General features: G+C 70.7%; 52 protein-coding genes and 1 rRNA gene (1 of these 53 cut by a window edge). 20 read left to right on the top strand and 33 right to left on the bottom strand.

The features are described from left to right. Positions 1-186, bottom strand: partial view of a histidine phosphatase family protein gene (locus tag ACIRC0_RS08055; RefSeq protein WP_200418706.1) — the 5' end (the start) only. 504 nt of this gene lie to the left of the window's left edge; the window shows 186 of its 690 coding nt (coding positions 1-186); it begins with the start codon at positions 184-186; the stop codon falls past the left edge of the window. Next, positions 183-1502, bottom strand: coding sequence for a glutamate-1-semialdehyde 2,1-aminomutase (gene hemL / locus ACIRC0_RS08050; protein WP_403612929.1), 1320 nt, complete (start codon positions 1500-1502; stop codon positions 183-185). The genes ACIRC0_RS08055 and hemL overlap by 4 nt, the downstream gene beginning before the upstream one ends. A gap of 139 nt (positions 1503-1641) precedes the next feature. Between hemL and ACIRC0_RS08045 the strand changes: the two genes are divergently transcribed. Beyond that, positions 1642-2322 carry a hypothetical protein gene (locus tag ACIRC0_RS08045; RefSeq protein WP_200418704.1) on the top strand — a complete coding sequence of 227 codons (681 nt, stop codon included), beginning with the start codon at positions 1642-1644 and terminating at the stop codon, positions 2320-2322. 188 nt (positions 2323-2510) lie between these two features. Here the strand turns inward: ACIRC0_RS08045 and ACIRC0_RS08040 are convergent, their stop codons facing one another. Then, a complete protein-coding gene (locus ACIRC0_RS08040) occupies positions 2511-3269 on the bottom strand; it encodes a helix-turn-helix domain-containing protein (protein WP_403614651.1) in 759 nt (252 codons plus the stop codon). A gap of 230 nt (positions 3270-3499) precedes the next feature. Between ACIRC0_RS08040 and ACIRC0_RS08035 the strand changes: the two genes are divergently transcribed. Then, positions 3500-4168 carry a DUF4097 family beta strand repeat-containing protein gene (locus ACIRC0_RS08035; protein WP_403612927.1) on the top strand — a complete coding sequence of 223 codons (669 nt, stop codon included), beginning with the start codon at positions 3500-3502 and terminating at the stop codon, positions 4166-4168. A gap of 282 nt (positions 4169-4450) precedes the next feature. On the opposite strand, the gene ACIRC0_RS08030 is transcribed toward ACIRC0_RS08035, so the two are convergent. Both ACIRC0_RS08030 and ACIRC0_RS08025 read right to left on the bottom strand, forming a co-directional pair. Then, complete coding sequence (locus tag ACIRC0_RS08030; protein WP_403612925.1) at positions 4451-4822, bottom strand: DUF952 domain-containing protein; 372 nt, start codon at positions 4820-4822, stop codon at positions 4451-4453. Between the two features lie 126 nt (positions 4823-4948). Then, the gene (locus ACIRC0_RS08025; RefSeq protein ID WP_403612922.1) at positions 4949-5422 is read right to left on the bottom strand and encodes a hypothetical protein; all 474 of its coding nucleotides are present in this window, start codon (positions 5420-5422) and stop codon (positions 4949-4951) included. 392 nt (positions 5423-5814) lie between these two features. Between ACIRC0_RS08025 and ACIRC0_RS08020 the strand changes: the two genes are divergently transcribed. Next, the gene (locus ACIRC0_RS08020; RefSeq protein WP_403612919.1) at positions 5815-7770 is read left to right on the top strand and encodes an amino acid transporter; all 1956 of its coding nucleotides are present in this window, start codon (positions 5815-5817) and stop codon (positions 7768-7770) included. A 5-nt stretch (positions 7771-7775) separates the two neighbouring features. Here the strand turns inward: ACIRC0_RS08020 and ACIRC0_RS08015 are convergent, their stop codons facing one another. From ACIRC0_RS08015 to ACIRC0_RS08000, 4 genes are all read right to left on the bottom strand, one after another. Continuing rightward, positions 7776-9293, bottom strand: coding sequence for an ATP-binding protein (locus tag ACIRC0_RS08015; protein ID WP_403614648.1), 1518 nt, complete (start codon positions 9291-9293; stop codon positions 7776-7778). A gap of 48 nt (positions 9294-9341) precedes the next feature. Further along, positions 9342-10052 (bottom strand): response regulator transcription factor, encoded by a 711-nt coding sequence (locus ACIRC0_RS08010; RefSeq protein ID WP_181138890.1) that lies wholly within the window; start codon positions 10050-10052, stop codon positions 9342-9344. Between the two features lie 494 nt (positions 10053-10546). Further along, complete coding sequence (locus tag ACIRC0_RS08005) at positions 10547-11335, bottom strand: FMN reductase (protein ID WP_403612916.1); 789 nt, start codon at positions 11333-11335, stop codon at positions 10547-10549. Continuing rightward, positions 11332-12453, bottom strand: a complete 1122-nt coding sequence (locus tag ACIRC0_RS08000) for an LLM class flavin-dependent oxidoreductase (protein ID WP_403612913.1) — start codon at positions 12451-12453, stop codon at positions 11332-11334. The genes ACIRC0_RS08005 and ACIRC0_RS08000 overlap by 4 nt, the downstream gene beginning before the upstream one ends. Positions 12454-12559: 106 nt before the next feature. Between ACIRC0_RS08000 and ACIRC0_RS07995 the strand changes: the two genes are divergently transcribed. Further along, positions 12560-13354 carry a DUF6597 domain-containing transcriptional factor gene (locus ACIRC0_RS07995; RefSeq protein ID WP_403612910.1) on the top strand — a complete coding sequence of 265 codons (795 nt, stop codon included), beginning with the start codon at positions 12560-12562 and terminating at the stop codon, positions 13352-13354. Between the two features lie 62 nt (positions 13355-13416). On the opposite strand, the gene ACIRC0_RS07990 is transcribed toward ACIRC0_RS07995, so the two are convergent. Continuing rightward, positions 13417-13875, bottom strand: coding sequence for a hypothetical protein (locus ACIRC0_RS07990; RefSeq protein WP_403612907.1), 459 nt, complete (start codon positions 13873-13875; stop codon positions 13417-13419). Positions 13876-14016: 141 nt separating this feature from the next. On the opposite strand from ACIRC0_RS07990, the gene ACIRC0_RS07985 reads away from it, so the two are divergent. The 3 genes from ACIRC0_RS07985 (at position 14017) to ACIRC0_RS07975 (ending at position 15409) form a co-directional block, all read left to right on the top strand. Further along, entirely contained in the window at positions 14017-14352 is a 336-nt protein-coding gene (locus ACIRC0_RS07985) for a YnfA family protein (protein ID WP_103838124.1), read from the top strand. A gap of 110 nt (positions 14353-14462) precedes the next feature. Then, positions 14463-15239 (top strand): SDR family NAD(P)-dependent oxidoreductase, encoded by a 777-nt coding sequence (locus tag ACIRC0_RS07980; protein ID WP_403612903.1) that lies wholly within the window; start codon positions 14463-14465, stop codon positions 15237-15239. After that, positions 15239-15409, top strand: coding sequence for a hypothetical protein (locus tag ACIRC0_RS07975; protein ID WP_403612900.1), 171 nt, complete (start codon positions 15239-15241; stop codon positions 15407-15409). The genes ACIRC0_RS07980 and ACIRC0_RS07975 overlap by 1 nt, the downstream gene beginning before the upstream one ends. 68 nt (positions 15410-15477) lie before the next feature. On the opposite strand, the gene ACIRC0_RS07970 is transcribed toward ACIRC0_RS07975, so the two are convergent. After that, a complete protein-coding gene (locus tag ACIRC0_RS07970) occupies positions 15478-16671 on the bottom strand; it encodes an RtcB family protein (protein ID WP_403612897.1) in 1194 nt (397 codons plus the stop codon). 193 nt (positions 16672-16864) lie between these two features. Between ACIRC0_RS07970 and ACIRC0_RS07965 the strand changes: the two genes are divergently transcribed. From ACIRC0_RS07965 to ACIRC0_RS07955, 3 genes are all read left to right on the top strand, one after another. Next, complete coding sequence (locus ACIRC0_RS07965) at positions 16865-17737, top strand: DUF3558 domain-containing protein (protein ID WP_403612894.1); 873 nt, start codon at positions 16865-16867, stop codon at positions 17735-17737. A 118-nt stretch (positions 17738-17855) separates the two neighbouring features. Next, positions 17856-18833 (top strand): DUF3558 domain-containing protein, encoded by a 978-nt coding sequence (locus ACIRC0_RS07960; protein ID WP_403612892.1) that lies wholly within the window; start codon positions 17856-17858, stop codon positions 18831-18833. Positions 18834-19014: 181 nt separating this feature from the next. Then, positions 19015-20322 carry a DUF2637 domain-containing protein gene (locus ACIRC0_RS07955; RefSeq protein WP_403614646.1) on the top strand — a complete coding sequence of 436 codons (1308 nt, stop codon included), beginning with the start codon at positions 19015-19017 and terminating at the stop codon, positions 20320-20322. 71 nt (positions 20323-20393) lie between these two features. On the opposite strand, the gene lysS is transcribed toward ACIRC0_RS07955, so the two are convergent. Continuing rightward, entirely contained in the window at positions 20394-22142 is a 1749-nt protein-coding gene (lysS, locus tag ACIRC0_RS07950) for a lysine--tRNA ligase (RefSeq protein ID WP_403612889.1), read from the bottom strand. A gap of 220 nt (positions 22143-22362) precedes the next feature. On the opposite strand from lysS, the gene argS reads away from it, so the two are divergent. Beyond that, the gene (gene argS, locus ACIRC0_RS07945; RefSeq protein WP_403612886.1) at positions 22363-24126 is read left to right on the top strand and encodes an arginine--tRNA ligase; all 1764 of its coding nucleotides are present in this window, start codon (positions 22363-22365) and stop codon (positions 24124-24126) included. Between the two features lie 91 nt (positions 24127-24217). Here argS and ACIRC0_RS07940 read toward each other — a convergent pair whose 3' ends face one another. After that, complete coding sequence (locus ACIRC0_RS07940; protein WP_403612883.1) at positions 24218-24673, bottom strand: peptidoglycan-binding domain-containing protein; 456 nt, start codon at positions 24671-24673, stop codon at positions 24218-24220. A gap of 333 nt (positions 24674-25006) precedes the next feature. On the opposite strand from ACIRC0_RS07940, the gene ACIRC0_RS07935 reads away from it, so the two are divergent. Continuing rightward, a complete protein-coding gene (locus tag ACIRC0_RS07935; protein WP_403612881.1) occupies positions 25007-25831 on the top strand; it encodes a peptidoglycan-binding protein in 825 nt (274 codons plus the stop codon). Continuing rightward, entirely contained in the window at positions 25828-26820 is a 993-nt protein-coding gene (locus tag ACIRC0_RS07930) for a DUF2690 domain-containing protein (RefSeq protein ID WP_403612879.1), read from the top strand. The genes ACIRC0_RS07935 and ACIRC0_RS07930 overlap by 4 nt, the downstream gene beginning before the upstream one ends. A 58-nt stretch (positions 26821-26878) precedes the next feature. On the opposite strand, the gene ACIRC0_RS07925 is transcribed toward ACIRC0_RS07930, so the two are convergent. Beyond that, positions 26879-27361: an ATP-binding protein gene (locus ACIRC0_RS07925; RefSeq protein ID WP_403612876.1), complete on the bottom strand. Its 483-nt coding sequence runs from the start codon at positions 27359-27361 to the stop codon at positions 26879-26881. A 113-nt stretch (positions 27362-27474) separates the two neighbouring features. On the opposite strand from ACIRC0_RS07925, the gene ACIRC0_RS07920 reads away from it, so the two are divergent. Together ACIRC0_RS07920 and ACIRC0_RS07915 are read left to right on the top strand one after the other, a co-directional pair. Beyond that, positions 27475-28302, top strand: a complete 828-nt coding sequence (locus ACIRC0_RS07920; protein ID WP_403612874.1) for a Scr1 family TA system antitoxin-like transcriptional regulator — start codon at positions 27475-27477, stop codon at positions 28300-28302. Continuing rightward, positions 28299-28496: a DUF397 domain-containing protein gene (locus tag ACIRC0_RS07915; protein WP_403612872.1), complete on the top strand. Its 198-nt coding sequence runs from the start codon at positions 28299-28301 to the stop codon at positions 28494-28496. The genes ACIRC0_RS07920 and ACIRC0_RS07915 overlap by 4 nt, the downstream gene beginning before the upstream one ends. Positions 28497-28503: 7 nt before the next feature. Here ACIRC0_RS07915 and ACIRC0_RS07910 read toward each other — a convergent pair whose 3' ends face one another. Continuing rightward, complete coding sequence (locus tag ACIRC0_RS07910) at positions 28504-29709, bottom strand: PLP-dependent aminotransferase family protein (protein ID WP_403612870.1); 1206 nt, start codon at positions 29707-29709, stop codon at positions 28504-28506. Between the two features lie 162 nt (positions 29710-29871). Here ACIRC0_RS07910 and ACIRC0_RS07905 point away from each other — a divergent pair, with 162 nt between their 5' ends. Beyond that, the gene (locus ACIRC0_RS07905; RefSeq protein WP_403612868.1) at positions 29872-30804 is read left to right on the top strand and encodes a phosphotransferase family protein; all 933 of its coding nucleotides are present in this window, start codon (positions 29872-29874) and stop codon (positions 30802-30804) included. Between the two features lie 21 nt (positions 30805-30825). On the opposite strand, the gene ACIRC0_RS07900 is transcribed toward ACIRC0_RS07905, so the two are convergent. Continuing rightward, on the bottom strand, positions 30826-31731 hold the full coding sequence (locus tag ACIRC0_RS07900) for an SAM-dependent methyltransferase (protein WP_403612865.1): 906 nt from the start codon (positions 31729-31731) through the stop codon (positions 30826-30828). A gap of 357 nt (positions 31732-32088) precedes the next feature. Here ACIRC0_RS07900 and ACIRC0_RS07895 point away from each other — a divergent pair, with 357 nt between their 5' ends. Next, positions 32089-32694, top strand: a complete 606-nt coding sequence (locus tag ACIRC0_RS07895; RefSeq protein ID WP_403612862.1) for a DUF4232 domain-containing protein — start codon at positions 32089-32091, stop codon at positions 32692-32694. Positions 32695-32729: 35 nt separating this feature from the next. Here ACIRC0_RS07895 and ACIRC0_RS07890 read toward each other — a convergent pair whose 3' ends face one another. The 7 genes from ACIRC0_RS07890 to ACIRC0_RS07860 form a co-directional block, all read right to left on the bottom strand. Continuing rightward, entirely contained in the window at positions 32730-35477 is a 2748-nt protein-coding gene (locus ACIRC0_RS07890; protein ID WP_403612859.1) for a hypothetical protein, read from the bottom strand. 112 nt (positions 35478-35589) lie between these two features. Further along, complete coding sequence (gene hemB, locus ACIRC0_RS07885; RefSeq protein WP_403612856.1) at positions 35590-36582, bottom strand: porphobilinogen synthase; 993 nt, start codon at positions 36580-36582, stop codon at positions 35590-35592. Between the two features lie 336 nt (positions 36583-36918). Next, positions 36919-38625 (bottom strand): uroporphyrinogen-III synthase, encoded by a 1707-nt coding sequence (locus ACIRC0_RS07880; RefSeq protein WP_403612854.1) that lies wholly within the window; start codon positions 38623-38625, stop codon positions 36919-36921. Next, positions 38622-39596 (bottom strand): hydroxymethylbilane synthase, encoded by a 975-nt coding sequence (gene hemC / locus ACIRC0_RS07875; RefSeq protein ID WP_403612851.1) that lies wholly within the window; start codon positions 39594-39596, stop codon positions 38622-38624. Before hemC ends, ACIRC0_RS07880 begins: the two co-directional genes overlap by 4 nt. Further along, positions 39593-41320, bottom strand: a complete 1728-nt coding sequence (locus ACIRC0_RS07870) for a glutamyl-tRNA reductase (RefSeq protein ID WP_403612848.1) — start codon at positions 41318-41320, stop codon at positions 39593-39595. Before ACIRC0_RS07870 ends, hemC begins: the two co-directional genes overlap by 4 nt. Continuing rightward, positions 41317-42090 carry a redox-sensing transcriptional repressor Rex gene (locus ACIRC0_RS07865; protein WP_200418671.1) on the bottom strand — a complete coding sequence of 258 codons (774 nt, stop codon included), beginning with the start codon at positions 42088-42090 and terminating at the stop codon, positions 41317-41319. The genes ACIRC0_RS07870 and ACIRC0_RS07865 overlap by 4 nt, the downstream gene beginning before the upstream one ends. A gap of 235 nt (positions 42091-42325) precedes the next feature. Then, the gene (locus tag ACIRC0_RS07860) at positions 42326-42616 is read right to left on the bottom strand and encodes a glutaredoxin family protein (protein WP_403612844.1); all 291 of its coding nucleotides are present in this window, start codon (positions 42614-42616) and stop codon (positions 42326-42328) included. A gap of 183 nt (positions 42617-42799) precedes the next feature. Between ACIRC0_RS07860 and ACIRC0_RS07855 the strand changes: the two genes are divergently transcribed. From ACIRC0_RS07855 to ACIRC0_RS07845, 3 genes are all read left to right on the top strand, one after another. Next, positions 42800-43711, top strand: coding sequence for an HAD family phosphatase (locus ACIRC0_RS07855; protein ID WP_200418669.1), 912 nt, complete (start codon positions 42800-42802; stop codon positions 43709-43711). A gap of 1030 nt (positions 43712-44741) precedes the next feature. Next, the gene (locus tag ACIRC0_RS07850; RefSeq protein ID WP_403612841.1) at positions 44742-45515 is read left to right on the top strand and encodes an ECF subfamily RNA polymerase sigma factor, BldN family; all 774 of its coding nucleotides are present in this window, start codon (positions 44742-44744) and stop codon (positions 45513-45515) included. 264 nt (positions 45516-45779) lie between these two features. After that, complete coding sequence (locus ACIRC0_RS07845; RefSeq protein ID WP_403612838.1) at positions 45780-46997, top strand: DUF5667 domain-containing protein; 1218 nt, start codon at positions 45780-45782, stop codon at positions 46995-46997. 76 nt (positions 46998-47073) lie between these two features. Here the strand turns inward: ACIRC0_RS07845 and ACIRC0_RS07840 are convergent, their stop codons facing one another. The 10 genes from ACIRC0_RS07840 to rrf all read right to left on the bottom strand — a co-directional run bounded on the left by ACIRC0_RS07840 (position 47074) and on the right by rrf (position 55476). Beyond that, a complete protein-coding gene (locus ACIRC0_RS07840; RefSeq protein ID WP_403612835.1) occupies positions 47074-48123 on the bottom strand; it encodes a lysophospholipid acyltransferase family protein in 1050 nt (349 codons plus the stop codon). Positions 48124-48137: 14 nt separating this feature from the next. Next, the gene (locus ACIRC0_RS07835) at positions 48138-49199 is read right to left on the bottom strand and encodes an NAD-dependent epimerase/dehydratase family protein (protein ID WP_403612832.1); all 1062 of its coding nucleotides are present in this window, start codon (positions 49197-49199) and stop codon (positions 48138-48140) included. A gap of 335 nt (positions 49200-49534) precedes the next feature. Then, a complete protein-coding gene (locus ACIRC0_RS07830; RefSeq protein ID WP_003948845.1) occupies positions 49535-49633 on the bottom strand; it encodes a 30S ribosomal protein bS22 in 99 nt (32 codons plus the stop codon). A 143-nt stretch (positions 49634-49776) separates the two neighbouring features. Next, positions 49777-49989, bottom strand: a complete 213-nt coding sequence (locus ACIRC0_RS07825; RefSeq protein ID WP_158712621.1) for a helix-turn-helix domain-containing protein — start codon at positions 49987-49989, stop codon at positions 49777-49779. 129 nt (positions 49990-50118) lie between these two features. Further along, positions 50119-50934 (bottom strand): phosphatase, encoded by an 816-nt coding sequence (locus tag ACIRC0_RS07820; protein WP_403612828.1) that lies wholly within the window; start codon positions 50932-50934, stop codon positions 50119-50121. A 455-nt stretch (positions 50935-51389) separates the two neighbouring features. Next, the gene (locus ACIRC0_RS07815; RefSeq protein WP_403612825.1) at positions 51390-52562 is read right to left on the bottom strand and encodes an acetoin utilization protein AcuC; all 1173 of its coding nucleotides are present in this window, start codon (positions 52560-52562) and stop codon (positions 51390-51392) included. Then, positions 52513-53763, bottom strand: coding sequence for an MFS transporter (locus ACIRC0_RS07810; protein ID WP_403612822.1), 1251 nt, complete (start codon positions 53761-53763; stop codon positions 52513-52515). Before ACIRC0_RS07810 ends, ACIRC0_RS07815 begins: the two co-directional genes overlap by 50 nt. Before the next feature lie 78 nt (positions 53764-53841). Further along, positions 53842-54561, bottom strand: a complete 720-nt coding sequence (locus ACIRC0_RS07805; protein WP_403612820.1) for a VC0807 family protein — start codon at positions 54559-54561, stop codon at positions 53842-53844. Positions 54562-54653: 92 nt separating this feature from the next. Then, entirely contained in the window at positions 54654-55298 is a 645-nt protein-coding gene (locus ACIRC0_RS07800; RefSeq protein WP_403612817.1) for an HAD family hydrolase, read from the bottom strand. A 61-nt stretch (positions 55299-55359) separates the two neighbouring features. Continuing rightward, positions 55360-55476, bottom strand: a 5S ribosomal RNA gene (gene rrf, locus ACIRC0_RS07795). Positions 55477-55636 lie beyond the last annotated feature (160 nt).

Raw genomic sequence — 55636 nt, 5'->3', positions numbered from 1 at the left:
CGCCCGCTCCAGCGGGGAGGAGACGACGTGGGTGATGTCCCGTGAGGCCAGGTGCTCGGCGACCCGCTCGGCCATCTGCCGGCCGAGCTCGGAGAGGTGGTAGCCGGGCAGTCTCCCGTAGAGGATTCCGTCCGGGTTGGCGACCTCGCCGTGCCGCATCAGGTGGACGACTGTGATGTCGCTCATGCCGCGGTTGCCTCCGCTGCTGCCAAGGCCGCCGCCGGAAGGGCGTCGGCGATCCGCTGGATGGCCCGCTCGTCGTGCGCGGTGGAGACGAACCAGGACTCGAACGAGGAGGGCGGCAGGTAGACGCCCTGGGAGAGGAGGGAGTGGAAGAAGGCGGTGAACCGGAAGGACTCCTGCGCCTTGGCGTCCTCGTAGTTGCGCACCGGCCGGTCGGTGAAGAACACGGAGAACATGTTGGAGGCGTTCTGCAGCTGGTGCGCCACGCCCTCCTTGCTCAGCGCCTCCGTGACGAGCGTGCGGATCTCGGCCGAGACGGCGTCGACCTTGTCGTACGCGGCGTCGTCGAGCAGCCTCAACTGCGCGAGGCCGGCGGCGGTGGCCACCGGGTTCCCGGAGAGGGTGCCGGCCTGGTAGACGGGCCCGGCCGGCGCGAGGTGCGCCATGACGTCCTCGCGGCCACCGAACGCGGCGGCGGGGAAACCGCCGCCCATGACCTTGCCGAAGGTCATCAGGTCGGGCTCGACCCCGTCGATGCCGTACCAGCCGGCCCTGCTGGTGCGGAACCCGGTCATGACCTCGTCGGAGATGTACAGGGCGCCGTTCTCCCGGCACAGGTCCTTGAGCCCCTGGTTGAACCCGGGCAGCGGCGGGACGACGCCCATGTTCCCCGGGGACGCCTCGGTGATCACGCAGGCGATCTCGCCGGGGTGCGCGGCGAAGGCGGCGCGGACGGCGTCGAGGTCGTTGTAGGGCAGCACGACGGTGTCGCCGGCCTGGGCGCCGGTGACACCGGGGGTGTCGGGCAGCGCGAAGGTGGCCACACCACTGCCCGCGGCGGCCAGCAGCGAATCGACGTGCCCGTGATAACAACCGGCGAACTTGATCACCTTGGACCGCTGGGTGAACCCGCGGGCGAGCCGGATGGCGGACATGGTGGCCTCGGTGCCGCTGGAGACGAGCCGGACCTGCTCGACGGGCGCGACCCGGGCGACGATCTCCTCGGCGAGAGCGACCTCGCCCTCACCCGGCGTCCCGAAGGAGGTACCGCGGGCGACGGCCTCCTGGACCGCCGCGATCACGTCCGGGTGGGAGTGCCCGAGGATCATCGGCCCCCAGGAACACACGAGATCGACATATTCGCGTCCATCGGCGTCAGTCAGATACGGACCATTACCGGACACCATGAACCGGGGCGTACCGCCCACGGCGCGGAAGGCGCGCACCGGAGAGTTCACGCCGCCGGGCGTGACGACCGCCGCGCGCTCGAAAAGAGTCTGCGAAACTGGGGCTTCGTACGGATAGCTCACACTAGCCATGGTGTCAGAGGCCTCGAAGATCCTGCGGACAGGTGGTTGAACGCACGTTTCGGCGGGCGGCCGCGGGGGAGGTCACTGACACGATGATCGGGTTGCGCGGCGGGGGCCACGCGTCCTAGAAAAGCAGTCGGGTGGAGATATGCATCGCGGTGGCGGACTGGGCGAGGGGACCGATGACCTCGGTCCTCGGCGTGCCCGGCGGGGAAGGCACCGGCGCGACGCGGAGGAAACGAGCGAGACACGTCAGACGCAGGGTTCACAGGGTGGTCCTGTCGGTCCCGGCGGTCCTGAGCGAATCGACCGGTTGACGCGTATGGATGGCATGGACCATGTGAACCGTAGGCGGGATCGGCTCGGGGCAGGAAGCGGGAATGGTGGTCGGGTGGGGGTGACCTACAAGTACTTCGGCGCGCCGGACGGCGCCACGGCAGCCCGTGTCCCGATCTCGATGCGTCCCGAAGAGCTCGGCGGCGACGAGCTCGGCATGGGCGGCATGTTCACCAAGATCAAGCCGGAGACGATGGCGGCGATGGTGCTCACGGGCATCGAGGGCGTCCCGCTGCACAAGGTCCCACCGCTGGAACTGGTGGTCCTGCACCCCGACTACGCGGTCGTCAAACTCCCCATGACGGTCGTGGACCCGCTGCGCGGCATCGGCGAGGAGCAGGTCGGCGCGGCGGCCTTCATCTGGTCGACGGTGCCGGACCGGGGCGGCCCGCGGGACGCGTTCAACGTGTACCAGTTGCTGCACGAGTGGCAGGACTTCTCGCACCGGCTGCATGAGGCGGGGCATCAGCCTTATTGCCTGGTGTGGCCCTGAGCCGGGGTTTCGTGGGTTTCGGGCGGGGCTTTCGGGCTCCGCCCTTACTAGTGCCCGAGGAGGGCCGTCAGGCAGCCAGGGCACATTGAGGACACATTGGTTTCGCTCGGGCACCGATGTGCCCTGGGCGGCGGCAGAATCGCCGTCGTCCCTCGCCTCGGCTCTTCAGAGAACGTGCGTTCGAAACGTCATGAAGTTCTCGTCGTACTCGTCGTACTCGTCGTACTCGTCGTCGATTCGGGTTTCGTGCGGAGGACTTCGCGCGCCTGGTCCGCGGCGCGGGTGATGCTCTCGGAGACGAAGTCGACGAAGCGGGCGACGTTCTCGAGGCGGGCGGCGGCCGGGGTTCCGGGGCCCAGGACGCCGACGCCCTGCCGTGCGGTTTCGGCGATCTGGGCGGTGCCGCGGGCGCTGGCCATCGTGGACTGGTACCAGACGTCGTCGTCGACGACGTAGCGATCACGGCGGCGCTCGTCGCGTTCCCGGCGGACGAGGTCCTGGCTCTCGAGGTGCGCGATCGCCTTGGAGACGGACGCCGGACTGACCTGGAGGCGCTGGACGAGTTCGGCCGCGGTGAGGCTGCCGGCGTCGCTGATGCAGAGGCACGCCATCACCCGCGCCGTCATCTTGGGCATGCCCGATTGCATGAGGCCGGTGGTGAACACCTCCTCGTACTCACGCACGGCCTCGGCGTGGAGTCCATGGGCCCGCTCGGGCCCGTGCGCCCTGCGGGGCGCGGCCTGCCTGCGCCGTTGGGCGCGGTGTTCAGTGGCGCGGTGGGCGAGGTCGGCGCGGTAGGCGGTGGGGCCGCCGTTGCGCATCACCTCACGCGTGATCGTCGAGGTGGGGCGGTCCAGGCGTCTGGCGATCTCCGCGTAGGCGAGCCCGTCGGCCAGGCCCATCGCGATCTGCTGGCGTTCCTGCTGGGTGAGCCTGCCTCCCGGCATCGCGGTCTCCTTCGGGGTCTTCGTGGCGCCTGGTGTCTCCAGTGTAGCGTTCAGCACCCATTCATTGCAATGAACGAGGAAGGGATGTTGCATTGCTTGCGAGTCCATTGCAATGAAATTTAGGCTCTGACATGCACTGATGGCGATTTCACGCAACGAGCCTGTTGCCACTTCCATGAAGGCAACGTAGCGTTTCCATTATCAGAAACAGCGATTCAAAGGAGCGCACGATGCAGAAGTTCGACACCCCCACCCCGGTGACCGCCGTCCTCGACATCCCCGCGGGACGCATCCGGTTCATCGCCGCCGACCGGGCCGACACCACGGTCGAGGTCCTGCCTGCGGACGCCTCCAAGAGCCGCGACGTCAAGGCGGCGGAGCAGACCGAGGTCGCATACGAAGACGGCGTCCTGCGGATCGAGGCCTCCGCGGCGAGGCAGATCCTCGGCGCTTCCGGAGCCCTCGAGGTGACCGTCCAGCTGCCCGCCGGCTCCCGCGTCGAGGCCAAGTCGGCCAGCGCCGAATTCCGGGGCGTCGGACGGCTCGGCGACGTGGCCTTCGAGGGCCAGCAGGCCACGGTCGAGATCGACGAGGCCGCGGGCGCCCGGCTCACCCTCCTCGCCGGCGAGGTCTCCGTCGGCCGCCTGGGCGGCCCCGCGGAGATCAGCACCCAAAAGGGCGACATCCGGATCGCCGAGGCCGTGCGCGGCACGGTCACGCTGCGCACCGAGCACGGCGAGATCTCGGTCGGCGCCGCCCACGGGGTCTCCGCCTCCCTCGACGCCGGCACCGCCTGCGGCCGGATCAGCAACGCGCTCAAGAACACCGAGGGCGGCGCCGCCGGCCTGAACATCCATGCGACCACCGCCTACGGCGACATCACGGCCCGCAGCCTCTGAGAAGCACCCTCATGACCTTCGGGAGGGCCCGGACGAGAGCTGCGCAGCCCGGCCAGGCCGGTACGAGGGCTTCCGCCCGGCACTCCCCCAAGCTCTTCGAGCAGGGGGTACCCCCAGAGCACGCACCTGACGCCGCGAGGCCCGCCCTTCGGACGAACGACGGGACTTTCGCAACACGCCCCAGGCCTCGGCCTCGGCCCCGGCCCCGGTCCCGGTCCCGGTCCCGGTCCCGAGCTTGCGCGGCGGCAGGCGCTGATCGACGCGCGGATCAGTCCGCTTCCTTCAGCGCGGATCGGTCCGCTGCTTCAGCCCGGCCGCCCGGCCCTCCTCGTCCCACTCGACCTCCAGGATCCGCGTGACGGCGTCTCGGTCGACCGGGCCGAACACATGCGGGAACAGGGTGCCCTCGGCCACGCCCGGCGGCGGCGCGGGGACCGCCCGCTCCCACTCGCACCGCGCGGTGAGCCGGCTCTCGTCGAGGAGCAGCGCCAGCAACGGCCTCGGCGCGTCGCGGTAGAACGCGTTCACGACGGCCAGCGTCGTCTCCTCGTTGGGAGAGCAGTGGACGAAGCCGTCCTCCGCGAGGGAGGCGGGGGCGTACGGGCGGTCGGGAGCCGCGTTCCAGTCGGCGAGGGGTACGACGTGATAGATCATGGCCCGATTCAACTACGGGTGCGCCCGCCGCCCCGCGCCCAAGGGGAGGGACATGGTCCCCGTGCCCAGGGGCAGGCATGCGAAAGCGGGGGCGCCCCGGTCCGGGACGCCCCCGCTTTCACGACGTCACTTCACGGTGATGGTCACCGTCGGCGACACCGTCTTCGCGTGGACCACGCGGAGCTTCTCCTTGCCCATCCCGGTCAGCTTGGTGACCACGGCATAGGTGTAGCTGCTGCCCCGCTTGACCGTGACGGTCTTCACGGTGGCCCACTTCCTGCCGTCGTAGCGCTGGAGGTCGAGCCTCTCGCCCGCCTTCAGGCCCTTGGTCTGACCCGTGAACGTCACCGACTGACCGGACTTCACGTTGGTCCTGTTGGCGCGGATGGTGATCGAGGCCGCGTTCACGGCCGGCTTGAGGTTGGGCTGGTCCGGCTTCACCGCCAGGGTTCCCGGCGACTTCGTCGACGTGCCTTGCGCCGGGTCGGGCGCGACCGGGTCGGCGGCGACCGCGGCGGCCGCCGCGGACGTCAGCAGCGCAGCAGAGAGGGCACCGGCGGCAAGCGCACGGGCGGAGCGGGTGCGAAGTGAGGATTTCACGTTTGTCTCCTGTGCTTCGACAGATCCCCCACGGACGGACTCCCCCAGCGCGCGCACTCTTGAGGCTTCCATGTAACCGATCCGGCGGCGACCCGGATGTCACCGCATTGCAGTAATGCCTACGCCCCCAAACCGGTTACCACTTGTAATCAGAGCAGGTGGATCGCGTCACCTCGGCGAGCTATTTCTTACCTTGTTCCGCTTCGCGTCCCTGTCGCCGACCCGCACCGCCCCCTCCCGCCACCGTGCGCAGGCACTCTCCCGCCGCCTGCGCAGGCCCTCGCCCCTCCCTCTGCCTACGCTGGTAGCGCGGCATCCTCTATGGCCACGTACGGATGGATGTGCCGTAGGTGCCGGGGCCGTTCGTAGAGCCGTATGGCAGGAGCACGCCGATGGCCGCCACGGAGCACGCTCGTCCGAGCCGGTTGCGGGCGTGGATGCTGCAGGGCCTGTCCGACATGGGCAAGGCGGACGTCACGCAGGGTCCGCACGCCCCGCCCGCGCCCCCGCACAAGGGTCAGCGCTGGTGGCGGGTGATGTGCCTGACCGGCGTCGACTACTTCTCCACCCTCGGCTACCAGCCCGGCATCGCCGCCCTCGCCGCCGGCCTCCTCTCCCCCGTCGCCACCGTCGTCCTCGTCGCCGTCACCCTGGCCGGCGCCCTGCCCGTCTACCGCCGCGTCGCCGAGGAGAGCCCGCACGGCGAAGGCTCCATCGCCATGCTGGAGCGCCTGCTCTCCTTCTGGCAGGGCAAGCTCTTCGTCCTCACCCTGCTCGGATTCGCCGCCACCGACTTCCTGATCACCATCACCCTCTCCGCCGCCGACGCCTCCACGCACCTGGTCCAGAACCCCCACCTCACCAGCGCCCTGCACGGCCACCAGATGGTGATCACCCTGTTTCTGATCGCCCTGCTCGGTGCCGTCTTCCTCAAGGGCTTCCTGGAGGCCATCGGTGTCGCGGTCGCCCTGGTCGGCGTGTACCTGGCGCTGAACGCCGTCGTCGTGGTGGTGGGCCTGTGGCACGTGCTGACCGCCGAGCACGTGGTGACCGACTGGACCGGCGCACTGACCGTCCAGCACGGCAACGTGTTCGTCATGGTCGGGCTGGCCCTGATCGTCTTCCCCAAGCTGGCGCTCGGCCTGTCCGGCTTCGAGACCGGCGTCGCCGTCATGCCCCACGTCCAGGGCGATCCCGGCGACACCGAGGACAAGCCCGCGGGCCGCATCCGGGACACCAGGAAGCTGCTGACCACGGCCGCGGTCATCATGAGCGTCTTCCTGATCACCACGAGCTTCATCACGACGCTGCTGATCCCGGCATCCGCGTTCAAGCTGGGCGGCCCGGCCAACGGGCGCGCGCTGGCCTACCTCGCGCACGAGTACCTGGGGGGCGGCTTCGGCTCGGTCTACGACATCGCCACGATCGCGATCCTCTGGTTCGCGGGCGCCTCCGCCATGGCCGGGCTGCTCAACCTGATGCCCCGCTACCTGCCCCGCTACGGCATGGCCCCGCACTGGGCCCGCGCCGTGCGCCCCATGGTCATCGTCTTCACCCTGATCGCCTTCCTGGTCACCTGGATCTTCGACGCCAACGTCGACGCCCAGGGCGGCGCCTACGCCACCGGCGTCCTGGTCCTGATCAGCTCCGCCGCGATCGCGGTCACCATCGCCACCCACAAGGCCCGTCAGCGCCGTCTGGTGGTTCTCTTCACGGTGATCTCCGCGGTGTTCCTGTACACGACGGTCATGAACGTCATCGAGCGGCCGGACGGTGTGAAGATCGGCGCCTGCTTCATCGCCGGGATCATCCTCGTCTCGCTGCTGTCCCGGCTGGCCCGTGCCTTCGAGCTCCGGGTGACCAGCGTGACCCTCGACGACATGGCGGAACGTTTCGTCAGGGACATCGCCAGCCGCCGTATCCGCTTCATCGCCAACGAGCCCGACAACCGGGACTTCGACGAGTACCGGGGGAAGATCGAGCAGATCCGCAACGACAACGACCTCCCGCCGCAGGAGGACTTCGTCTTCGTGGAGGTGACCGTCGGCGACCCCTCGGAGTTCGAGTCGAGCATGACGGTCCGCGGAGAGGTCATGCACGGCCGCTACCGGGTGCTCACCCTGGAGTCGTCCTCGATCCCCAACGCCCTCGCGGCCCTGCTGCTGCACGTCCGGGAGAGCACCGGCTGCATCCCGCACATCTACTTCGAGTGGACCGAGGGCAACCCGTTCGCCAACTTCCTGCGCTTCTTCCTCTTCGGCCAGGGCGAGGTGGCCCCGGTCACCCGGGAGGTCCTGCGCGAAGCGGAACCCAACCGCGCGCGCCGGCCGCGGGTGCACGTCGGGTGACCCCGTCAGTGGCCCCCGGCCCCGGCTCGCCCGCCCACCGTGAACCCGATGACGGCCCCGCCCCCCTCACGCCGGTACGCGAACGAGGCGCCCCCGTGCGAGGTGGCGACCTCCCGCACGATCGACAACCCCAGTCCCGAGCCCGGCAGACTCCGCGCGTCCGCGGCCCGGTAGAACCGGTCGAAGATCCGCATGAGATCCGCCTCCTCGATCCCGGGCCCCCGGTCCAGCACCTCCACCCGCACGATCCCCAGCGGTGCCCCGCTCTCCGGCTCGTCCGAGTCCTCCAGCTGGAGCGGATGCTCGGGACCGGTCACGACGATCTCGATCGGCGCCTTGGCGTCCCGGTCGAACTTCGCCGCGTTCTCCAGCAGGTTCGACACCGCCCGCTGCAGAGCCGTGGTACGGCCGTCGACCGTCGTGTCACCACTGGCCCGGACGACGATCTCGCGCCCCGTACGCCGCCGGGCGATCGTCGCCGCGTCCTCCGCGACGTCGGCCAGCGTCAGCCGTTGCACCGGCTCGGTGTCCGACTGCCCGGCCGCCAGTGCGACCAGCTCGTTCACCAGGTCGGTCAGCTCGCGGGACTCCTCCGCGAGGTCGGCGACCAGCTCCTCGCGGGCGGCGGGCGGCAGCTCGTCTATCCGGCGCAGCAGGGAGATGTTCGTCCGCAGCGAGGTGAGCGGCGTGCGCAGCTCATGACCCGCGTCCTGCACCAGGCGCCGCTGGTCCTCCTCCGACTGGGCGAGACGCCCGAGCATGCGGTCGAAGGAGCGGCCGAGACGGCCCACCTCGTCGTTCCCGGTGGCCGGCACCTGGATGCCGAGCCGCCGGGTGCGCGCCACGTCCTCGGCGGCCCCGGCCAGGACGACCAGCCGCCGGGTGATCCGCCGGGCCAGCCACCAGCCGAACAGGCCGGCCGCGATCACGACCGCTCCCATCAGCAGGGCCGTGCGCTGCTGGAGGCTGCGCAGCAGGTCCTCGGTGGAGCTGAGCTCCTGGGCGACCTGCACCCCGCCCCGGCCGTGGCCGAGCGCGACGGTCGCGACCCGGTAGACGTCGCCGCCGACGTCGACGTTCTTGTGCTCCAGCAGTTTGGCGGCCTTGGCACTGGCGGCGATCTTGCGGTCGTCGGCGCTCACGGGCAGCGGCGGGTTGGAGTGGTCGACGACCGCGCCGCCGGGGCCGAGCACCTGCACGACCGTGCGGGCGGGCCGGATGATGTCGTCGCGCGGGGTGTCGTGGTCCTTGTCGGAGATGGCGAAGTCGTCCGGCATCAGCTGCTTCTGGCTGACCTGGTCCCGCAGGTCGGCGACGACCTGGGTGAACACGGTCTGCTGGTCCACGCGCACCAGCCGGGCGGCGGCGTCGTAGCTCAGGAAGCCGACGAGCACGGTGACGCCGGCGGCGACGGCCGCGAACGACACCGTGAAGGTCGTCCGCAGCGAGGACACCTTGCGCAGCCGGGCCCGCAGCCGCAGCCGGCCGCGCAGCCCTGGCGGCAGCCGATGCCACAGGCGCATCCAGAAACCGGCGTCCACGTCGGCGCCGGAACGGCGTGGTGGAGGCACCTAGTCCTCCCTCAGTACGTACCCCACGCCGCGAACCGTGTGGATGAGCGCCGGTGCGCCCGGCTCGTCGAGCTTGCGCCGCAGATAGCCCACGTAGACGGCGAGGTTCTTGGATCCGGGGCCGAAGTCGTAACCCCAGATGCGGTCGTAGATCGTGGCGTGGTCCAGCACGATGCCCGCGTTGCGGGCGAGCAGTTCCAGCAGGTCGAACTCGGTACGGGTCAGCTCCAGCTCGCGCTCGCCGCGCCACGCCCGGCGCGCCTGCACGTCCATGCGCAGCCCGGCGACGGACACCTGGCCGGTGGGGGTCTTGTCCTCCTCCTTGGGGGCCTCGAAGGAGCCGCCGTTGCTGCGGCGCAACAGGGCCCGGAGCCGGGCGAAGACCTCCTCGACGTCGAACGGCTTGACGACGTAGTCGTCGGCGCCCGCGTCCAGGCCGGCGATGCGGTCGGCCGTCTCGACCAGTGCGGTGAGCATCAGGATGGGCGTGCGGTCGCCCTCGGCGCGCAGCACGCGGCACACCTGGAGGCCGTCGATGCCGGGCATCATCACATCGAGGACGAGCACGTCGGGGCGGCTGCGGTGGGCCTGGGCGAGGGCCTCCACCCCGTCAGCCACGGCGGTCACCTGGTAACCCTCCAGTGTCAGCGCGCGTTCCAGGGCATGACGGATGGCGCGGTCGTCCTCGGCGAGCAGCACTGTCTGGGTCACGCCCCCCAGTCTGCCAAGGTCACGGCGGTGCACCAGCGGGTGGTGGAGCGAGGAAGGGGCTTCTTACCGGCCTCTCACCGCCTCGGCTGCGGTGACTTACCTGGTAGGGCCACTGTGTCGGCTGAGTCACTTCGCCGCGTGACCCTCCGGGGAGGGGACTCGGAGAGCCATCGAGGCGGGCCGCGACGCAGCGGCTGCGGGCGCCGGCCGGCGGGCCCCGCCGCCGGACACCCCGTGCCGAGCCACCGGCCCCGCCGCACCCCCGAGCCCGCCCGGCCCGCCATCCCAGGGCGAGGCCGGGTGAGGGGTCCGCCCGGCCGGTCCCGGATCCTCCGGTCCGGAGACCGGCCGACGCGGACGGGTGGGCCGGCACAGCACGACGGCGGCGGCCCACCCACACCCACACCCACCGCATGATCCGGACGACGGGCCCCAGGCGTATCGGCCCGCAGGGTTGTGCACGCGGGTCACTACACCTGGTGCCGCAACAGGCACTAGCCGCGCAGGGCGGCCAGCTGCTCCTCGAACGGGACCACCCGGAAGCCGTGCGAGACGGTCGCGCCACGGCCGTCCCCGGCGGACGTACCGTCGCCGTCCGCCGCCCCGGCCGCGCTCCCTGCTCCCGCGGGCTCCGGCACGGCACCGGCAGGCTCCCCCGCGGACCCGGCAGGCTCCGCCACGGACCCGGCGGGCTCGGCCAGGACCCCGCGCGGCTCGGGTGCGGAAGGGGCAGTGACCGTCACCGCCCCGTCCGGCTCCTCCCGGAGGGACCCCGCCCGCATCAGCCCGGCCAGCTCCCCCGCCGCCCGTTCGATCCGTTCCGGCAGGCCCTCCGCGCCCCAGTCCTCCGACGCGGCGTAGACGCCCGTCGGGGCGACCACCGCGCGCAGGTAGGAGAAGAGCGGACGCAACGCGTGGTCCAGGACCAGGGAGTGACGGGCCGAGCCGCCGGTGGCGGCGATCAGGACGGGCTTGCCCGCCAGCGCGTCCTTGTCCACCACGTCGAAGAACGACTTGAACAGCCCGCTGTACGACGCCGAGAACACCGGCGTGACGACGATCAGCCCGTCCGCCTCCGTCACGGCCTCGAGCGCGGCGGCCAGAGCCCGGCCCGGAAAGCCGTTCGTGAAGTTGTGCGCGATCTCCACGGCGAGGTCCCGCAACTCCACGACCCGCACCGACACCGCCGCCCTGCGCTCCACCGCGGCGGCCAGCCGGTCCGCGAGCAGCCGGGTCGACGACGGCACGCTCAGCCCGGCCGAGACGACGACCAGCTTCTTCATACGGCGCTCACCCCTTCCGCGGCGGTCTCCTGCGCGCTCTCCCCGGCCTCCTTGGCGGCCAGCAGCGACGCGTGCGTCGGCGCGTCCGGCACCCCGGCCGGCCGGTCCTTCGCGAACTCCTTGCGCAGCACCGGCACGACCTCCTCGCCGAGCATGTCGAGCTGCTCCAGAACGGTCTTCAGGGGCAGTCCCGCGTGGTCCATCAGGAACAGCTGCCGCTGGTAGTCCCCGGCGTACTCGCGGAAGGCCAGCGTCTTCTCGATCACCTGCTGCGGCGACCCGACGGTCAGCGGGGTCTGCTCGGTGAAGTCCTCGAGGGACGGCCCGTGCCCGTACACCGGCGCGTTGTCGAAGTAGGGGCGGAACTCGCGCACCGCGTCCTGGGAGTTCTTCCGCATGAACACCTGCCCGCCCAGGCCGACGATCGCCTGCTCGGGGGTGCCGTGCCCGTAGTGGGCGAAGCGCTCCCGATAGAACTCGACCATGCGCCTGGTGTGGTCGGCGGGCCAGAAGATGTTGTTGTGGAAGAAGCCGTCGCCGTAGAAGGCGGCCTGCTCGGCGATCTCCGGGGAGCGGATGGAGCCGTGCCAGACGAACGGCGGCACGTCGTCCATCGGGCGCGGCGTGGACGTGAAGCCCTGCAGCGGCGTGCGGAACTTGCCCTCCCAGTTCACCACGTCCTCGCGCCACAGCCGGCGCAGCAGGGCGTAGTTCTCGATGGCGAGGTTGATGCCCTCCCGGATGTCCTGCCCGAACCACGGATACACCGGGCCGGTGTTGCCGCGCCCCATCATCAGGTCGACCCGGCCGTCCGCGAGGTGCTGGAGCATCGCGTAGTCCTCGGCGATCTTCACCGGGTCGTTGGTGGTGATGAGGGTGGTGGACGTGGAGAGGATCAGCTTCTCGGTGCGCGCGGCTATGTAGCCGAGCATCGTGGTCGGCGACGACGGCACGAACGGCGGGTTGTGGTGCTCACCGGTCGCGAAGACGTCCAGACCGACCTCCTCCGCCTTCAGCGCGATGGCGACCATGGCCTTGATCCGCTCGCGCTCGGTCGGCGTCCGCCCCGTGGTCGGGTCCGGCGTGACATCACCGACGCTGAAGATCCCGAACTGCATGATCGCTCACACCCTTCAAGTTGTTTACGATTCAACTATACCCGCAAACGGTTCCCCCCTTCCCGCTATTCCGCCTCTGTCAGTGCCCGCTCGTACGATCCCGGACATGGCCGCCCCACGCCGTGACACCCGAGGAATCGTCGACGCAGCGGAGCTCTTCGCGCGTGTGGACTTCCGCCGCCGCGAACCGGCCGCACCCCTGCGGCCGTACCTGGAGCACTACTGGCTGATCGACTGGGACCTGACCCGGCCGTACGCCTCACACGTGGTCCCGCACCCGTCCGTGAACATCGTCTTCCAGCAGTACGAGGACCGGGAGCCCTTCGCCGAGATCGCCGGCATCGGCCTGGAGCTCTTCACCCAGAAACTGGAGGGGAAGGGCCGGGTCTGCGGCATCCAGTTCCGCCCGGGCGGCTTCCGCCCCTTCTTCCCGGACCGGCCGGTGTCGGAGTGGACGGGCAAGCGGCTCCCGCTCCCGGAAGCCGACGCGCGCGCCGTCCTCGCCCCCGACGACGAGGACGCCCGTGTCGCCGCCCTGGACACCTTCCTCCTCGACCTCGCCCCCCGCCCCGACCCCCGTGCCGACCTCGCCATGGCCCTGGTCGACCGCATCCGCACGGACCGCACCATCCGCCGCGTCACCGACTTCGCCCGGTCCGAGGGCATGTCCGTACGGGTCATGCAGCGCCTGTTCGCCGCGTACGTGGGCGTGGGCCCCAAGTGGGTCGTCCTGCGCTACCGCATCCACGAGGCCCTGGAACACGCGGAGACCGAGAGGGCGGTGGACTGGGCGGGCCTGGCGGCCGACCTCGGCTACGCGGACCAGGCCCACCTGGTGCGGGACTTCACGGCGACGGTCGGGGTGCCCCCCACGGCCTACGTGCGGCACAGCCCCCCATGAGCCCCCCTAGTTCCACAACAGGCAACGTTCGCCCCGTCGCGCAAACGTTGCCTGCCGCGGCACTAGAAGGCGTACTCGTCCCCCGTCTCCAGCGCGAGCACCTGCTGCCGGTCCCCGACGGGGTCCCGGTCGGCGGCGTCGCCGTTGTGCAGGGTCTCGACCTCCAGCCGCACCTCGGCCGGCGCCCCCGCAAGACCCACCCGCAGCCGGATCTCCCGGCCCGCCCCGCCCGCCGCGAGCGGTCCCGTCCCGCACACCACCGTGTTCGGGTCGGCCGTCGCACAGCCCTTCGGCAGCTGCTGCGGACCACCCAGGGCGCGCGAGAAGCGCAGCCGCACGGTCGCCCTGGCGACGGCGGCCCACCCGTCGTTGCGCGGGGTCAGCCGTACGTCGACCCGGCCACCGGTCAGGGTCACATACCCGTGTGAGGCGATGGCGACCTTGGGCACCACCGCCGCGGCGGGCACGGCGGCACCCACCGCCAGGGCCGCGCCCAGCACACCTGCGATCCGCTTCCGCATACGTCACTTCCTCCGCGTCGGTCCCCGGACGATCACCGCATGTATGCCACGCGGGCGACGGGACAGGCGCCGCCGGGCAGGTGAGGTGAGGACACCGGAGGGGCCGACGGGCGCACGGAGACGGCATGCGAGGGTGGCCGCATGCTGATCCTCCGCTCCGCCGCCCTGTTCCTCCTCGCCGCGCTGTTCGAGATCGGCGGCGCCTGGCTGGTCTGGCAGGGCGTGCGCGAACACCGCGGATGGCTGTGGGTCGGCGCGGGCGTCATGGCTCTCGGTATCTACGGCTTCGTCGCCACATTCCAGCCGGATGCCCACTTCGGCCGCGTCCTGGCGGCGTACGGCGGTGTCTTCGTGGCCGGTTCACTGGCCTGGGGCATGGTGGCGGACGGCTACCGCCCCGACCGCTGGGATGTGACCGGGGCGCTGATCTGCATCGCCGGAATGGCCGTGATCATGTGGGCGCCCCGGGGCCACTGACCACGCTTCGGGCACCACGCCGGGCGCGTTCCCCCGCCACCTATCCTGGGCGAAGGCCGCTCACGCCCGCATGAACGAGCAACCGCCGAACGACCGTCGAGGAGTCGCCCATGACCGCCGCAGCACCCTCCGCCGCCTCCCGCATCGCCGTCGTCACGGGCGCGAGCAGCGGAATCGGCGCCGCGACGGCCCGGCAACTCGCCGAAGCGGGCTACCGCGTGGTCCTCACCGCCCGCCGCAAGGACCGTATCGAGGCGCTCGCGGAGGAACTCACGGGCGCCGGCCACTCGGCGACGGCCTACGCGCTCGACGTCACCGACCGCGCGGCGGTGGACGAGTTCGCCACCGCCTTCAAGACGATCGGCGTCCTCGTGAACAACGCGGGCGGCGCGCTCGGCGCCGACCCGGTCGCGACCGGCGACCCCGAGGACTGGCGCCGGATGTACGAGACGAACGTCCTCGGCACCCTCAACGTCACCCAGGCCCTGCTCCCCGCCCTGACCGCGAGCGGCGACGGCACGGTGGTCGTCGTCTCCTCCACCGCCGGCCACGCCACGTACGAGGGCGGCGCGGGGTACGTCGCCGCCAAGCACGCCGAGCACGTCCTCGCCGAGACCCTGCGCCTGGAGATCGTCGGCACCCCGGTCCGCGTGATCGAGATCGCCCCCGGCATGGTGAAGACGGACGAGTTCGCGCTGACCCGCTTCGGCGGCGACCAGGACAAGGCGGCGAAGGTCTACGAGGGCGTCGCCGAGCCCCTGACAGCGGACGACGTCGCCGACACGATCACCTGGGCGGTCACCCGCCCCAGCCACGTCAACATCGACCTCCTGGTGGTCCGCCCCCGCGCCCAGGCCTCGAACACCAAGGTCCACAGGGACCTTTGATGGCCGACCCGACCCCACCGGCCGACGACGCGGACCGCGCAGCCGAGCAGCAGCGCCTCTTGCTGGAGAAGAAGCGCGAACGCTACGTCTGGTACTACCTGGCGTACTTCCTCTTCGGCATCCACATCGTGGCGTTCGTGATGATCTACGCGGTACGACACGCCAAGTGAAATCCGTCAAGCCGGATTGAGGGACGGGCCATGGGCGCGGCGGACGACCGCCGCGCCCGTCCCGGCACTCAGCCCTTCACGCAGACGACCTGCTTCAGCTTGGCCACGACCTCCACCAGGTCGGCCTGCTGCTCGATGACCTTCTCGATGGGCTTGTACGCGCCCGGGATCTCGTCCACGACGCCGGAGTCCTTGCGGCACTCCACACCCCGTGTCTGGTCCTCCAGGTCCTTCGCCGTGAAGCGGCGCTTCGCGGCGTTCCGGCTCATGCGCCGACCGGCGCCGTGCGAGGCCGAGTTGAACGCCTTCTCGTTGCCGAGGCCCTTCACGATGTAGGAACCGGTGCCCATGGAGCCCGGGATGATGCCGTACTCGCCGGAACCCGCGCGGATGGCCCCCTTGCGGGTCACGAGCAGGTCCATGCCCTCGTACCGCTCCTCCGCCACATAGTTGTGGTGGCAGGAGATCTCCGGCTCGAAGGTCGGCTTCGCCTTCTTGAACTCCCTGCGGATCACGTCCTTCAGGAGGGCCATCATCAGCGTGCGGTTGTACCTCGCGTACTCCTGCGCCCAGTACAAGTCGTTGCGGTACGCCGCCATCTGTGGCGTGTCCGCGACGAACACGGCGAGGTCACGGTCGATCAGGCCCTGGTTGTGCGGGAGCTTCTGGGCGACGCCGATGTGGTGCTCGGCCAGTTCCTTGCCGATGTTGCGGGAACCCGAGTGGAGCATGAGCCACACCGAACCGGACGTATCCACGCAAACTTCGCAAAAGTGGTTGCCCGAACCGAGTGTGCCCATTTGCTTCGCAGCCCGCTCCTCGCGGAACCTCACCGCCTCGGCCACCCCGCCGAACCGCCCCCAGAACTCCTCCCACCCGGAGGTGGCGAACCCGTGCAGCCTCCCCGGGTCGACGGGGTCGGCATGCATCCCCCGCCCCACCGGAATCGCCTGCTCGATCTTCGAGCGCAGTCGTGACAGATCCCCCGGCAGGTCGTTCGCCGTCAGTGACGTCTTCACGGCCGACATCCCGCACCCGATGTCGACCCCGACCGCCGCCGGACACACCGCGTCCCGCATCGCGATCACCGAGCCGACCGTCGCGCCCTTGCCGTAGTGGACGTCCGGCATGACCGCCAGGCCCTTGATCCACGGCAGGGTCGCCACGTTCCGCAGCTGCTGCATCGCGGCGTCCTCGACCGTGGCCGGGTCCGTCCACATGCGGATCGGGACCTTCGCCCCCGGCACCTCTACGTACGACATATCGTCCTCGATCCCCCGGAATCACAACAGAAGCCTGGAAGCGCAAAACCGGCACCAAGGTCGACGTAAGGGACAACGGACCGGCGTCCACGGCAGTGCGTGCGATACACATTGTCTCCAGGGGCCCGCCCCGTGCGGCAACCGAATAACCAGCGGCCCCACCCCGCGGAACACCGTCGAGAGGAGCCTGACCGTGCAGCGGAAGGCGTACGTACCGGGCGCCGCCGTGCTCCTCGCGGCCCTGCTGGCCGCCTGCACCGGCGGTTCCGGCAGCGGTGGCCGGGCCGCGGACCCCAAGGCCGGTTCCACCACGAGCGCCGCCGCCCCGCAGCCGGGCAAGTACCGCACCCTCGCCGACGCCTGCAGTGCCGTGAGCCATGACACCCTCGACGCGCTCCTTCCGGGTCTGACGCGCATAGCGGACCAGGAGCAGCGCGACAAGGCGTACCAGGGCGACGCGGCCCTCACCTACAACAACGACCGCCGCTCCGGCTGCCGTTGGAAGGCGGAGTCGACCGACGCCACGGACCATCTGTTCGTGGACTTCGAGCGGGTGGTGTCGTACGACAACGCGGTCTCCGACGACAACGCCGCCCACCAGGTCTACGCCACCAAGGAGCAGGCCGCGAACCTTCCGGAGCCCAGCGCCGGTTCCAGTTCGAGTTCCGGTTCCCCTGCGAGCCCGAGTCCCGGTTCCGGTTCCGGCTCTGCGTCTCCGTCCTCCTCTGCCTCTGCCTCCGCCACCGTTTCCGCCGCCGGGGCCAGTGGCAGTCCCGGCCCCTCGGCATCGGCGTCCGGCTCTCCCTCCGGCAGTCCCTCCGTCACCGGAACCCCGGCCGATCTCCAGCCCCGCACCCTCGACGACCTCGGCGACGAGGCGTTCATCGACGACGAGCTGAGCACCACCCAGCAGCGGACCGTGACTGTGGTGTTCCGCACGTCCAACGTGATCGTGACCATCGAGTACGACGAGCAGCCGGCCACCCCCGGGACCACCCCGAGCAGCGAGGACATGCAGGACAAGGCCAGGAAACTGGCCGGACAGCTGGCCGGCTCGCTCGGCTGAGGGACCCCCTCGCCGGGGCCCCGCGAGGGAACCGAACCTCACCCCGCACGCGTCCCCAGCGCGTACCGTGGCCCCTCGGACCCGTTCCGACCGAACGACCACGAGCGTCACAAGCGTCATGAGTGAAGGAACCATGCACCGACCTGCAGAGCGAGACCAGCGAGGCCAGCGAGAGCAGCGAGAGCAGCACGATCACAGTGCTCAGGGCGAGCGGGGCGAGTGCCGGCCGGGCCGGCGGGGTTCACGCATGAACCGTTTCCTCGTCTGCGCGGCCGCCGTCCCCGCGGTGCTCGTCGCCGCCGGGTGTTCCTCGGGCTCCTCCGGTTCGGGCTCGGGCGGCGACGCCGAGCCGCAGGCGCAGGAGTCGAGCGCACGGCCCTCGCAGAGCGCGTCGGCGAACGCGGTACGGCCCGCCGCGTACGCGACGCTGCCCCAGCCCTGCTCCGTGCTGTCCCAGAAGACCTTGGGCGATCTGGTCCCGAAGGGTGTCAAGTCCGGCAAGGCGGGCTCGACGGACGACGCGAAGACGCGGTCGAGCTGCGCGTGGAGCAGTCTGCAGAACAACGGCGTCAAGGGCTCCCAGTTCCGCTGGCTCAACGTCGCCCTGCTGCGCTTCGAGTCGGACGCCACGCGCGGCGACGGGAACAAGCTGGCGCAGCAGTACTACGACCAGCAGGTGCAGGACGCCAAGGCGGTCGACGGCGCGAAGGACACCAAGGCGGTGCCGGTTTCCGGGGCGGGCGACGCGGCGACGGCGGTGACGTACGACCTGAAGAAGAAGGAAGGCGACTTCAAGCAGCAGACGGTGGTGGCGCGCGTGGAGAACGTCGTGGTCACCGTCGACTACAACGGCGCGGGCCTGGCCGGCGACAAGACACCGGACGCGGACGACCTGACCAAGGCGGCGGAGAAGGCCGTCAAGGAAGTGGTGTCCGCGGTGTCGGTGGCGAACAACGACGGTGGCAAGGCGGCGGGCGGCTCCCCGTCGCAGGGGGCGTCGAAGAGCGCCTCGCCGTCGAAGTCGGCGTCGTCCTCCGCGTCGGCGAGCCCCGCGAAGGGCGGGTCTGCGTCGGCGTCGGCCTCGCAGAAGAACTGAGCCCACCGCCGCGCGGAACTCGTAGCGCGCGCAGGGCGGTTGCGGGAGTGCGGTCCGGTGCGGATGGGGGGGTCTCCCCATACCGGCCACCCGTTCACCGCACGCGTGTGCCACCCTGTTGCGCGCAACAACAGGCACTGGGAGGGGAGTAAAGGTGGCCGCGCCACTGCAGTTGACACGGATGCACCGGGTTCTCATCGGCGTGGTCGTCACCGGTGCTGTGATCATCGCCGGGATCGGCTTCGCGGGTTCGTACGCGGCCGTCCGTGCGCTGGCCATCAAGAAGGGCTTCGGGAACTTCAGTTATGTCTTCCCGGTCGGCATCGACGCGGGCATCTGTGTGCTGCTGGCCCTGGACCTGCTGCTGACCTGGATCCGCATCCCCTTCCCGCTGCTGCGTCAGACGGCGTGGCTGCTGACGGCGGCGACGATCGCGTTCAACGGCGCGGCGGCGTGGCCGGACCCGCTGGGTGTGGGCATGCACGCGGTGATCCCGGTGCTGTTCGTGGTCGCGGTGGAGGCGGCCCGGCATGCGATCGGCCGGATCGCGGACATCACGGCGGACAAGCACATGGAGGGCGTCCGTCTGACCCGCTGGCTGCTCTCGCCGGTTCCGACGTTTCTGCTGTGGCGGCGGATGAAGCTGTGGGAGCTGCGGTCGTACGACCAGGTGATCAAGCTGGAGCAGGAACGTCTCGTCTACCAGGCGCGCCTGCGCTCCCGCTTCGGCCGGGCATGGCGTCGTAAGGCCCCGGTGGAGTCGCTGATGCCACTGAGGCTGGCGCGCTACGGCGTCCCGCTGGCGGAGACGGCTCCGGCGGGCCTGGCGGCGGCGGGCATAGAACCGGCGCTGATACCCCCGGCACCGCGGCTGGAGGCGGCCGCGGGCAGTCGTGCGACCGGGGCGGCGCCCGTCCCGCAGCAGGCGGCCCCTCTCGGCGGGCAGCGCCCCGAACTCCAGGGCAACCAGAACGACGGACAGCCGGGATACGAGGAACCGGACGACCAGAGCCCCTGGTTCCAGGCCCAACGGCAGATCGACTACCACGGCGGCTACGACCCGACGTACGAGCCGGAACCGCCGTACGACGACTGGTACGAGGAGCAGCACTCGGAGCGGTTCGAGCAGACGGCGCCGCAGGGCTTCCAGCAGTCGGGCCCGCAGGGACCCCCGCAGGGCCTCCAGCAGCCCGTCCCGCAGGGACCCCCGCAGCCGTCCCCCGAGGACACCGGCAGTTTCCCCATCCCCGTCGGCCCGAACCGCACCCGGGAGCTCGGAGAGGGCGGCGGTACGCCCCAGCCGGACGAGGAGGCGTACTACCAGGTCTTCAAGCAGTCGATCAACGGCAGCTACCCGACGCCCCGTGAGTTCAGCGAGAACGTCGAGGCGGAGTTCAGCATCGGCCTCCCGCCGGAAGAGGCCAAGCGCATGGTCAACCGCTTCACGAACCGCTACAACGCGGAACTGGAAGAAGACCACATCGCCTAGATCCGTCCCGCACGGAAAGGCGCCCGGTGCCGAAGAGCACCGGGCGCCTTCTCTTTGTCCTGCTCCTTGTCCTACTCCCCGAGCAGGGCCCGCACCCGGTCCTGGCCCACCGCGAGCAGCAGCGTGGGCAGGCGCGGGCCGGTGTCGCGGCCGACGAGCAGGTGGTACAGGAGCGCGAAGAACGACCGCTGGGCCGTCTTGATCTCCGGCGGCAGCTCCTTGGGCGTGGCGTCCGCGGAGAATCCGGCCTGGACCTTGGGCACGCCGTACACGAGGTGGGTGAGCCCGTCCAGCGACCAGTGGTCCTCCAGACCGTCCAGCAGCAGCCGGATCGACTGCTGGGAGGGCTCGTCGAGGGACTTCAGCAGTTCGACGTCGGGCTCGTCGCGGACGATGGTGCGCTGGTCGGCGGGGACGTGGGTGTTGATCCACGCCTCGGCCTTGTCGTACCGCGGGCGGGCCTCGTCGAGCGAGCTCAGCGGGTTGGCCGGGTCGAGGTCGGACAGGATGCGCAGCGCCTGGTCCTGGTGCCCGGCGGTGATGTCGGCGACGGACGCGAGGGTGCGGTAGGGCAGCGGGCGGGGCGTCTTCGGCAGCTCACCGGCGGCGGTGCCGACCGCGCGGGTGTACGCGGCGACGTCGCCGGGCAGGGCGGAGCCGTCGGCGACCTTGCCCGCCAGCTTGTCCCACTCGTCGTAGAGGCGCTGGATCTCCTGGTCGAAGGCGATCTTGAAGGACTGGTTGGGCCTGCGGCGGGCGTAGAGCCAGCGCAGCAGCTGGGGCTCCATGATCTGGAGGGCGTCGGCCGGGGTGGGGACGCCACCGCGGGACGACGACATCTTCGCCATGCCGGAGATGCCGACGAAGGCGTACATGGGCCCGATGGGCTGCTTGCCGCCGAAGATCCCGACGATCTGCCCGCCGACCTGGTACGAGGAGCCCGGCGACGAGTGGTCGACGCCGCTCGGCTCGAAGATCACGCCCTCGTAGGCCCAGCGCATCGGCCAGTCGACCTTCCAGACCAGCTTGCCGCGGTTGAACTCGCTCAGCCGGACCGTCTCGGAGAAGCCGCACGCGGTGCAGGTGTACGTCATCTCGGTCGAGTCGTCGTCGTACGCGGTGACCGTGGTGAAGTCCTTGCCGCACTGACCGCAGTACGGCTTGTACGGGAAGTACCCGGCGGCGCCGGAGCTGCCGTCGTCCTCGGACGCGGCGCCCGAGCCCTCCTCGGCCTCCAGCTCGGCCTCGTCGACGGGCTTCTGCTGCTGCTTCTTGGTGGCGGGCTTGGGCTTGGTGCGGTACTGGGCGAGGACCGCGTCGATGTCGCCGCGGTGCTTCATGGCGTGCAGGATCTGCTCCCGGTACGCGCCCGAGGTGTACTGCGCGGTCTGGCTGATGCCGTCGAACTCCACGCCCAGCTCGGCGAGCGAGGCGATCATGGCGGCCTTGAAGTGCTCGGCCCAGTTCGGGTACGCCGAGCCCTCGGGGGCCGGGACGGAGGTCAGCGGCTTGCCGATGTGCTCCTTGAACGTGTCCTCGTCGACACCGGCGATGCCCTTGGGGACCTTGCGGTACCGGTCGTAGTCGTCCCAGGAGATCAGATGCCGCACCTCGTACCCGCGCCGGCGGATCTCGTCGGCGACCAGGTGCGGGGTCATCACCTCGCGCAGGTTCCCCAGGTGGATGGGGCCGGACGGAGACAGTCCGGACGCGACGACGACCGGTTTGCCCGGGGCCCGACGCTCCGACTCCTCGATGACCTCATCCGCGAAACGGGAGACCCAGTCGGTGGTCTCGGTGCTCTGAGCCACGATCGGCACGTCCTCTTTTTCTGAAGGTTCTCCACGAGCAGCCGGTACGGTCGCACGGCTGACCGCTCCATTGTCCCAGGCTGCGCCACATCCACGAAAACGCCTTTTCAACGCGTTGGACGGGTGAACGGGGTCCGCCGTTCACCGGGCGAGAGGAAAATTCGCTTTACCCCGCATGGGATACTGGGCGTGTCTATCCATCCCCACGAGGAGAACGGCACCCATTCCTATGGCCTCGGTCACGTCCCTCACGTCCGCCGTCCATCAGCGCCTCGCGTCCGCCCTCTCGGCTGCCCTGCCGGAGACCGCCGACGCGGACCCGCTGCTGCGACGCAGCGACCGGGCGGACTTCCAGGCCAACGGGATCCTGGCGCTGGCGAAGAAGGCGAAGGCGAACCCGAGGGAGTTGGCGACGCAGGTCGTCGGCCAGGTGGTCACCGGTGACGTGATCGGGAAGGTCGAGGTCTCCGGCCCCGGCTTCCTCAACATCACGGTCACGGACAAGGCGATCACCGAGAACCTCGCCGCCCGCGCCGCCGACGCCGAGGGCCGTCTCGGCGTGCCGTTCACCGAGCAGCCGGGCACCACGGTGATCGACTACGCCCAGCCGAACGTGGCGAAGGAGATGCACGTCGGCCACCTGCGGTCCGCGGTGATCGGCGACTCGGTCGTCAAGCTTCTCGAGTTCACCGGCGAGACGGTGATCCGCCGGCACCACATCGGCGACTGGGGCACCCAGTTCGGCATGCTCATCCAGTACCTGGACGAGCACCCGCACGAGCTGGACCACAAGGCCGCCGAGGTGACGGGCGAGGAGGCGATGTCGAACCTCGACCGCCTCTACAAGGCCGCGCGCAAGCTCTTCGACTCCGACGAGGAGTTCAAGACGCGGGCGCGGCGCCGGGTGGTCGACCTCCAGGCCGGCGATCCGCACACGCTCGCCATGTGGCAGAAGTTCGTCGACGAGTCGAAGATCTACTTCTTCTCGGTCTTCGAGAAGCTGGACATGGAGATCCGGGACCCGGACATCGTCGGCGAGTCCGGTTACAACGACATGCTGGCCGAGACCTGCCGCCTCCTGGAGGAGTCGGGCGTCGCCGTCCGCTCCGAAGGGGCGCTCTGCGTCTTCTTCGACGACATCAAGGGCCCCGACGGCAAGCCGGTCCCGCTGATCGTGCAGAAGTCGGACGGCGGCTACGGCTACGCGGCGACGGACCTGTCCGCGATCAGGGACCGTGTCTTCAACCTGAAGGCGAACTCGATCATCTACGTCGTGGACGCCCGCCAGTCGCTCCACTTCAAGATGGTCTTCGAGACGGCGCGGAGGGCCGGCTGGCTGAACGACGACGTGAAGGCGTACCAGCTCGCCTTCGGCACGGTCCTCGGCAAGGACGGCAAGCCGTTCAAGACCCGTGAGGGCGAGACGGTGCGGCTGGTGGACCTGCTGGACGAGGCGATCGACCGCGCCTCCGCCGTCGTACGGGAGAAGGCGCAGGACCTGTCCGAGGCGGAGATCGCCGAGCGGGGCGCCCAGGTGGGCATCGGCGCGGTGAAGTACGCGGACCTGTCGACGTCGGCGAACCGGGACTACAAGTTCGACCTGGACCAGATGGTCTCGCTCAACGGCGACACGTCGGTCTACCTCCAGTACGCGTACGCCCGTATCCAGTCGATCCTGCGCAAGGCCGGCGACGTACGGCCGTCCGCGCATCCGGAGCTGGCGCTGACGGACGCGGAGCGCGCGCTCGGCCTGCACGTGGACGCCTTCGCGGAGACGGTGGCGGAAGCGGCGGCGGAGTACGCCCCGCACAAGATGGCGGCGTACCTGTACCAGCTGGCGTCGTTGTACACGTCGTTCTACGACAAGTGCCCGGTGCTGAAGGCCCAGACGCCGGAGCAGGTGGAGAACCGCCTGTTCCTGTGCGACGTCACGGCCCGGACGCTGCACCAGGGGATGGCGCTGCTGGGCATCCGGACGCCCGAGCGGCTCTGAGCCCCACCCTGCCGGGGCCGCGGCCCGTCCTCTCCCCCGTGGGGAGGACGGGCCGCGGTGTCTTGGGAAGGGCGACTTACGCGGGCGGCCGTCAGGCGTAGTGGTTGGCGAACCACTTGAAGGCGGCCTTGGTGTCCTTCCCGGCGATTCCGTCGATCTTGCCCTTGTAGCCGCAGTACTTCTTCAGCATGCGCTGCAGCGCCTTCACCGTGTCGCTGCCGACGACGCCGTCGATCTTCTTGTTGTAGCCCCAGTACTTGTGGAGGTAGCGCTGCATGGCCTTCCAGCTGTCGGTGCCGAGCCGGCCGTCGATGGCCCCCTTGTAGCCCCAGTCGCGCTTCAGCACCCGCTGGATGCCCTTGGCCTCCTTGGTGTTCAGGCCGAGGTTGTTCACCGCCTGCACGGAGACGGCCTGGGCGCTCATCGCCGGCTTGGCGGCCGGCGCGGAGGCCGCGAAGCCGGCGGTCGCACCCGCGAGGCTCCCGGCGGCGATGCCGGCGACGGCGGTGGCGGCAACGAGGGTCCTCGCCATGAGGTTCGGTCGCATGTGTGTCCCTTTCGGGTGATCGGGCGGCGCCTGACATGGTGGGCGTCGCTGGCAACTCGAGAGTGCGGGGCGGGCGCCGAGCTCCGCCACGAGCGGCGCCGCAGTGACGACTTCGTGGGACGTCCCGGGCGCTGACCTGCGGGGACGCCTCTCGGCGGGACGCCTGGGCGGGACGCTTCGACGACACGCCGGCGGGGAGCGGGTGGGGCGGGCGGGTGGCCTATTCGGTGCCGGGGCGGGAACCGATAGGTGGGGTGCGCCGTGAAAGTTCATGCAGAATGCGGCGGAAACGGGGACCGACGACCAAGGTCCCGGGACGCGAGTAGGGGGATCATGTCGCGTTGGAAAGCGCTGCCCGCAGACCTGGATCCGCGTGTGCGGCAGTTGGTGGTGCGATTACGGCGGCTGAAGGACCACGGCGATCTGAGTATGCAGCGGCTGGCGGCGAAGACCGGCTACAGCCAGAAGTCGTGGGAGCGGTACCTCAACGGCAGGTCGCTGCCGCCCCGGGAGGCCGTGGAGGCACTGGCCCAGGTCGGCGGTGAGGATCCGACACGGCTGCTGGTGCTGCACGAACTGGCCGCGGAGGGCTGGGAGAAGCGGCGCCGGGTCCCGTCCGTGGCGGAGGCGGACGGGAAGGCCGCTCCGGGGGCGGCGGCAGAAGCGGAGGCGGACGAGGCGGGCCCGTCCCCGGCGGGCAGCAAGGTGGCGCGGCCACACGGACGTTCGTTGCGCATCGCGGTGGTGGCGGGGGCAGTCGCCCTGGTGCTGGCCGTCGTCTCCGCGGTCCTCCTGGCCGTGCGCCTCACGGACCACGGCACCGACAACCGGGCGGCGACGCCCCGGCCCGCCTCGTCCACCGGGTCCTTCCCGGCGTCGGGGTCGGCGCCGACGTACACCTGCCGCATCCAGCGGACCGACGGCCACTGGTACGCGGGCAACAGCCGTACGCAGGACGCGATCCTGGCGCAGGGCGTGGCGGGGCCGGACGTGGCCGAGGCGCAGTGTCTGCTGCGCCGGGCGGGCTTCTCCCCGGGCGGCATCGACGGTGTCTACGGACCGCTGACCGAGCGCGCGGTCAAGGACCTGCAGAAGCGGGCAGGACTGCCCCCGGACGGCATCGTCGGACCGCACACCTGGGGGGCGCTCCGCAAATGACCCGGCCGACGGGGACGCAGGGGACGACGTCCGCGGAGCGGGCGCGGTTGGCGGCCGAACTGCGCGAGCTGAAGGCACGCACCGGTCTGAGCCTGGCGCGCCTCGAGGAACGCACCCCGTACAGCAAGTCGTCCTGGGAGCGCTATCTCAACGGCAAGACACTGCCGCCGCGCCAGGCCGTGCTGGACCTGTGCCGCCTCGCCCGCGAACCCGCCGGTCGCTGTCTGGCCCTTTGGGAACTGGCGGAGTCGGAGACGAGCGGACGCGCACGGGCGGAGGAGCCGCCCCCGGCCCCGGCACAGCGTTCGGCCCCGCCTCCGGCTTCGTCCCCCTCCCCCGCCACGCACGGGGACGCGGCGGGGGCCACGGATACGGACGCGGCGAAGGACGCGGCGAACGCCACGGACACGGCGAACGCCACCGGCGTCTCCCCTGCCCCGGCCGAGGAAACCGGACACGTCGTCCGGAAGGGCGCGGCCGCCGCGCTGGTCGCCGCCGTATGCGCCCTCGCCACGGGGGCCGTCGCCCTGACCCTCTTCCTCCTGCCGCACCCGGGCGAGGCCCCGCGGTCGTTCCCGTCCCCGTCCCAACCCGTCCTCGCCCCGCTCTGCGGGGGCGCCACCTGCGAGGGCGGGGACCCGATGGCCCTGCACTGCGGGCCCCACCCGGCCACCCTGGCGTCGCACCACACCACCGCCGGCGTCGGTATGGAACTGCGCTACAGCACGGAGTGCGGCGCGAGTTGGGCCCGCGTGTGGGGCGCCCATGTCGGCGACCGGATCGAGGTGACCGCGGACGGCCGTAGTCACTCGGCCCGGGTCAAGGACGCCGACGAGACGAAGGACTACGTCTACACCCCCATGGCCGCCACCCGCCCCGGCACCGCCGTCCGGGCGTGCTTCCGACCGACGAGGGGCGGGCGACCGGAGTGCGTCGAGGGCCGCGCGACGGCCCCGCCGCCGGCCCCGGCGAGCCGATCCTCCGGATGAGGAGGTGGTGTGCCGGCTGAAGTGCGACACATCTGGGAAATGTGTCGCACCTGCCGATTCAACTGCCTGCCGGCAGCCGCTGTACACCACGGCCGGGTACGTGACGTTCGCGTGCGTCGCTGACATCGAGCCGAACATCACGAGGCCATACGAACTCGCACCACACCACCTTGCCGGGGTCCCGCTCCCCCACCCCCCACTTGTCCGAGAGCGCCGCCACCAGGAGCAGCCCCCGGCCGCCTTCGTCCGCCTCCAGTGGGATGCGCGGCTCACCGGGACCGCTGTCGTGCACCTCCACCCGCAGCACCGCGCCGTCGTACCGCAGGAACACCCGGAAGCAACGGCCCGGCGGTACGCCGTGCACCAGCGCGTTCGTCGCCAACTCGCTGACACACAACAGCACGTCGTCGCCCCGCTCGGCCTGCGCGAGCCCCCAGCCGGCCAGGACCTCGTACGCGAACTGCCGCGCGGCGGGGACGGACCGGCGCTCCCGCCGGAAGAACCTCTCGCGCAGGGACGGGAGTTGGATCATCTCGTTCACGGGACGAGTGTTGCGGAGAGTCACTACCGTGGATCACTGAGTGAACCCGTACGGAATTTCTGTACGGGTTCGTTCGAGGTCGCGCACGAGCACGGGTGGGGAGTGGGACCAGCATGACCTCCAGGAAGCCGCCACGGAAGAAGAACGTCTCGGCCATGAAGATGCTGGGCGTCCAACTCGGCACGGCCCGCCGCGCGGCGGGTTACACCCAAGGGTCCCTGGCCAGGGAGCTCATGGTCGACGAGGAGACCATCGCGTCGATCGAGCAGGGGCGACGGCCGCTGAAGCCGGATCTGGCCGAGACACTCGACCAACTTCTCGGTACGAAGGGGCTGTTGGCGGCCGGAGTGGCCAACCTTCCCGAGATCGACCAGTTCCCGATGTGGGCCGAGCTGTACGTCGAACACGAGCGGGAGGCCATTGCACTCTCGCTGTACGCCAATCAGGTTTTGCCCGGTCTCCTTCAGACGGAGGAGTATGCCCGTGCCGTACTGCGCGAGCGTGTTCCGGCATACAACGAGGACGAAATCGAGACCAGGACCGCTGCCCGCTTGGGTCGCCAGGACATCCTGCACCGCAAGGTCCCCCCGACGGTGAGCTTCGTGGTCTGGGAGCCGGTGCTGCACCTTGAGATCGGCGGCCCGAAAGCGCGAGTCGAGCAGTTGCGTCACCTGCGGGACTACGCCGATCTTCCGGGCCTGTCAGTGCAGTTTCTGCCACTTGCCAGCCCATCTCACGCCGGTCTCGACGGCCCGTTCGTGCTCCTGGAAACGCCAGACCACCAACACTTGGCCTACATCGAGGGTCAGCGGGGCAGCCAGTGGGTTTCCGACCCGGATGAGGTGTCCATCCTGTCGCGCAAGTATGCGATGCTGCGAGCACAGGCCCTGACTCCCCGGGAGTCAAAGCGGTTGCTGGACCGTCTGGTAGGAGACCGATGAACACCGCACTTCAGTGGTTCAAGTCGAGCTACAGCGGCAGCGAGGGCGGCGAATGCCTCGAAGTCGCCTTCACCACCCCCCAGTCCGACGACAACGCGGCGGTCCACATCCGCGACTCCAAGAACCCCACCGGCCCCACCCTCCAGGTGACCCCCGCCACCTGGGCCGCCTTCGCCACCTACGCGGCCCGCTAGGCGACCCTCAGCTGAGCCCCTTCCCCAGCCTCCGCAGCCCCTCCTCGATCTCCCCCGGCGTGTGCGTGACGAAGCACAGCCGCAGGGTCGACCGGTCCGGCGCGTCGGCGTAGAACGGCGCGCCCGGGACGTACGCCACGTCCTGCTCCACCACCCGCGGCAGCAGCGCCGTGGTGTCGTACCCCTCGGGGAGTCGCGCCCAGAGGAACATGCCGCCCTGGGGGCGGTTCCAGACGGAGCCCTCGGGCAGGGCCTCCGCGAGGCCGGCGAGCATCGCGTCGCGGCGTTCGCGGTACGCCGCGGCGACCCGGGCGACGTGCGCGTCGAGGTCGCGGTCCGCCAGGTACCGTGCGGCGGCGAGCTGGTTGACGGACGGCGTGTGCAGGTCGGCCGCCTGCTTGGCGACCGCACAGGCCCGCCGCAGCGCCGCCGGCGCCCGCAGCCAGCCGAGGCGCAGGCCGGGGGCCATCACCTTGGAGAACGAGCCGAGGAGCACCGCCCGGTCGTGGGCGTCCTCGTACGAGGCGATCCACGGGACGCGCTCGCCCTCGAAGCGGAGCTCCCCGTACGGGTCGTCCTCGACGATCCACAGGCCGTGCCGGGCGGCGACGCCGGCGATCGCGGCGCGGCGGTCGGCGGGCAGGGTGCGGCCGGTGGGGTTCTGGAAGGTGGGGACGCTGTAGAGCAGCTTGGGGCGCTCCCGCACCACCAGCTCCTCCAGCGCGCCGGGGTCGATACCGTCCTCGTCGCAGGGGACGGCGACGACCCTGGCGCCCGCGAAGCCGAAGGCCTGGAGGGCGGCGAGGTAGCAGGGGTTCTCCACGAGAACCGTGTCGCCGGGCTCCAGCAGGGCGGTGGCGAGCAGGGAGAGGGCCTGCTGGGAGCCGGTGGTGACGAGCAGGTCGTCGGGGCCGGTGGCGAGGCCGCGGGCGGTGGTGCGGCCGGCGAGCGCGGCGCGCAGAGCCGGTTCACCCTCGGTCGTCGAGTACTGCAACGCCCGCTGCGGGACCTCCGTCAGCACGGCCTGGAACGCGGCGGCGACGCCCTCGCTGTCGAAGAGTCCGGGGGCGGGCAGGCCGCCCGCGAAGTTGACGACTTCGGGACGCGCGGTGACGGCGAGGATGTCCCGAACGGGGGAACCGCCGACCGAGGCGACCCGGGCGGCGAACGCGGGCTGTGGCGGACCGCTGGGCGTGCTGTCGCTGAAGGTCACGGGGGCGGCTCCTCATATGTACAGGTGTTCATCAGACGTAACGCGTCATAGGGAACACCACTCGAAAACACCTCGTTCATGCACCTTAGGGAAATCGCTGTCCCCTACAACAGTCTCGTTTCGCCATGCGGACGACGGTCCGTGGGCCCTAGCATGCGGCGCATGCTGCCGAGCGTCGACACGAACGACGAGTTGAAAGCCATGGTCTCGGACGAGGGGGTGTTACGCCCGGCCGTGCTTCATCTGCTCGACCAGATGGGCCTCGTGGGGCTGGCGGTGCGCCGCTTCCCGGACGGCACCCTGCCCGTGTACGCCGTCGGGGGCGACCTGGTGCTGAAGCTGTATCCGCGGTTCGAGGCGCGGGAGGCTGTGCGTGAGGCACGGGTGTTGCACCATCTGTGGGGCCAACTCAAGCTTCCGACCCCACGGTTGATCGGCACCGAGGAGTTCGTGAACGGCTGGCGGTGGGTGCTGATGTCCCGGCTGCCCGGCTGGACCCTCAACGACGTCTGGCACCGGCTCACCGCCGCGGAACAGGACCGTATCGTCACGGAGTCGGCCGAGGCGCTGGCCTCGCTGCACGCGATGTTCTGGAACCCGCTCACGGACATCGTCGGGCCGCCGGACTGGACGGCGTTCCTGCGCAGCCAGCGCGCCGGGGCGGTCGAGTGGCACCGTCACTCCGGGGTGACCGAGCCCTGGCTGAGCCGGATCCCCGGCTTCCTGGACTCCGTGCCGCTGCCCGTGTCCACCGAACGCGTGCTGCTGCACACCGAGTTCATGAGCGAGCACCTGACCATCGACATGCGCGGCGGGCGCGTGCTGACCGGCATGTTCGACTTCGAGCCGGCGATGATCGGTGACCCGGCGTACGACTTCGTCAGCGTCGGCCTGTTCATCACCCGTGCCGACCCGCGCCAGCTCCGCCGTTTCTACGAGGCCTACGGACGCGCCCCGTACGACCCGGACCAGCTGATGGCGTACACGCTGCTGCACGTCTACAGCGATCTGCCCTTCTACCTCCACGAGCTGCCCCATCCGGCCGAACCACGTTTCGACGCACTCGCCGAGCTGTGGTTCGGCACAGACGGCTGACACCGGGGAACGCTCCCGGCGTCAGGCCTTTCGGCCGGTGGCCGCGTACACGTTGATGTCGGCGTCGGTGACGTCGTTGATGTCGCGGTAGCGGACCTTCTCGATGTCGTCGAGGGTGGCGAGGTAGGCGGGGTCCACGGCCTCGGGGACGGGTGCCGCGCCGTCCTGGTGCCAGTGGTGGACCGGGACGACGCCCGGCTCGTCCAGCGTGAGGCCCGGGGTGTCGGTGAAGAACCGGGCGACCTCGTCCTTGGAGCGCAGCACGAAGGTGAAGCCGCGCTCGGTGTAGGTGCGCTGGACGGCGCGGATGTTCTCCGGGTTGAGGTCCTCGGTGAGGTGGCTGAGCACCAGCCTGCTCCCGGAGGGCAGCTCGTCCATCAGCTCGCGCACGATCGGGTACGCCTCCTCGTCCTCGACGAAGTGCAGGATCGCCACGAGCACGAGGGCGACCGGCTGGTCGAGGTCGAGGGTCTTCGCGGCCTGTTCGAGGATTTGGTCGGGGCTCTTGAGGTCGGCGTCTATGTAGTCGGTGCGGCCCTCGGGTCCGCTGGTGAGCAGGGCGCGGGCGTGCGCCAGGACGACCGGGTCGTTGTCGACGTAGACGACCCGGGAGTCGGGGTTGATGCGCTGGGCGATCTGGTGGACGTTGTCGGCGGTCGGCAGGCCGGTGCCGATGTCGAGGAACTGCCGGATGCCGTCCTCCTTCGCCAGCCGGTTCACGGCGCGGCGCAGGAAGTCGCGGTTGTGCCGCACGTCGAGGTAGCCGCGCGGGTTGGCGGCGAGCGCCGCGGCGGCGGCCGCGCGGTCCACCGGGTAGTTGTCCTTGCCGCCGAGGAAGACGTCGTAGACGCGGGCCGGATGGGCCTTGGTGGTGTCGATCCGCTTGCGCAGCTCGGCCGGGTCATGGCTGAGGGCATCGTCGGACATGGCGTCTCCCTGGTGTCGGCGTAAGGAGTCGGTCGTTCCATCGGTCGATCGGTCGATCGGCCGTTCCCCCGGTTGTTCGTCAAGCGACCGATGTGATGGTCAACAACGTAACTCCTGAGGCCAGTTGGAAGTGCCCGGTCCGCTTCCGGCGGAGGCTCGCCGTCCCGGATTTCCCTCCCGCGGGACGGCGTTTACGCAGGTCGGGAAGCGTCCCCTCGGCTCGGCGTCCCGAATTCGGCGGCGACTGTGGCGGGCGTGCGAACCACCGGTCAAGCTGGGCCGTCGAGGCCTCCGCTCCCGCCGACCGGTCGAGTGGAGGTGTCACCCCCCAGCTCGCACGTCCGAAGGGCCCCGACCATGTCCTTTGCTCGTACCGCCCGTCACACCCGTGCCGCCGGTCCCACCAGAGCCGTCCGCCCCCGGCTGCTCGCCGCCGTCACGGTCGCGCTCGCCGCGCTCGCGCTGTCGGCGTGCGAGAACGGCGAGGGCGTACGGGACGAGGGCCCCTCCTCGCTGCCCGGCTCGTCCGTCCGGGACACCGGGCGCCCGGGCAGGGCGGTCCCCTGCTCGGGCAGGCACATGCGGGCGACGGTGACGCCGGTGAGCGAGCCGGTGAACCACCTGCTGCTGACGGTGACGAACACGGGCGCCGTCAACTGCTCCCTCAACGGCTACCCGAAGGCCCGCTTCGGCGATTCCGGCTCCCTCGCGCCGCCGGCCCGGGAGCCGAAACCCCATGGGTCCCGGATCACCCTCTCCCCCGGGGGGTCCGCCTACGCGGGCGTACTGCTGTCGGCGACGGACGGCACCGGCGGGCACGGCCGCACCGTCACGTCCCTCACGATCACGCTCCCCACCGGCCCGGCCGCCAACCCGGCGCTCCCGCCCAAGGGCGTGTACGTCGACGACACGCTGCGGATCACGTGCTGGCTGCCGAACCGGAAGGCGGCGCTGACGTACTGAACCCCGCGCCCGCGAGGAGACGAGGGGCCGTACCGCTACCCGGCCTCCGAAGCCGGGCACCACGCCGCCCCCTCGTCGCTTCCCCGGTGTCCGCAGAACCCCATCTGCTGCGGCCGCTGGGCGCCTTCCACCCGCTGGACGGAGACGAGTTTGTCGACCGGGACCTGCCGGCCCACCGCACCTCCGAAATCGATGCGTCCGCTCTCCCCGTCGAGCGCGGCGGAGCCGTGGATGCCGCTCAAGGCGTACCAGACGGCGGCCGGGGTCAGCGGTGTGTCCGGGGCGGTGTCCTGGAGGCGGGAGATGGCCTTGAGGTAGAGGTTCGCCGCGTCGAAGGCGAGGGCCGCGTGTCCGTCCAGCGAGGTGTCCTGGACGTTCCGGCATTCGTCGGGGAACAGCTCCTGCAACGTGCTGTACAGGTCGCTGTGCCCGTTGCAGGAGCCCGAGCCGACGGTGAAGTCGAGGAACTCGTACGGGACCCGGGGGAAGGCCCTGCGCCGCTCCGGGTCGGCGCCGAGGCGGGCCACGTCGTCGCCGCCGAGGAACGTGGGCGGACTGGACCCGCAGGTGTCGTTGGTGGCGCTCAGGATCGTCTCGAAGTCCTCGGACCGGCCGGTGAAGAAGACCAGCCCGCGGTGACCGCAAGCCTGCTCGCCGATGGTGCGTGCGCCCGGCCCGGAGGAACCGTCGGCGGGCGCGGGCGAGGGGACGTAGCCCTGTTCGTCCACGTGGAACCCCGCGTGCCGGAAGGCCGCGACGGCGTCCGCCCGCAGGTTCGCGCTGTACTCGTCGGTCGGATCGAGGGAGTACACGACGCGTACCGCGCGCTCTTTCAGCTTCCCCGAGTCGGCGAGGTGGTCGGCGTAGGCGGCGGAGATCGCGGCCTCGCGCCGGTTCTGCGGCGAGACCTGGTAGTAGAGCGCCGAGTTCTCCGGGAGGGTGTCGGCGGACAGCGTGGTGGCGACCATGGGAAGGCCGACCCGGGTGAGTGCGCCGATGGTCGTGATCGTGGCCTTGCGGCTCTGGTCGAGGCCGGTGACGCCGACGATGGTCGGGTCGGTCCGCATCATCCGCTTGATCGTGCTCGCGACATCGGCCCCGAACCGCATGCCGGAACCGGCGGCGGACGGGAAGATCCGCAGGAGGGGCTCGTCCGGCCCCTGCTTGTCGAGCTGCCGCCGCTGCGCGCTCGCCGCGCCCTGCAACTGCTCGCGCGCGTACGACAGCGTGTTGGACGTCTCCCCCATGGGGGCGCTGAGCAGGGCGGACAGATGGACCAGGGTCACGAGCCGCCTGGAGGGGTCGGCGGCGTGCTTCCGCTCCGCCTCCTCGTTCTGCCGGGCGATGGTCCGCAGGGTCTGCTGCACCCGCGGGTCGGTGGAGCCGAAGGCGAATCCGTGCGGGGCGACGCCGATGCATTCGTCGGTCGACTCCCGCTGCAGGGTCCGCGCATCCGGGTCGGACCGGCTCAGTCCGCAGTGCTGCCGCCGCCACTCCCACTCGTTCGCGACGCCGTAGGCGATGCCGGTGGCGATCAGTGCGAAGGTGAGGACGAGGGACACGACCGTGGCCGTGCGTCCGGCCCAGACCGGCGGCGGGGGCACCTGAAGCCGGCGGGCCACGGACGTGCGCTCGTCCTGCGCGTCGCGGTCCGGATCGCCGACGGGAAGCGGCGCGGACACCCGCACGGGCAGGTACCAGAACTCCGCCTCCCGGCCGCCCGCTGCGTTCCTCAGCCGCTCGCACCAGGCCTCGTACGGGCCGAGTTCGTCCCTCAGGTCCCGGACCCGTACGGGTTCGACCGGTTTCTCCGGTCGGCTCGCCACGAGGAGCAGCGGGTCGAAGGCGCCGGTGTCATTGCGCACCTCGGCGAACAGCCGCACGATCTCCAGGCCGCCGTTGTCCTCGTTCACCCCCTTCAGGAACGCCACGCAGTACGCCGTGCGGCGATGCGCACGGCGCCGCCACGGCCGCCGCCGGTAGGCGTCCCGCAGGTCCTCCAGGAACGCGTTGATCATCAACTTGCTGATCTGCTCGGGGTCCTCGCGCCCCCATCGGGGCTGGGTGAGCCGTACGGCGAACCCTATGAAGGTCCCGGGATCGGCCGGAGCCATGTAGGGCTGGCGCAGCAGCCACCGGTACTCGCGACCCAGGCCGCGCCACACCCGGAACCAGATGATCGGCAGCAGGTGCAGTCCGAGCAGGTAAGCCCACCAGGGCACGTGCCCCTGCAAGGCGACCTCGGTGCTCGGACTGCGCATGAACCCGAACAGCCGTCTTCGCTCCAGCTCGCGGTCGCGCAGGCGCCTCAGCACGATGTGGCCGTGCTGGCTGTCGGGCTGCCGGACCGTGTCCGTCATCTCCAGCAGCCAATTGACGAGCCCCAGCCGCCGGAAGCGTACGCTCCTGTCGTGCCCGTAGCGCGCGGACGAGTACTCGTCGGCCATCTGGACGAGGATGCGCCGACACAGTTCGGCCCGCTGCCAGTCGGGGTCCAGGTGGTTCGCCGCCGAGGGGTCACCGCGCTCGGCGACGACCTCCTCCCACTTCCTGTCCAGGTCGACGAACTCCTGCGGGACGGATCGGGGCCGGGCCGCGCGCAACGCCCCCACGACCTGCTCGGCGAGACCGTCCTGGTGGTCGCCGAGCAGACCGAGTATGGGGATTCCGTCTCGCTCGGGCACCTCGCTCGGCACCTCGCCCTTGCCCGGCCTGCGCACGAGTCGGCCCAGGAGGGTGAAGAGCCGGTCGGCATGCGCGAAGACGGGTTCCACGGTCGCCACGGTTCCCCCGATTCCCTGGTGCGTTACCGGATTTGGCCCATCACACTAGCGATCGGGGAACGCGCTTTCCCGTGTGTCACCAACCCTTTACATCACACGGTTCCCGGACGCCTCACCGCAGCTTCTGCGCGACCTCGGTGGCCCAGTAGGTGAGGATGTTCCGCGCACCGGCGCGCTTGATGCCGGTCAGGGTCTCCAGGATGGCCCGGTCGCGGTCGACCCAGCCCTTCTCGGCGGCGGCCTCGACCATGGAGTACTCGCCGGAGATCTGGTACGCGGCCACGGGCACGTCGACCGCGTCCGCGACCCTCGCCAGGATGTCGAGGTAGGGCCCGGCCGGCTTGACCATCACCATGTCGGCGCCCTCCTCGAGGTCGAGGGCGAGTTCACGCAGGGACTCGCGCCAGTTGGCGGGGTCCTGCTGGTAGGTCTTGCGGTCGCCCTTCAGCGAGGAGGCGACGGCCTCGCGGAACGGCCCGTAGAAGGCGGAGGAGTACTTGGCGGTGTAGGCGAGGATCGCGACGTCCTCGCGCCCGATCTGGTCGAGCGCGTCGCGGACGACGCCGATCTGCCCGTCCATCATCCCGCTGGGCCCGACGACATGGGCGCCGGCGTCGGCCTGGACCTGCGCCATCTCGGCGTACCGCTCGAGGGTGGCGTCGTTGTCGACCCGGCCCTTGGCGTCGAGCACGCCGCAGTGCCCGTGATCGGTGGTCTCGTCCAGGCACAGGTCCGACATGACGAGGAGGTCGTCGCCGACCTCGGCGCGCACGTCCCGGATGGCGACCTGCAGGATCCCGTCCGGGTCGGTGCCCGGGGTCCCGACGGCGTCCTTCTTCGACTCCTCGGGCACACCGAAGAGCATGATCCCGGAGACCCCGGCCTCCACGGCCTCCAGCGCCGCCTTCTTCAGGCTGTCCCGGGTGTGCTGCACGACACCGGGCATGGACCCGATCGGCACGGGCTCGCTGACGCCCTCGCGCACGAAGGCCGGGAGGATGAAGTCGGCCGGGTGCAGCCGGGTCTCGGCGACCATCCGCCGCATGACGGGCGAGGTCCGCAGCCGCCGGGGACGGGTACCGGGGAAGGATCCGTACTTCGACATGCCCTCTACGCTACGCCCGGCCCGGGGGTCCTTTTGCCGACGCTGCGTCGGGCGAACTCCGGACGGTTCTCGCCCCCGCCGCCCCTGCCCTTCCCGTCCTCCAGGAGCTCCGCCCCTTCAACCCCGCCGGGGCTTCGCCCCACAGCCCGTTCGGGGGCCGGCCCCCGGACCCCCGCTCCTCAAACGCCGGAGGGGCTGAATTCTCAGCCCGTCTGGGGGTCGCCCCTGCTCGAAGAGCTTGGGGGAGTTTGAGGACGAGGCCGTCAAGGCCGACGGGGGTCTGGGGGCGCAGCCCCCAGGAACGGGAAGGGTAGGGGCGGCGGGGCGAGGACACCGCTACGTCGTCGACCGACGCCTCCGCGCCCCCGGCCTCCGCTCACTCGGACGCGTCACCGGATCCCCCGCCGCCAGCGCGGCGGCCCGGCGCTTGAGGCCGAAGTCCGCCAGCGCCTCCGCCAGCTTGTGGACCGACGGCTCCGGAGCCATGACGTCCACGCGCAGACCGTGCTCCTCCGCCGTCTTCGCGGTCGCCGGGCCGATGCACGCGATCACCGTCACGTTGTGCGGCTTGCCCGCGATGCCGACCAGGTTCCGGACCGTGGAGGACGACGTGAACAGGACCGCGTCGAAGCCGCCGCCCTTGATCGCCTCACGCGTCTCGGCCGGCGGAGGCGAGGCGCGGACCGTCCGGTAGGCCGTCACGTCGTCGACCTCCCAGCCGAGTTCGATCAGGCCGGCGACCAGGGTCTCGGTCGCGATGTCGGCGCGCGGCAGGAACACGCGGTCGATCGGGTCGAAGACCGGGTCGTAGGGGGGCCAGTCCTCCAGCAGGCCGGCCGCCGACTGCTCGCCGCTCGGCACCAGGTCCGGCTTCACGCCGAAGGCCACCAGCGCCTTCGCCGTCTGCTCGCCGACCGCCGCGACCTTGATGCCCGCGAAGGCGCGCGCGTCGAGGCCGTACTCCTCGAACTTCTCCCGGACCGCCCGCACCGCGTTGACCGACGTGAATGCGATCCACTCGTAGCGGCCCGTCACCAGGCCCTTGACCGCTCGTTCCATCTGCTGCGGGGTGCGCGGGGGCTCCACCGCGATCGTCGGGACCTCGTGCGGCACGGCCCCGTAGGACCTCAGCTGGTCGGAGAGCGACGCCGCCTGCTCCTTCGTGCGCGGCACGAGGACCTTCCAGCCGAACAGCGGCTTGTTCTCGAACCACGACAGCTGGTCACGCTGGGCGGCGGCGGAACGCTCACCGACCACGGCTATCACCGCACGCCCGCCCTCGGGGGACGGCAGGACCTTCGCCTGCTTCAGCGTCTGCGCGATGGAGCCGAGGGTGGCGGTCCAGGTGCGCTGCCGCGTCGTCGTACCGGCGACCGTCACCGTCATCGGGGTGTCCGGCTTGCGGCCCGCGGCCACCAGCTCCCCGGCGGCCGCCGCCACCGAGTCCAGCGTCGTGGACACCACGACCGTGCCGTCGGACGCGCCGACCTCCGTCCAGCAGCGGTCGGAGGCGGTCCGGGCGTCCACGAACCGGACGTCCGTGCCCTGCGCGTCCCGCAGCGGCACACCCGCGTACGCGGGCACGCCCACGGCGGTCGCGACGCCGGGGACGACCTCGAACGGCACGCCCTCCGCGGCGCACGCCAGCATCTCGCCGGCCGCGTACGCGTCCAGGCCGGGGTCGCCGGACACCGCACGGACGACCCGCTTGCCGCCCCGCGCAGCCTCCATGACAAGATGTGCGGCATCCCGCAACGCAGGGACACCAGCGGTTGTTGACTCGCCGTCAACAACCGTCAGCTGAGGCGTGCCCGCGCCCGGATACGCACCCGTGGAGGGGTCCGTGTCCGTGTTGAGCTCGGTGACGCCCGCTCTGGCATGCGTGCGCACGACGTCGAGCACCTCGTGCTCGCCGACGAGGACGTCCGCGTTGGCCAGCGCCTCGACGGCGCGCAGTGTGAGAAGCCCCGGATCTCCGGGTCCGGCACCGAGGAAGGTGACGTGCCCGTGTTCAAGGCCGGCGGGAAGGGTGGTGGGGCTCAATGTGCTCGCTCCCCCATCAGACCGGCCGCGCCCTTGGTGAGCATCTCGGCTGCGAGTTCGCGACCGAGCGCCATTGCCTGGTCGTGCGTCTCGGGCACGGGACCGGTGGTGGACAGCTGCACCAGCGTGCGGCCGTCGGGCGTTCCGACGACTCCGCGCAGGCGCATTTCCTTGACAACCTGCCCGTCGGCCAAAAGGTCGGCCAGCGCGCCCACGGGGGCGCTGCAACCGGCCTCCAGGGCGGCGAGCAGGGACCGCTCGGCGGTCACGGCGGCCCGGGTGAACGGGTCGTCGAGCTCGGCGAGCGCCGCGATCAGCGCAGCATCCTGGGCGGTGTTCCCCGCCCTGCACTCGATCGCCAGTGCCCCCTGGCCGGGGGCGGGCAGAACCGTGTCGACCGACAGGAAGTCGGTCACCTCCTCGATCCGCCCGATGCGGTTGAGCCCGGCCGCGGCGAGGACCACGGCGTCCAGCTCTCCGCTGCGGACGTATCCGACTCGGGTGTCGATGTTGCCGCGGATCGGGACGGTCTCGATGTCGAGGCCGTGGCCGCGCGCGTACGCGTTCAGCTGCGCCATGCGGCGCGGCGAACCGGTGCCGACGCGCGCCCCGCGGGGCAGGTCGGTGAACCTCAGGGCGTCGCGCGCGACGATCACGTCCCGCGGGTCCTCGCGTACCGGCACGGCGGCCAGCACCAGCTCCTCGGGCTGCGCGGTCGGCAGGTCCTTCAGCGAGTGCACCGCGAAGTCGACCTCGCCGCGCAGCAGCGCGTCACGCAGCGCCGTCACGAACACACCGGTGCCGCCGATCTGCGCGAGGTGCTCGCGGGAGGTGTCCCCGTACGTCGTGATCTCCACGAGCTCCACGGGCCGTCCGGTCACCCGGCGCACGGCGTCGGCGACCTGCCCGGACTGGGCCATGGCCAGTTTGCTGCGCCTGGTCCCGAGCCTCAGTGGTGACTGCTCACTCATGCTCGCCCTCGGTTCTTGGCGTTCTCGGTGTTCTCGGTGCTCTTGGTGCCGTCGGCCCGGGAGACGGAGGCGACCGTCTCGGGGTCCAGGTCGAACAGGGTGCGCAGCGCGTCCGCGTAGCCGGCGCCGCCGGGCTCGGCCGCGAGTTGCTTGACCCGTACGGTCGGCGCGTGCAGCAGCTTGTCCACGACGCGCCGCACGGTCTGCGTGATCTCGGCGCGGTGCTTGTCGTCGAGGCCGGGCAGCCGCCCCTCCAGACGGGCGATCTCGCCGGCCACCACATCGGCGGCCATCGAGCGCAGCGCGACCACGGTGGGCGTGATGTGCGCGGCGCGCTGGGCGGCGCCGAACGCGGCGACCTCGTCGGAGACGATACGCCGGACCTGGTCGACGTCGGCGGCCATCGGCGCGTCGGCGGAGGCCTCGGCGAGCGACTCGATGTCGACGAGCCGCACCCCGAGCAGCCGGTGCACGGCCGCGTCGATGTCGCGGGGCATCGCGAGGTCCAGCAGCGACAGCACGGGCGCGGGGCGAGGAGCCTCGAAGACGGGCTCCGGACGGCGGCGCTCCGGGATCCGGCCGATCGCGGCGACGGTCGCGGCGAGCGCGCTGATCAGCTCGGCGGCCGTACGACCGCTGCGCGGCTCCCCGGCGCCCTTGTCCACCCAGGCGGCGTGCTGCTCCAGCTCGGCGGCCGGCATCCCGGCGACGGCGGCCTCGCCGAGCACCGAGAAGTGGGCGGTGCCCTGCACGGCCGAGAGGTCGAGCGGGCAGCCCTCCTCGGTGCCGAGACTGGTGGGCGGCAGGTCTGCGCGTATCGGCGCCGGGTCGGTGGTGCGCACGGCGGGCGCGGCTCCGGCGTCCGGGGCGACCGGTCCTTCCACGCGGCCCTCGAGGGCCGCGGCGACCGACTGGGCGGTGAGGACGAGACCGGTCGCGCCCGTACAGGACACCACGACGTCGGCACGTGTCAGCTCGTCCGGAACCGTTTCCATCGGCACCGCACGGGCCAGTACGTCCGTGTCGTCCCCTTCGATGAGGATCTGCGCCAGGCGCTCGGCGCGCTCCAGGGTGCGGTTGGCGATCACGACCTCGGCGACACCGGCGCGCGCGAGCGTCGCGGCGGCCAGCGACGACATGGAGCCGGCGCCGATCACCAGGGCCCGCTTGCCCTTGGCCCACGTCTCCACCGGCGCACCGGCCGACAGCTGCTCCAGGCCGAAGGTGACCAGGGACTGCCCGGCACGGTCGATGCCCGTCTCGGAGTGGGCGCGCTTGCCGACCCTGAGGGACTGCTGGAACAGGTCGTTCAGCAGGCGTCCGGCGGTGTGCTGCTCCTGCGCGGTGGCCAGGGAGTCCTTGATCTGCCCGAGGATCTGCCCCTCGCCGACGACCATGGAGTCCAGCCCGCAGGCCACCGAGAACAGGTGGTGGACGGCCCGGTCCTCGTAGTGGACGTAGAGGTAGGGGGTCAGCTCGTCGAGGCCGACCCCGCTGTGCTGGGCGAGCAGGGTGGACAGCTCGGCGACACCGGCGTGGAACTTGTCGACGTCCGCGTACAGCTCGATGCGGTTGCAGGTGGCGAGCACCGCGGCCTCGGTGGCCGGCTCGGCGGCGACCGTGTCATGGACCAGCTTGACCTGGGCGTCCGCGGTCAGCGTGGCCCGCTCCAGGACGCTGACCGGTGCGCTGCGGTGGCTCAGCCCGACGACGAGGAGACTCATGCCGGCATCACGGCGGGGACGTCCCCGTCGGGTCCCTTGTCGGCGGACTCCGTGGTCGTGGCGGCGGCAGCCGGCAGGCCGTCGGGCAGCGCATCGGCGATGGCCTCCTCGCCGGCCTTGCGCTGCTCGTGGAAGGCGAGGATCTGCAGCTCGATGGAGAGGTCGACCTTGCGGACGTCGACACCGTCCGGAACGGTCAGCACGGTCGGCGCGAAGTTCAGGATGGAGGTCACGCCCGCGCCCACGAGCCGGTCGCAGACCTGCTGGGCGGCGCCCGCGGGGGTCGCGATCACGCCGATCGAGACGCCGTTGTCCTTGATGATCTTTTCCAGATCGTCCGTGTGCTGGACCGGGATCCCGGCGACCGCCTTGCCGGTGAGGGCCGGGTCGGCGTCGATGAGGGCCGCGACCCGGAAGCCGCGGGAGGCGAACCCGCCGTAGTTGGCCAGCGCCGCGCCGAGGTTACCGATACCGACGATCACAACCGGCCAGTCCTGGGTCAGCCCCAGTTCGCGGGAGATCTGGTAGACGAGATACTCGACGTCGTAGCCCACGCCCCGGGTGCCGTAGGAGCCGAGGTAGGAGAAGTCCTTGCGCAGCTTCGCGGAGTTCACGCCCGCGGCGGCGGCCAGCTCCTCGGAGGAGACCGTGGGTACCGAGCGCTCCGACAGCGCGGTGAGGGCTCGGAGGTACAGCGGAAGCCTGGCGACGGTGGCCTCGGGAATCCCTCGGCTACGGGTCGCCGGTCGGTGAGTTCGGCCAGTTGCCACGGTGCTCCTGCGGGTAGAGCGGGGCTGCGGGCGGTCACACGTCCCCAGACCGCCCCGTCGAATGCAGGCTATGTCTTTGTGAACGCGTGCACAAAGATGGTGTCCGATTTGCCCGGCCAACGTGACCGGGGTCACGCGCGGTACTCCTGGGGGCTTCACCGCACACTCTCCTCAACGATCCCGCCCCCAAGACCAGTCGCCCTCGATCCTAGGCGACTTTGCGGACCTCTTTGGACTACTCGGTCAGCGCCTTGCGCAGCCGCTGCTCGTCGACACGCCAGAAGGTGTGCTGGGCGCCGTCGACGAGGACGACGGGGATCTGCTCCCAGTACTCGTCGTGGAGCCGCTGGTCCTGGGTGATGTCCTTCTGCTCCCAGGGCACGCCGAGCTCGCCGCACACCTTCTCGATGACGACCTGCGCGTCGTCGCAGAGATGACACCCGGGCTTGCGGATGAGGGTGACGAGCCGCCCGGTGGGGTTCTGGCCGCTGCTGTTACGCCGAAAGATGGGACTCATGTCGGCCATTCTCACTCCGGGGGAAGGCGGCGGCAGCCCGCGCCCACTACCCGGTCGGGATCGCGCCCACCGCCCGTGCCACGCCGAGGGGACGACTCCTTGGGAGACCTTTGACGACACGGTCGTGGAGAGTTCACAACCTCCAAACCTCTCGAGTCCGGAACCACCGAACAGAGTGGCTATGCTCGCGTCATGGCCGCTCTCGGATGGCTCACTCCCCGTAGGCGCTCCGCCACGGCGCGGAGCGTGTTGGCAGGCGAGGCCTCGGCGGAGGCAGCGCGCAAGACCTCGCAGGACGTCTCAGACCAGGAACAGCAGTTCCCGGTCCACGGCGACGACAAGGCGGCGGCGTTCTTCGACCTGGACAACACGGTGATGCAGGGCGCCGCGCTGTTCCACTTCGGCCGGGGCCTGTACAAGCGGAAGTTCTTCGAGACCCGCGATCTTGCGAAGTTCGCCTGGCAGCAGGCATGGTTCCGGCTGGCCGGGGTGGAGGATCCCGAGCACATGCAGGACGCGCGGGACTCGGCGCTGTCGATCGTGAAGGGCCACCGGGTCTCCGAGCTGATGTCGATCGGCGAGGAGATCTACGACGAGTACATGGCCGAGCGGATCTGGCCGGGTACGCGCGCGCTGGCGCAGGCGCACCTGGACGCCGGCCAGAAGGTGTGGCTGGTGACGGCCGCACCGGTGGAGATCGCCACGGTGATCGCACGCAGGCTGGGCCTCACCGGAGCCCTGGGCACGGTGGCGGAGTCCGTCGACGGCGTCTACACCGGCCGCCTGGTGGGCGAGCCCCTCCACGGCCCGGCGAAGGCGGAGGCGGTCCGCGCGCTGGCGGTGGCGGAGGGGCTGGACCTCTCGCGCTGCGCGGCGTACAGCGACTCGCACAACGACATCCCGATGCTGTCGCTGGTGGGCCACCCCTACGCGATCAACCCGGACGCCAAGCTCCGCAAACACGCCCGTGCCTGCGACTGGCGCCTGCGCGACTACCGCACGGCCCGCAAGGCCGCGAAGGTCGGCCTGCCGGCAGCGGCCGGGGTGGGCGCGGTGGCCGGGGGCACGGCAGCGGCGATCGCCCTCCACCGCCGACGCCGCTGACTCCGGCCCCTCCACCACCGGCCCCGCCGACTCCGGCACCTCCACCACCGGCCGCGCCGACTCCGGCACCTCCACCGCGGGCCCCGCCGACTCCGGCCCCTCCACCACCGGCCCCGCCGACTCCGGCACCTCCACCGCGGGCCCCGCTGACTCCGGCCCCTCCACCACCGGCCGCGTGACAGGCGTCAGGCTCGGTCCGGAGCCGCGTCACAGGCGTCAGCCGCAGGCCCGAGCCCCATCAGGGACCACGTCCCGGGCCCCGGCCCTCCGGCCTCCGGCCTCCGGACCACCGGACCAGCGGACCACCGGACCACCGGCCTCCCGGACCACCGCCTGGAGGCTTCACACGGCCAGAGGCTTCACATCCCCACCCTGCCTGGGGACCGTCCCCAGACCCGCCTGAGAGCGCCCTTCCCAGCCCCCGATTCGGACATCGGACTCGTCCTCGAACGGGAGGACGGCGCGGCGGTCCGGCCCTCCACCACTCGTACGCCGCCGCGGGCGTCCCGCCCAGCCCCGGGCGCTGCCAGCGGGCCGACCCCCCTCCCCCTACGCGAGCCCGGCTCCCTGTACGCACCGTGCACGCAGCGTTCCCGCATCCCACTTCCGCACTCGCGTCGGCCCGCCCTCGGTGGGGGTCCGGGGGCGGCAGCCCCCGGGAGGGGACGGGTAGGGGCGGCGGGGGCGAGCAAAGTGCCGTGGTCGGCGGTGACTTGTGGCGGGCGGGCGCATTCGGGCGTTTCTACCCCGCCCCCCGGTCCAGCACTCCTCCCACCCCGCACCCGGCCACAACACGCCCCGCACTCAAACGGAAGCCGAACTCAACCGATCAACAAACGGTCACTATGCGGCACTTGAGCAGGCGTCAATCGGTTACAGAAGCGACGTAATCGATGATTTGAGCAACTGGGTGTAGCGCTGCCTGTACTAAGCGTTATTCTCCTCAGACGCAAACCGGTACCCCTCCGTCGCTACGACGGGTGAACGGTCCGGTACTGCACGTGATGGAAGCTCTGCCTCTGGGAGTCCCGTGTACCCACACGTCGGGGTTGACGCCTCGGGCCTGGCTACGCTCCGCGCGACGGTCCACGAGCTGTTGCGCGGATTCGTCCCCACCGCGTACGCCGCCCCCGCCTTCGCCACCGCCGCCCCCGTCGGCCCGTGCTACGCACTGGCGGACGGCAGCGCCGCGGTCGGCAGGCGCGGCCGCTCGGGCGCGGCCGCCCCCACCGCACGCCGCCCGGCCGCGGACAGCGACAGCGCCCGCATGATGGACCTCGTGGAGCGCGCCCAGGCCGGCGAGGCCGACGCTTTCGGGCGCCTGTACGACCAGTACAGCGACACCGTCTACCGCTACATCTACTACCGCGTGGGAGGCAAGGCCACCGCCGAGGACCTCACCAGCGAGACCTTTCTGCGCGCCCTGCGCCGCATCGGCACCTTCACCTGGCAGGGTCGCGACTTCGGCGCCTGGCTCGTCACCATCGCGCGCAACCTCGTCGCCGACCACTTCAAGTCCAGCCGCTTCCGGCTGGAGGTGACGACCGGCGAGATGCTCGACGCCAACGAGGTCGAGCGCTCCCCGGAGGACTCCGTGCTGGAGTCGCTCTCCAACGCCGCCCTCCTCGAGGCCGTGCGGCGACTCAATCCCCAGCAGCAGGAGTGCGTCACGCTCCGCTTCCTCCAGGGCCTGTCCGTCGCCGAGACCGCCCGAGTGATGGGCAAGAACGAGGGCGCGATCAAGACCCTCCAGTACCGGGCCGTCCGCACCCTGGCCCGACTCCTCCCCGAAGACGCCCGCTGAGACCCCCGGACCGCCCTCGCCCACCCACCGGGCGAACACTCAGCGCGACCATCAACTCACCGTCCGTGCAAGCCCGTTGTGTTCGCGATCCGATCATCCGCCGTCCGTAACCCAAGTGCCGAGCCGCTCGTTGTGCGGGATACAGGCTCCCTGTGGTCACACCCTGACCCTCTTTGATCACTCGATCGTGTGGATGCGGTCAGCGCGTGCAACCCTCAGGACCCCCTGGGGAGTCGACCGTCATGACGAGAGGAGGTGCCGCCAGTGATCGCGAACGTATCGGCGCACCGGCGGGCGAACGCCTTCGCCCAGGCCCTGGAGGAGCAGTCCGACGACCGGGGCGCGGCGGCCGAGCAGCCCGAAGGACCGGCCCCGGCTGCGGCGGAACGGACCGATGAGACCCCCCTGTTGGGTCTCGCCACCCGTCTCGGCGAACTGCCCAGGCCGACGCTCGACCCGGAGGTCAAGGTCGTCCAGCGCGCGCGGCTCGTGGCCGCGATGGAGGCCATGTTCCGGGAGGGCGCGGCCCCGGCAGGCGAGGCGGCAGGCCCTTCGGTGCCGGAGCAACGACACGGGCGGGGCGCGCATCGTGCAACCACGCTGGGGAAGTTGCGACCGCGGACACGGCTCACCAAGGGTCTCGCCGCGGGCGGACTCGGCGTCGGGGTGGCCGCGGCCTCCTTCGGGGGAGTGGCCGCCGCGAGTTCCGACGCCCTGCCCGGTGACTCCCTCTACGGCCTCAAACGCGGCATCGAGGACGTCAAACTCGACATGGCCGACGGGGACAACGACCGCGGGCAGCTCTACCTCGACCAGGCGTCGACCCGGCTGAACGAGGCCCGCCGGCTGATGGAGCGCGGCCGCGCCGGCGACCTCGACCACGAGTCCCTCACCGAGGTCCGCCGCACCCTCTCCGGCATGCGGCACGACGCGGCCGAAGGCCACCGCCTGCTGCACGAGGCCTACGAGAGGGACGGCTCACTCGCGCCCATCCAGACCCTCTCCGCCTTCTCCGAGTCCCACCGCAAGGCCTGGGGCGCCCTGCGCGAGCGGCTGCCCGCCCAGCTCGGGGACGTCAGTCAGGAGGTCTCGTCGGTCTTCGACGCCATAGACCGGGATGTCGCACCGCTGCAGTCGCTGCTGCCGCAGCCCCCCTCCCAGGGCGGCCCCGGCCGGCACCGCAGCTCCGCACCGGGCTCCACCGGCTCCGCCGGCTCCGACGCCCCGGCCCCCAGCACCACCGGCGGCTCCGCCCCGGGCACCCACGGCAGCAGCGGCAACCCCCAGCCGTCCAGCTCCCACAGCACCGGCGACGGCCTGCTCGGCGGCAACACGGGCGGTCTCCTGGACCCCCCGAAGGACAGCGCGAGCAGTTCCCCGTCGACGAGCAAGACCCCGTCCTCGGGGCCGAACGTCACACTCCCCCCGTTGCTTCCGGGCCTGCTGCCGGGCTTGGGCATCGAAGGCGAGGAGAACAGGTAGGGAACCAGAAAACCGCATGGGGGCGCCCCTTCCACCAAGGGGCGCCCCCATCGTCGTACCGCAAACCCCGAACCGCTCAGAAGAACACGGACCTCCGCTGCACCAGCAGCTTGTACAGCGTGTGCTGAATCTGCTCCCGCACCTGATCCGTCAGGTTGAACATCAGCATCGGGTCCTCCGCGGCCTCCGGCGGATACCCGTCCGTCGCGATCGGCTCCCCGAACTGAATCGTCCACTTCGTCGGCAGCGGAATCGCCCCCAACGGCCCCAGCCAGGGAAACGTCGGGGTGATCGGGAAGTACGGGAACCCCAGCAGCCGAGCCAGCGTCTTCGCGTTGCCGATCATCGGGTAGATCTCCTCCGCGCCGACGATCGAGCACGGAATGATCGGCGCCCCGGCCCGCAGCGCCGTGGACACGAAGCCGCCGCGCCCGAACCGCTGCAGCTTGTACCGCTCGCCGAACGGCTTCCCGATCCCCTTGAAGCCCTCCGGCATCACCCCGACCACCTCACCGCGATCGAGGAGCCGTTCCGCGTCCTCCGCGCACGCCAGGGTGTGGCCGGCCTTGCGGGCCAGTTCGTTCACCACCGGCAGCACGAACACCAAGTCGGCCGCGAGCAGCCGCAGATGGCGCCCGGCCGGGTGGTTGTCGTGCACGGCGACCTGCATCATCAGGCCGTCCAGCGGCAGTGTCCCGGAGTGGTTGGCGACGATGAGCGCCCCGCCCTTGTCCGGGATGTTCTCGATGCCCTTCACCTCGACCCGGAAGTACTTCTCGTACACCGGCCGCAGCAGCGACATCAGGACCTGGTCGGTCAGCTCCTCGTCGTAGCCGAAGTCGTCGACCTCGTAGTCGCCCGTCAGACGTCGGCGCAGAAAGGCCAGCCCTCCGGCGATACGCCGCTCCAGGCCCCCTTCCCGGGAGCGGGCCGGCGGCCTTTCCTCACCTGTCACGGGAACATCATCCTGCGGGAGGGCCTCGCCGTGCAGGGGCTGGACCTCGCGGACCACCGCGGGCTCCCCCTTCAGCCGGCTGTTCCCGGCGCTCCGGCGCCGCGACGACCGCTGCACGGCAGCCCCCCGGGACCGGTCGTCGTCGAACGGAATGACCTTGGCGTCCGCCATCGTTGATGCGCTCCTCAGTGGGCGGTTGGCGTCGGGGGGTGGCCACCGCCCAGGACGGGCAGTGCGGCGATCCGGTCGACGGCCCCCGCGAGGGCCTCCGGCGGCAGCAGTCCGGGCCCGCGACTGCGCGCGAGTTCCGCGAAGGTCTCCGCGGTCGTGTACTTCGGCTCGTAGCCGAGGGTCTCGCGCATCTGGTCCGTGGCCACGACCCGGCCGTGGGTGAGCAGCCGGATCTGCTCGGGCGAGAAGTCCGTCATGCTCAGCGTGCGCATCGCGGACCCGACCCAGGTGACGGCGGGCAGCAGCAGGGGCACGGTGGGCCGGCCCAGGCGCCGCGCACACTGCGACAGCAGCAGCACCCCGTCGCCGGCGACGTTGAACGTGCCGCTGTTGAGGGTGCCGCGCCGCGGCTCGTGCGCGCCGATGCGCAGCACCTCGATCACGTCGTCCTCATGCACGAACTGCAGCCGCGGGTCGTAGCCGAACACGGTGGGCAGGACCGGCAGCGAGAAGTACGACGCGAGGGGCGTGTCGGCGTGCGGCCCGAGGATGTTGGCGAACCGCAGCACGCACACGGCGACATCGGGCCGGCGCCGCGCGAAGCCCCGCACATATCCCTCGACCTCGACGGCGTCCTTGGCGAAGCCGCCGCTCGGCAGCGACTTGGGCGGGGTCGTCTCGGTGAACACGGCCGGGTCGCGGGGCGCGGACCCGTACACGTTCGTGCTGGACTTCACGACCAGCCGTTTGACGCTCGGGGACTTCTGGCAGGCACCCAGCAGCTGCATGGTGCCGATGACGTTGGTCTCCTTGACCGTGGCCCGGCTGCCGCTGCCCAGCGCGGTGCCGGTCACGTCCATGTGGACCACCGTGTCCACGGAGTGCTCGGCGAGCACCCGGGCGATGGTGGGCTGGCGGATGTCGGCCCGGATGAACTCCGCGCCGCCCAGATGATGCTCGGGCGGTACCGCGTCCACCGCGATGACGCGGTCGACCTCCGGGTCACGCTGGATCCGTCGTACGAACCGGCCGCCGAGCCGGCGGGCCACTCCGGTCACGAGCACGACCTTGCCCAAGATCAGCGCCTCTCTTCCCGTCGCGTCCAGTAGTGGACGTAGCTCTGTCCGCCAGCCTGCCGCGTTCCCCGTATACGGCCAACTTAGCGGGTCGATGTTGCGCTGTGATGACCGCCCGATGCACGAAGTGACGACCCACCCGTACGTACGACCAGACCAAGCCATTCGCGTCACAGGCGTACGCACCACCGGAACGCACCGGCACACGCGCACCCGGAACGCACCCACCCGGCAACGCACCCATCCGGAAAACGACAAACACCCCCCACCGGTGGTGGGGGGTGTTGCGCGCGCTCACGCACAGAAGCAGGGGCGCCCCCGGACGGGGCCGCACCTTACTTCTTGTTGCGACGCTGAACGCGAGTGCGCTTGAGCAGCTTGCGGTGCTTCTTCTTGGCCATCCGCTTGCGCCGCTTCTTGATAACAGAGCCCACGACTACCCTCGCTCACTTCTCATCACTCGGTGCTGGGCGCCATGGGCCCATACGACCTACGAGGGGCTAGCCTACCCAACCCGAGCGCTGAGGTTGTAATCGAGGTCCCGCCGGAGACCGAAACGACCTCCGGCGGGCCGTCGTCAGACCGTCTCCACCCCCACATAGCTGTCGCGGAGGTACTCGTGAACCGCTTGCTCCGGGACCCGGAAAGACCTCCCCACCCGGATCGCCGGCAGATGACCGCTGTGCACCAGCCGGTACACGGTCATCTTCGACACTCGCATCACCGAGGCGACTTCCGCCACTGTCAGGAACTGAACCTCGTTCAGAGGCCTCTCGCCAGCTGCAGCCATGACACACCTGCACCTTCCGCACTCGACGGCCACCGGCTTCCCCTTCCGGTGACTCTTCGTCGCTGCGTGCTCACTCCCCAATGTAGGTGCGGATGATGCAAGTGGGGAAGAGGGGATGGCATCCGAGGCCTACTGTGACAGACACGCTCGATTGAGTACATAGCGAGTAAGCGGTCGGTAGTAATCAGACCGCACAGCGTCATCAAGTGGAACGACGACGGACACCAGCCCCTCCGCCTCGCCGACGAAGAGCGCGGGATCGTCCGTATCGGCGAGGCCGATCGCGTCGAACCCCAGCTGACCTGCTCCGCAGACCCAGCCGTGGTCCCCGATGACGAGCTCCGGCAACGGCCCGCCGGCTTCCGCAGCGGCGGCCAGCGCGGTGCGAAGAGGCAGCGGCGAGTGCGTGTGTGCGCCGGGCTCACAACCGGCTCTTCCGGATCCAGGTTCTCGTACGAGGGCGACTCCTCGTACGTAATCAAGGTTGCACGTGCGTAGACCGAACCGGGTCGTTATGTCGACACAGCGACCCTGCGCCGGGGTGAGGACGGTACATCCCGCCGCCGACAGGGCGTCCGCGAGCGCGGCGTAGAACCCGAGCAGCCGGTGCGGGTGCCCGGTACCGAGCAGCACCGCCTCGCGGCGGCGCGCGGCCCTGGCGACGCGCTCGGCGAACGCCTCGAGCCCCTCCAGCGTGCGCTCCGGATCGATCACATCATGGCCGGACACATACCGTGGATCGGCCGAAACCCCACACTTGTCCGCCATCAACTCGATCAAATCCTCAGGACTCCATGTCCATTCGGGATCAAGTCCGATCAGAGCGCGGGGGTCACGGGCAGCGAAGAGCCGATAGCTGCGCAGGCTCTCCTCCCGGGAGGTGGCCACGGGCCCGGCCAGCCGGGCGGCCAGCAGATGCGCACGCAGTGCGCCGGTGCTCAACACCCCAGCGATGCTGTCCCAATCACCCCCGCCACATGTCCAGAATGCAGGGAACACCCCACAGTCGGCGTAATCGCCCCACCTGGGGGCTACGCCCCCAGCCCCCACTGTCGGCCTGACGGCATCGTCCTCAAACGCCGGAGGGGCTGAAATTCAGCCCCTCCGGCGTTTGAGGAGCGGGGGTCCGGGGGCTGGCCCCCGGATGGGGCCTGGGGCGGAACCCCAGCAGGGTGCAGGGACGCAGTCCCGCCAGAGTTGCCGGGGCGGAGCCCCGCGAACGGGCGCAGGGGCGCGCCCCCCCTCACGGGCCTGGGGCGGAGCCCCAGCGGGGTGCAGGAGTCGCAGTCCCCGCCGGGGTTCCAGGGGCGGAGCCCCTGGTGGGGTTGAAGGGGCGGAGCCCCTGGACGACGGGAAGGTAGGGGCGGCGGGGGCGAACCCAACCCGGGCGCGCCCGGGGGCTACGGCAGCAACCCGCGCAGCGGATACACCGCCTTCCGCGCCGCCAGCACCGCCTGGTCCAGCCGATCGGCCGGATCGTACCCGGACTCCCACCCCGAGAACGCCACCGGCCACCGCCCATCCGTCATCCGCGCCGGCGCCAACTGCCGCGTCCGCGCGAAGACTTCCTGCCGCCACCCCTCCGGAATCACCGTCTGCGGCTCAATCGGCCGCCCCGCCGCGATCGCGACGAGATGCGTCCAGGACCGCGGCACGACCTCAACCACCGCATAGCCGCCCCCGCCCAGCGCGACCCACCGCCCGCCCGCGTACTCGTGCGCCAGGTCGTGACACGCGACCTGCACCGCCCGCTGCGCGTCCAACGACACCGCGAGATGCGCGAGCGGATCCTCGAAGTGGGTGTCGGCCCCGTGCTGCGTCACCAGCACCTGCGGCCGGAAGTCCGCGATCAGCTCCGGCACCACGGCATGGAAGGCCCGCACCCACCCCGCATCACCCGTCCCCGCCGGCAGCGCCACGTTCACCGCGCTGCCCTCCGCGTTGGGCCCGCCCGTCTCCTCCGGCCATCCGGTCTGCGGGAACAGCGTCCGCGGATGCTCGTGCAGCGACACCGTGAGCACCCGCGGATCGTCCCAGAACGCCGCCTGCACCCCGTCCCCGTGGTGCACGTCCACATCGATGTACGCCACCCGCTCCGCCCCCAGCTCCAGCAGCCGGGCGATGGCGAGCGAGGCGTCGTTGTAGATGCAGAACCCCGACGCGCTGCCCGGCATCGCATGGTGCAGCCCGCCCGCGAAGTTCACCGCGTGCAGCGCGTCCCCGCGCCACACCGCCTCCGCCGCCCCGACCGACTGCCCCGCGATCAGCGCGGACACCTCGTGCATCCCGGCGAACGCGGGATCGTCGAGAGTCCCGATCCCGTACGACCCGTCGGCCGCCCCCGGATCCGCGGACGCGGCCTTCACCGCCTCCACGTAGTCCTCCCGGTGCACCAGCCGCAGCGTCGACTCACCCGCGGGCTTCGCCGCGACCACGTCGACGTCCCGGTCGAGCCCGAAGGCGTCGACCAGTCTCCGGGTCAGCGCGAGCCGGACCGGATCCATCGGATGGTCCGGGCCGAAGTCATAGCCCGTTACTGCCTCGTCCCACATCAGCTGTGCGCGGCCGCTCATATCCGCCACCGTATCGGTCTTGTCCGGGCTTGAACGAACGGGCGTACACCAGTGTCACCAGGACCAACGCCATCGGTACGAGCATGGCGCCCCGGTAGTTCCAGGCGTCCCCGAGCGCACCCACCAAGGGCGAGCCGATCAGAAAGCCCACATAGTTGAAGATGTTCAGCCGCGCGATCGCCGTGTCCGAAGCCCCCGGGAACAGCCGCCCGGCGGCCGCGAACGTCTGCGGCACCAGCACGCACAGCCCCAGCCCCAGCAGGGTGAACCCCAGCATCCCGACCCACGCCCCGGGCGCACCCGCCACCACGGCGAACCCGAGGGCCGCCACCAGCGCCCCGAGCCGTACGACGGCCACGGCCCCGAACCGCCGCACCCCGAAGTCGCCGATGGACCGCCCCAGCAGCGTGGTGACCATGTAGACGTTGTACGGAACGGTCGCCAGCTGCTCCGAGCCGCCGAGCGTGTCCTGGAGGTACTTCGCACTCCAGTTGGAGACGGTGGAGTCCCCGATGTAGGCGAACGTCATCACCAGGCAGAGCGGGAGCAACAGCCGGAAGACGACGGTCCCGCCCTCCGTCTCCCGGACCTCCGGTGTCTCCTCCGCATCCCCGGCCTCCGGGGCCTCCCTGACCGGGGCCGAGCCCCCGTCGACGTACCACCGACTGCCCACGAGAACGGCCGGCAGCAGTACCGCGACGACCGGCAAGTACGACACCCACAGCGCCAGATGCCAGTGCGCGCCCACCCAGGCGAGCGAGGCTCCGACGATCCCGCCGAGGCTGTACGCGGCGTGGAAGCCGAGCATGATGCTGCGCCCGTACGTCCGCTGGAGGCTCACCCCGAGCATGTTCATGGAGGCGTCCAGCGCTCCCACGGCCAGCCCGAACGCGGCCAGCGCCACCGCCAGCTCGGCCATGTGCCCGCCGGCCCCCACACCGAGGAGGGCCAGCAGGACGACGGGCTGAGACGAGCGCAGCAGCCGGCTGGGCCGTACGCGCTTCACCAACTGCTCCGTCGTCACGCTGCCGACACCGGCGAGGACGGGCACCGCGGCGAGGAAGACGGGAAGCAGCGCGTCGGAGACGCCGTACCGGCCCTGGATGGCCGGAATCCGCGTCACCAGCAGGGCGAAGGTGGCCCCTTGAGCAAAGAAGCTGAACGCCAGCGAGGCCCTACCGCGCCGCAGCACATCTGTCATGGCGGCGAGCGTAGGGCCCCGTTCTACCCGTGGGTAGATCCAGCCGAAGATGATTTTTGTTCAGCTTTACCCGGCGGGTTACTTGGCGAAGGCGGGCGCGGGGGCGGCCGCAGAGGCGGCACCGGCGTTCGCGTCGGCGTTCGTTTCGGCGGCCAGCATGTGCGCCATGGGGCCGGCGGCCAGGGCACCGCTGACGAAGAACGCGAGCACCATCGCGACGGCGAGGACGACCGAGCCGAGCCAGACCATCGTGTCCACGGGCAGGGTGTAGGCGCCCACGACCCGCACGACGCACTCACCGAGGAGCACGACACCCCACACCACCGAGAAGACCCGCTCGGCCCGCCGGAAGGCCGCGGACCCACTCTGCAGCCGCGCCCAGGCCGCCTCCCTGGCCACGTCGCCCTTCACCAGCCAGGGCTTCATCCCGGCGGTCATCATCGGCTTACCCAGCGCCACGGAGACCAGGATCCCGATCCCGATCGTGCTGCTCACGCCGCTGTCCTTCGCGAGCATCAGCCGCGGGTCACCCGAGACGAAGCTGAGCAGCAGCCCGACGACGTTCACCACGAGGATGAGGACGGCAAGGGCGTTGACCTTGCGCTCTTTCACCACGCCGAGGACGGTGCGCACGGCGGGCGGGACGCTGCTCCAGGCGAGCGCCGCGAAGGTGCTCATACCGAGGGCGTCCTTGAAGAGGTAGTACGAGCCGACGGGCACCGCCACGTCCATGATGAGCGGCGCGAAGTTCTGCTTCTTGCTCTGGCTCTGGCTCTGGGACACCGTGTTCGTCGTCATGCCCCCAGCTTCGCCGCCGGGAGGGGTCCGCCAGTAGAAACGATCGTCCGGAGCTCGGCATGACAAATGTCAGTGCCTGGCCCTGGTGCGAGTCATACGAGCAGGTCCGCCAACTCACCCATAGATGCGAAGAGTTCGGAGGCGCCGGCGAGACGGTCGGCGGGCGTCATGGCGGTGAACCCGTACACGTCCATGCCGGCGGCCACGGCGGCCTGCACACCGAGCGGACTGTCCTCGACGACCACACACCTCTCCGGCGCGACCCCCATCCGCTCGGCCACGTACAGGAACAGGTCGGGCGCCGGCTTGCCCCGCCCCACGTCCTGCGAGCTGAAGACGCGGCCGTCGTCGAACCACCGGTCGAGCCCGGTCGTCCGGTGCCCGACCCGGATCCGGTCATGACTGCCGGAGGACGCCACACAGAACGGCACTCCATCTGCCGTCAGCTTCTCCAGGACGTTCTCGACGCCGGCGACCGGCTGCAACTCCCGCTCGAACGCGGCGAAGACGCGTGCGTGGAAGACGTCGTCGAAGTCGTCCGGCAGCCGCTCTCCTGTCCGCTCCAGGACGAGGTCGTGGATGCGGTGCATGGCCGAGCCCATGTAGTCCCGGATGGAGTCCTCGTAGGTGGTCGGGTGCCCCAACTCGGTGAGGTAGGCGGCCAGGAGCCGGTTGGAGATGGGCTCACTGTCGACGAGGACACCGTCGTTGTCGAAGATGACGAGGTCATAGCGCATGGCTCGACCCTAAACGCAGAAAACCCCCGTGCTGAATAGCACGGGGGTTTTCTCAAAAATTGTTCGGCGGTGTCCTACTCTCCCACAGGGTCCCCCCTGCAGTACCATCGGCGCTGTAAGGCTTAGCTTCCGGGTTCGGAATGTAACCGGGCGTTTCCCTCACGCTATGACCACCGAAACACTATGAAACTGACAACCCGACCATGCGTGACCTGCATGAGGTTGTTCGTGGTTTCAGAACCAACACAGTGGACGCGAGCACCTGAGGACAAGCCCTCGGCCTATTAGTACCAGTCACCTCCACCCGTTACCGGGCTTCCAGACCTGGCCTATCAACC

It is taken from the genome of Streptomyces sp. NPDC093984 (assembly GCF_044764595.1).
Taxonomy (GTDB): Bacteria; Actinomycetota; Actinomycetes; order Streptomycetales; family Streptomycetaceae; genus Streptomyces; species Streptomyces cynarae.
The sequence above is the reverse complement of the archived record's forward strand: the minus strand, read 5'-3'. Positions and strand labels throughout refer to the sequence as shown.

Excerpts from the sequence above, each read along its gene's own strand:
- hemL (WP_403612929.1), bottom strand. The coding sequence starts at position 1,502 with ATGGCTAGTGTGAGCTATCCGTACGAAGCCCCAGTTTCGCAGACTCTT.
- ACIRC0_RS08045 (WP_200418704.1), top strand. The coding sequence starts at position 1,642 with ATGCATCGCGGTGGCGGACTGGGCGAGGGGACCGATGACCTCGGTCCT.
- ACIRC0_RS08040 (WP_403614651.1), bottom strand. The coding sequence starts at position 3,269 with ATGCCGGGAGGCAGGCTCACCCAGCAGGAACGCCAGCAGATCGCGATG.
- ACIRC0_RS08035 (WP_403612927.1), top strand. The coding sequence starts at position 3,500 with ATGCAGAAGTTCGACACCCCCACCCCGGTGACCGCCGTCCTCGACATC.
- ACIRC0_RS08030 (WP_403612925.1), bottom strand. The coding sequence starts at position 4,822 with ATGATCTATCACGTCGTACCCCTCGCCGACTGGAACGCGGCTCCCGAC.
- ACIRC0_RS08020 (WP_403612919.1), top strand. The coding sequence starts at position 5,815 with ATGGCCGCCACGGAGCACGCTCGTCCGAGCCGGTTGCGGGCGTGGATG.
- ACIRC0_RS08015 (WP_403614648.1), bottom strand. The coding sequence starts at position 9,293 with ATGCGCCTGTGGCATCGGCTGCCGCCAGGGCTGCGCGGCCGGCTGCGG.
- ACIRC0_RS08005 (WP_403612916.1), bottom strand. The coding sequence starts at position 11,335 with ATGAAGAAGCTGGTCGTCGTCTCGGCCGGGCTGAGCGTGCCGTCGTCG.
- ACIRC0_RS08000 (WP_403612913.1), bottom strand. The coding sequence starts at position 12,453 with ATGCAGTTCGGGATCTTCAGCGTCGGTGATGTCACGCCGGACCCGACC.
- ACIRC0_RS07995 (WP_403612910.1), top strand. The coding sequence starts at position 12,560 with ATGGCCGCCCCACGCCGTGACACCCGAGGAATCGTCGACGCAGCGGAG.
- ACIRC0_RS07990 (WP_403612907.1), bottom strand. The coding sequence starts at position 13,875 with ATGCGGAAGCGGATCGCAGGTGTGCTGGGCGCGGCCCTGGCGGTGGGT.
- ACIRC0_RS07985 (WP_103838124.1), top strand. The coding sequence starts at position 14,017 with ATGCTGATCCTCCGCTCCGCCGCCCTGTTCCTCCTCGCCGCGCTGTTC.
- ACIRC0_RS07980 (WP_403612903.1), top strand. The coding sequence starts at position 14,463 with ATGACCGCCGCAGCACCCTCCGCCGCCTCCCGCATCGCCGTCGTCACG.
- ACIRC0_RS07975 (WP_403612900.1), top strand. The coding sequence starts at position 15,239 with ATGGCCGACCCGACCCCACCGGCCGACGACGCGGACCGCGCAGCCGAG.
- ACIRC0_RS07970 (WP_403612897.1), bottom strand. The coding sequence starts at position 16,671 with ATGTCGTACGTAGAGGTGCCGGGGGCGAAGGTCCCGATCCGCATGTGG.
- ACIRC0_RS07960 (WP_403612892.1), top strand. The coding sequence starts at position 17,856 with ATGAGTGAAGGAACCATGCACCGACCTGCAGAGCGAGACCAGCGAGGC.
- ACIRC0_RS07955 (WP_403614646.1), top strand. The coding sequence starts at position 19,015 with ATGCACCGGGTTCTCATCGGCGTGGTCGTCACCGGTGCTGTGATCATC.
- argS (WP_403612886.1), top strand. The coding sequence starts at position 22,363 with ATGGCCTCGGTCACGTCCCTCACGTCCGCCGTCCATCAGCGCCTCGCG.
- ACIRC0_RS07940 (WP_403612883.1), bottom strand. The coding sequence starts at position 24,673 with ATGCGACCGAACCTCATGGCGAGGACCCTCGTTGCCGCCACCGCCGTC.
- ACIRC0_RS07935 (WP_403612881.1), top strand. The coding sequence starts at position 25,007 with ATGTCGCGTTGGAAAGCGCTGCCCGCAGACCTGGATCCGCGTGTGCGG.
- ACIRC0_RS07930 (WP_403612879.1), top strand. The coding sequence starts at position 25,828 with ATGACCCGGCCGACGGGGACGCAGGGGACGACGTCCGCGGAGCGGGCG.
- ACIRC0_RS07920 (WP_403612874.1), top strand. The coding sequence starts at position 27,475 with ATGACCTCCAGGAAGCCGCCACGGAAGAAGAACGTCTCGGCCATGAAG.
- ACIRC0_RS07915 (WP_403612872.1), top strand. The coding sequence starts at position 28,299 with ATGAACACCGCACTTCAGTGGTTCAAGTCGAGCTACAGCGGCAGCGAG.
- ACIRC0_RS07905 (WP_403612868.1), top strand. The coding sequence starts at position 29,872 with ATGCTGCCGAGCGTCGACACGAACGACGAGTTGAAAGCCATGGTCTCG.
- ACIRC0_RS07900 (WP_403612865.1), bottom strand. The coding sequence starts at position 31,731 with ATGTCCGACGATGCCCTCAGCCATGACCCGGCCGAGCTGCGCAAGCGG.
- ACIRC0_RS07895 (WP_403612862.1), top strand. The coding sequence starts at position 32,089 with ATGTCCTTTGCTCGTACCGCCCGTCACACCCGTGCCGCCGGTCCCACC.
- hemB (WP_403612856.1), bottom strand. The coding sequence starts at position 36,582 with ATGTCGAAGTACGGATCCTTCCCCGGTACCCGTCCCCGGCGGCTGCGG.
- hemC (WP_403612851.1), bottom strand. The coding sequence starts at position 39,596 with ATGAGTGAGCAGTCACCACTGAGGCTCGGGACCAGGCGCAGCAAACTG.
- ACIRC0_RS07870 (WP_403612848.1), bottom strand. The coding sequence starts at position 41,320 with ATGAGTCTCCTCGTCGTCGGGCTGAGCCACCGCAGCGCACCGGTCAGC.
- ACIRC0_RS07860 (WP_403612844.1), bottom strand. The coding sequence starts at position 42,616 with ATGGCCGACATGAGTCCCATCTTTCGGCGTAACAGCAGCGGCCAGAAC.
- ACIRC0_RS07855 (WP_200418669.1), top strand. The coding sequence starts at position 42,800 with ATGGCCGCTCTCGGATGGCTCACTCCCCGTAGGCGCTCCGCCACGGCG.
- ACIRC0_RS07840 (WP_403612835.1), bottom strand. The coding sequence starts at position 48,123 with ATGGCGGACGCCAAGGTCATTCCGTTCGACGACGACCGGTCCCGGGGG.
- ACIRC0_RS07825 (WP_158712621.1), bottom strand. The coding sequence starts at position 49,989 with ATGGCTGCAGCTGGCGAGAGGCCTCTGAACGAGGTTCAGTTCCTGACA.
- ACIRC0_RS07815 (WP_403612825.1), bottom strand. The coding sequence starts at position 52,562 with ATGAGCGGCCGCGCACAGCTGATGTGGGACGAGGCAGTAACGGGCTAT.
- ACIRC0_RS07810 (WP_403612822.1), bottom strand. The coding sequence starts at position 53,763 with ATGACAGATGTGCTGCGGCGCGGTAGGGCCTCGCTGGCGTTCAGCTTC.
- ACIRC0_RS07805 (WP_403612820.1), bottom strand. The coding sequence starts at position 54,561 with ATGACGACGAACACGGTGTCCCAGAGCCAGAGCCAGAGCAAGAAGCAG.
- ACIRC0_RS07800 (WP_403612817.1), bottom strand. The coding sequence starts at position 55,298 with ATGCGCTATGACCTCGTCATCTTCGACAACGACGGTGTCCTCGTCGAC.